The organism is Mesorhizobium sp. ISC11 (genome assembly GCF_037162595.1).
Taxonomy (GTDB): domain Bacteria; phylum Pseudomonadota; class Alphaproteobacteria; order Rhizobiales; family Rhizobiaceae; genus Mesorhizobium; species Mesorhizobium ciceri.
The window spans coordinates 388804-444122 of the sequence record NZ_JAVSPW010000001.1; the positions used below are offsets into that span (position 1 = coordinate 388804).

The 55319-nt window shown below is 63.7% G+C and carries 55 protein-coding genes and 3 pseudogenes (2 of these 58 only partly in view); 34 read left to right on the forward strand and 24 right to left on the reverse strand.

The window, feature by feature from the left end:
- Together RPF88_RS02045 and RPF88_RS02050 are read right to left on the reverse strand one after the other, a co-directional pair.
- Positions 1-479, reverse strand: the beginning of a protein-coding gene (locus RPF88_RS02045; RefSeq protein ID WP_337121613.1) for an FAD-dependent oxidoreductase. The gene continues 712 nt to the left of window position 1, outside the view; only the first 479 of its 1191 coding nucleotides appear in the window; the start codon lies at positions 477-479; its stop codon lies beyond the left edge, outside the window.
- A gap of 118 nt (positions 480-597) precedes the next feature.
- Positions 598-2094, reverse strand: coding sequence for a glucosamine inositolphosphorylceramide transferase family protein (locus RPF88_RS02050; RefSeq protein ID WP_337121614.1), 1497 nt, complete (start codon positions 2092-2094; stop codon positions 598-600).
- 249 nt (positions 2095-2343) lie between these two features.
- Here RPF88_RS02050 and RPF88_RS02055 point away from each other — a divergent pair, with 249 nt between their 5' ends.
- Together RPF88_RS02055 and RPF88_RS02060 are read left to right on the forward strand one after the other, a co-directional pair.
- Entirely contained in the window at positions 2344-4446 is a 2103-nt protein-coding gene (locus RPF88_RS02055; RefSeq protein ID WP_337121615.1) for a GumC family protein, read from the forward strand.
- A 1-nt stretch (position 4447) separates the two neighbouring features.
- Positions 4448-5794, forward strand: a complete 1347-nt coding sequence (locus RPF88_RS02060) for a VpsF family polysaccharide biosynthesis protein (RefSeq protein WP_337121616.1) — start codon at positions 4448-4450, stop codon at positions 5792-5794.
- On the opposite strand, the gene RPF88_RS02065 is transcribed toward RPF88_RS02060, so the two are convergent.
- Positions 5757-7019: a glycoside hydrolase family 5 protein gene (locus RPF88_RS02065; RefSeq protein WP_337121617.1), complete on the reverse strand. Its 1263-nt coding sequence runs from the start codon at positions 7017-7019 to the stop codon at positions 5757-5759. The two genes, RPF88_RS02060 and RPF88_RS02065, sit on opposite strands and share 38 nt — an antisense overlap.
- Positions 7016-8185 carry a DUF1972 domain-containing protein gene (locus RPF88_RS02070; RefSeq protein WP_337121618.1) on the reverse strand — a complete coding sequence of 390 codons (1170 nt, stop codon included), beginning with the start codon at positions 8183-8185 and terminating at the stop codon, positions 7016-7018. Before RPF88_RS02070 ends, RPF88_RS02065 begins: the two co-directional genes overlap by 4 nt.
- A gap of 336 nt (positions 8186-8521) precedes the next feature.
- Between RPF88_RS02070 and RPF88_RS02075 the strand changes: the two genes are divergently transcribed.
- From RPF88_RS02075 to RPF88_RS02125, 11 genes are all read left to right on the forward strand, one after another.
- Positions 8522-9691: a glycosyltransferase gene (locus RPF88_RS02075; RefSeq protein WP_337121619.1), complete on the forward strand. Its 1170-nt coding sequence runs from the start codon at positions 8522-8524 to the stop codon at positions 9689-9691.
- Entirely contained in the window at positions 9688-10995 is a 1308-nt protein-coding gene (locus tag RPF88_RS02080; protein ID WP_013530609.1) for a hypothetical protein, read from the forward strand. Before RPF88_RS02075 ends, RPF88_RS02080 begins: the two co-directional genes overlap by 4 nt.
- An 8-nt stretch (positions 10996-11003) precedes the next feature.
- On the forward strand, positions 11004-12233 hold the full coding sequence (locus tag RPF88_RS02085) for a GNAT family N-acetyltransferase (protein ID WP_013530610.1): 1230 nt from the start codon (positions 11004-11006) through the stop codon (positions 12231-12233).
- Between the two features lie 12 nt (positions 12234-12245).
- Entirely contained in the window at positions 12246-13469 is a 1224-nt protein-coding gene (locus RPF88_RS02090) for a GNAT family N-acetyltransferase (protein ID WP_027160831.1), read from the forward strand.
- Between the two features lie 101 nt (positions 13470-13570).
- Positions 13571-14752 carry a glycosyltransferase family 9 protein gene (locus RPF88_RS02095; protein WP_337121620.1) on the forward strand — a complete coding sequence of 394 codons (1182 nt, stop codon included), beginning with the start codon at positions 13571-13573 and terminating at the stop codon, positions 14750-14752.
- Positions 14753-14976: 224 nt separating this feature from the next.
- The gene (locus RPF88_RS02100) at positions 14977-15201 is read left to right on the forward strand and encodes a hypothetical protein (protein WP_027160830.1); all 225 of its coding nucleotides are present in this window, start codon (positions 14977-14979) and stop codon (positions 15199-15201) included.
- 45 nt (positions 15202-15246) lie between these two features.
- The gene (ligD, locus tag RPF88_RS02105) at positions 15247-17736 is read left to right on the forward strand and encodes a DNA ligase D (protein WP_337121621.1); all 2490 of its coding nucleotides are present in this window, start codon (positions 15247-15249) and stop codon (positions 17734-17736) included.
- A gap of 288 nt (positions 17737-18024) precedes the next feature.
- The gene (gene ku / locus RPF88_RS02110) at positions 18025-18930 is read left to right on the forward strand and encodes a non-homologous end joining protein Ku (RefSeq protein WP_024501732.1); all 906 of its coding nucleotides are present in this window, start codon (positions 18025-18027) and stop codon (positions 18928-18930) included.
- Positions 18927-20042, forward strand: a complete 1116-nt coding sequence (locus RPF88_RS02115) for a tetratricopeptide repeat protein (RefSeq protein WP_337121622.1) — start codon at positions 18927-18929, stop codon at positions 20040-20042. The genes ku and RPF88_RS02115 overlap by 4 nt, the downstream gene beginning before the upstream one ends.
- A 209-nt stretch (positions 20043-20251) precedes the next feature.
- Positions 20252-20896 carry an alpha/beta hydrolase family protein gene (locus tag RPF88_RS02120; protein ID WP_337121623.1) on the forward strand — a complete coding sequence of 215 codons (645 nt, stop codon included), beginning with the start codon at positions 20252-20254 and terminating at the stop codon, positions 20894-20896.
- Positions 20897-20900: 4 nt separating this feature from the next.
- The gene (locus RPF88_RS02125; RefSeq protein WP_127365689.1) at positions 20901-21671 is read left to right on the forward strand and encodes an exodeoxyribonuclease III; all 771 of its coding nucleotides are present in this window, start codon (positions 20901-20903) and stop codon (positions 21669-21671) included.
- A gap of 11 nt (positions 21672-21682) precedes the next feature.
- Here the strand turns inward: RPF88_RS02125 and RPF88_RS02130 are convergent, their stop codons facing one another.
- Positions 21683-21826: a hypothetical protein gene (locus RPF88_RS02130; RefSeq protein WP_127224232.1), complete on the reverse strand. Its 144-nt coding sequence runs from the start codon at positions 21824-21826 to the stop codon at positions 21683-21685.
- 38 nt (positions 21827-21864) lie between these two features.
- Here RPF88_RS02130 and RPF88_RS02135 point away from each other — a divergent pair, with 38 nt between their 5' ends.
- Positions 21865-23061 carry a hypothetical protein gene (locus RPF88_RS02135; RefSeq protein WP_337121624.1) on the forward strand — a complete coding sequence of 399 codons (1197 nt, stop codon included), beginning with the start codon at positions 21865-21867 and terminating at the stop codon, positions 23059-23061.
- A 59-nt stretch (positions 23062-23120) separates the two neighbouring features.
- On the opposite strand, the gene RPF88_RS02140 is transcribed toward RPF88_RS02135, so the two are convergent.
- Positions 23121-23231, reverse strand: coding sequence for a putative RiPP precursor (locus RPF88_RS02140; RefSeq protein WP_127365687.1), 111 nt, complete (start codon positions 23229-23231; stop codon positions 23121-23123).
- A gap of 202 nt (positions 23232-23433) precedes the next feature.
- Positions 23434-23523 (reverse strand): hypothetical protein, encoded by a 90-nt coding sequence (locus RPF88_RS02145; protein ID WP_081714185.1) that lies wholly within the window; start codon positions 23521-23523, stop codon positions 23434-23436.
- A gap of 35 nt (positions 23524-23558) precedes the next feature.
- Here RPF88_RS02145 and RPF88_RS02150 point away from each other — a divergent pair, with 35 nt between their 5' ends.
- Complete coding sequence (locus RPF88_RS02150) at positions 23559-23831, forward strand: hypothetical protein (RefSeq protein ID WP_224674559.1); 273 nt, start codon at positions 23559-23561, stop codon at positions 23829-23831.
- Positions 23832-23872: 41 nt separating this feature from the next.
- Positions 23873-24424 carry an isochorismatase family protein gene (locus tag RPF88_RS02155; protein ID WP_275952585.1) on the forward strand — a complete coding sequence of 184 codons (552 nt, stop codon included), beginning with the start codon at positions 23873-23875 and terminating at the stop codon, positions 24422-24424.
- Between the two features lie 304 nt (positions 24425-24728).
- On the opposite strand, the gene RPF88_RS02160 is transcribed toward RPF88_RS02155, so the two are convergent.
- From RPF88_RS02160 to RPF88_RS02170, 3 genes are all read right to left on the reverse strand, one after another.
- Entirely contained in the window at positions 24729-24941 is a 213-nt protein-coding gene (locus RPF88_RS02160) for a hypothetical protein (protein ID WP_013530624.1), read from the reverse strand.
- Positions 24942-25018: 77 nt separating this feature from the next.
- Entirely contained in the window at positions 25019-25318 is a 300-nt protein-coding gene (locus RPF88_RS02165) for a DUF1236 domain-containing protein (RefSeq protein ID WP_013530625.1), read from the reverse strand.
- A gap of 964 nt (positions 25319-26282) precedes the next feature.
- Complete coding sequence (locus RPF88_RS02170) at positions 26283-26570, reverse strand: hypothetical protein (RefSeq protein WP_063168625.1); 288 nt, start codon at positions 26568-26570, stop codon at positions 26283-26285.
- 249 nt (positions 26571-26819) lie between these two features.
- Between RPF88_RS02170 and RPF88_RS02175 the strand changes: the two genes are divergently transcribed.
- Together RPF88_RS02175 and RPF88_RS02180 are read left to right on the forward strand one after the other, a co-directional pair.
- The gene (locus RPF88_RS02175) at positions 26820-27116 is read left to right on the forward strand and encodes an exopolysaccharide production repressor protein (protein ID WP_245460934.1); all 297 of its coding nucleotides are present in this window, start codon (positions 26820-26822) and stop codon (positions 27114-27116) included.
- 618 nt (positions 27117-27734) lie between these two features.
- The gene (locus RPF88_RS02180; RefSeq protein ID WP_013530629.1) at positions 27735-28037 is read left to right on the forward strand and encodes a DUF1236 domain-containing protein; all 303 of its coding nucleotides are present in this window, start codon (positions 27735-27737) and stop codon (positions 28035-28037) included.
- A gap of 84 nt (positions 28038-28121) precedes the next feature.
- Here RPF88_RS02180 and yghU read toward each other — a convergent pair whose 3' ends face one another.
- Positions 28122-28988: a glutathione-dependent disulfide-bond oxidoreductase gene (yghU, locus tag RPF88_RS02185; RefSeq protein ID WP_013530630.1), complete on the reverse strand. Its 867-nt coding sequence runs from the start codon at positions 28986-28988 to the stop codon at positions 28122-28124.
- Between the two features lie 195 nt (positions 28989-29183).
- Here yghU and RPF88_RS02190 point away from each other — a divergent pair, with 195 nt between their 5' ends.
- Both RPF88_RS02190 and RPF88_RS02195 read left to right on the forward strand, forming a co-directional pair.
- Positions 29184-30089: a S1C family serine protease gene (locus RPF88_RS02190; RefSeq protein ID WP_337121625.1), complete on the forward strand. Its 906-nt coding sequence runs from the start codon at positions 29184-29186 to the stop codon at positions 30087-30089.
- 15 nt (positions 30090-30104) lie between these two features.
- On the forward strand, positions 30105-31079 hold the full coding sequence (locus tag RPF88_RS02195) for a LysR family transcriptional regulator (protein ID WP_337121626.1): 975 nt from the start codon (positions 30105-30107) through the stop codon (positions 31077-31079).
- 16 nt (positions 31080-31095) lie between these two features.
- Here RPF88_RS02195 and RPF88_RS02200 read toward each other — a convergent pair whose 3' ends face one another.
- Entirely contained in the window at positions 31096-31824 is a 729-nt protein-coding gene (locus tag RPF88_RS02200; RefSeq protein WP_224621837.1) for an SDR family oxidoreductase, read from the reverse strand.
- A gap of 129 nt (positions 31825-31953) precedes the next feature.
- On the reverse strand, positions 31954-32415 hold the full coding sequence (locus RPF88_RS02205) for a MarR family winged helix-turn-helix transcriptional regulator (protein WP_337121627.1): 462 nt from the start codon (positions 32413-32415) through the stop codon (positions 31954-31956).
- Between the two features lie 65 nt (positions 32416-32480).
- Here RPF88_RS02205 and RPF88_RS02210 point away from each other — a divergent pair, with 65 nt between their 5' ends.
- Positions 32481-32954, forward strand: coding sequence for a cupin domain-containing protein (locus tag RPF88_RS02210; protein ID WP_027160820.1), 474 nt, complete (start codon positions 32481-32483; stop codon positions 32952-32954).
- A gap of 21 nt (positions 32955-32975) precedes the next feature.
- On the opposite strand, the gene RPF88_RS02215 is transcribed toward RPF88_RS02210, so the two are convergent.
- Positions 32976-33587, reverse strand: a complete 612-nt coding sequence (locus RPF88_RS02215) for a hypothetical protein (protein WP_063173738.1) — start codon at positions 33585-33587, stop codon at positions 32976-32978.
- A gap of 263 nt (positions 33588-33850) precedes the next feature.
- On the opposite strand from RPF88_RS02215, the gene RPF88_RS02220 reads away from it, so the two are divergent.
- Positions 33851-34450, forward strand: coding sequence for a YdeI/OmpD-associated family protein (locus tag RPF88_RS02220; RefSeq protein ID WP_063172634.1), 600 nt, complete (start codon positions 33851-33853; stop codon positions 34448-34450).
- A gap of 241 nt (positions 34451-34691) precedes the next feature.
- Positions 34692-35825 carry a transporter substrate-binding domain-containing protein gene (locus tag RPF88_RS02225; RefSeq protein ID WP_224621835.1) on the forward strand — a complete coding sequence of 378 codons (1134 nt, stop codon included), beginning with the start codon at positions 34692-34694 and terminating at the stop codon, positions 35823-35825.
- 73 nt (positions 35826-35898) lie between these two features.
- Here the strand turns inward: RPF88_RS02225 and RPF88_RS02230 are convergent, their stop codons facing one another.
- Entirely contained in the window at positions 35899-36180 is a 282-nt protein-coding gene (locus RPF88_RS02230) for a hypothetical protein (RefSeq protein WP_013530639.1), read from the reverse strand.
- A 282-nt stretch (positions 36181-36462) separates the two neighbouring features.
- On the opposite strand from RPF88_RS02230, the gene RPF88_RS02235 reads away from it, so the two are divergent.
- Positions 36463-38085 carry an ABC-F family ATP-binding cassette domain-containing protein gene (locus RPF88_RS02235; RefSeq protein WP_013530640.1) on the forward strand — a complete coding sequence of 541 codons (1623 nt, stop codon included), beginning with the start codon at positions 36463-36465 and terminating at the stop codon, positions 38083-38085.
- 3 nt (positions 38086-38088) lie between these two features.
- Here the strand turns inward: RPF88_RS02235 and RPF88_RS02240 are convergent, their stop codons facing one another.
- A complete protein-coding gene (locus RPF88_RS02240; protein WP_024501715.1) occupies positions 38089-38529 on the reverse strand; it encodes a hypothetical protein in 441 nt (146 codons plus the stop codon).
- Between the two features lie 245 nt (positions 38530-38774).
- Here RPF88_RS02240 and RPF88_RS02245 point away from each other — a divergent pair, with 245 nt between their 5' ends.
- From RPF88_RS02245 to RPF88_RS02260, 4 genes and pseudogenes are all read left to right on the forward strand, one after another.
- Positions 38775-39131 carry a hypothetical protein gene (locus RPF88_RS02245; RefSeq protein WP_013530642.1) on the forward strand — a complete coding sequence of 119 codons (357 nt, stop codon included), beginning with the start codon at positions 38775-38777 and terminating at the stop codon, positions 39129-39131.
- Between the two features lie 34 nt (positions 39132-39165).
- A pseudogene (locus RPF88_RS02250) lies at positions 39166-39350 on the forward strand (ABC transporter permease); the annotation flags it as partial.
- Between the two features lie 253 nt (positions 39351-39603).
- On the forward strand, positions 39604-40593 hold the full coding sequence (locus RPF88_RS02255) for a TAXI family TRAP transporter solute-binding subunit (protein WP_024501713.1): 990 nt from the start codon (positions 39604-39606) through the stop codon (positions 40591-40593).
- An 86-nt stretch (positions 40594-40679) separates the two neighbouring features.
- Entirely contained in the window at positions 40680-42737 is a 2058-nt protein-coding gene (locus tag RPF88_RS02260) for a TRAP transporter permease (RefSeq protein WP_013530644.1), read from the forward strand.
- 310 nt (positions 42738-43047) lie between these two features.
- On the opposite strand, the gene RPF88_RS02265 is transcribed toward RPF88_RS02260, so the two are convergent.
- From RPF88_RS02265 to RPF88_RS02285, 5 genes are all read right to left on the reverse strand, one after another.
- Positions 43048-43293, reverse strand: coding sequence for a MoaD/ThiS family protein (locus RPF88_RS02265; protein ID WP_013530645.1), 246 nt, complete (start codon positions 43291-43293; stop codon positions 43048-43050).
- Positions 43281-45551 (reverse strand): xanthine dehydrogenase family protein molybdopterin-binding subunit, encoded by a 2271-nt coding sequence (locus tag RPF88_RS02270; protein WP_013530646.1) that lies wholly within the window; start codon positions 45549-45551, stop codon positions 43281-43283. The genes RPF88_RS02265 and RPF88_RS02270 overlap by 13 nt, the downstream gene beginning before the upstream one ends.
- 1 nt (position 45552) lies before the next feature.
- Complete coding sequence (locus RPF88_RS02275) at positions 45553-46029, reverse strand: (2Fe-2S)-binding protein (RefSeq protein ID WP_013530647.1); 477 nt, start codon at positions 46027-46029, stop codon at positions 45553-45555.
- Positions 46029-46889 (reverse strand): FAD binding domain-containing protein, encoded by an 861-nt coding sequence (locus RPF88_RS02280; protein ID WP_013530648.1) that lies wholly within the window; start codon positions 46887-46889, stop codon positions 46029-46031. Before RPF88_RS02280 ends, RPF88_RS02275 begins: the two co-directional genes overlap by 1 nt.
- Positions 46890-47072: 183 nt before the next feature.
- Positions 47073-48098: a GlxA family transcriptional regulator gene (locus RPF88_RS02285; RefSeq protein WP_013530649.1), complete on the reverse strand. Its 1026-nt coding sequence runs from the start codon at positions 48096-48098 to the stop codon at positions 47073-47075.
- 252 nt (positions 48099-48350) lie between these two features.
- Here RPF88_RS02285 and RPF88_RS02295 point away from each other — a divergent pair, with 252 nt between their 5' ends.
- Complete coding sequence (locus RPF88_RS02295) at positions 48351-49577, forward strand: flavin-dependent oxidoreductase (protein ID WP_013530650.1); 1227 nt, start codon at positions 48351-48353, stop codon at positions 49575-49577.
- A 24-nt stretch (positions 49578-49601) separates the two neighbouring features.
- Here the strand turns inward: RPF88_RS02295 and RPF88_RS02300 are convergent.
- Both RPF88_RS02300 and RPF88_RS33275 read right to left on the reverse strand, forming a co-directional pair.
- Positions 49602-50329, reverse strand: a pseudogene (locus tag RPF88_RS02300) (LysR substrate-binding domain-containing protein).
- 36 nt (positions 50330-50365) lie between these two features.
- Positions 50366-50494, reverse strand: a pseudogene (locus tag RPF88_RS33275) (helix-turn-helix domain-containing protein); the annotation flags it as partial.
- Positions 50495-50594: 100 nt separating this feature from the next.
- Here RPF88_RS33275 and RPF88_RS02305 point away from each other — a divergent pair.
- Both RPF88_RS02305 and RPF88_RS02310 read left to right on the forward strand, forming a co-directional pair.
- A complete protein-coding gene (locus RPF88_RS02305) occupies positions 50595-51332 on the forward strand; it encodes an SDR family oxidoreductase (RefSeq protein ID WP_013530652.1) in 738 nt (245 codons plus the stop codon).
- Positions 51333-51401: 69 nt separating this feature from the next.
- Positions 51402-51614 (forward strand): tautomerase family protein, encoded by a 213-nt coding sequence (locus RPF88_RS02310; RefSeq protein WP_013530653.1) that lies wholly within the window; start codon positions 51402-51404, stop codon positions 51612-51614.
- 52 nt (positions 51615-51666) lie between these two features.
- Here RPF88_RS02310 and RPF88_RS02315 read toward each other — a convergent pair whose 3' ends face one another.
- Positions 51667-52482 (reverse strand): LysR substrate-binding domain-containing protein, encoded by an 816-nt coding sequence (locus RPF88_RS02315; protein ID WP_337121628.1) that lies wholly within the window; start codon positions 52480-52482, stop codon positions 51667-51669.
- A 193-nt stretch (positions 52483-52675) separates the two neighbouring features.
- On the opposite strand from RPF88_RS02315, the gene RPF88_RS02320 reads away from it, so the two are divergent.
- The 3 genes from RPF88_RS02320 to RPF88_RS02330 all read left to right on the forward strand — a co-directional run.
- Positions 52676-52858 (forward strand): DUF1127 domain-containing protein, encoded by a 183-nt coding sequence (locus RPF88_RS02320; protein WP_013530655.1) that lies wholly within the window; start codon positions 52676-52678, stop codon positions 52856-52858.
- A complete protein-coding gene (locus RPF88_RS02325; RefSeq protein WP_013530656.1) occupies positions 52855-53745 on the forward strand; it encodes an NmrA family NAD(P)-binding protein in 891 nt (296 codons plus the stop codon). The genes RPF88_RS02320 and RPF88_RS02325 overlap by 4 nt, the downstream gene beginning before the upstream one ends.
- A 141-nt stretch (positions 53746-53886) precedes the next feature.
- Positions 53887-55319 carry the 5' portion of a serine hydrolase gene (locus RPF88_RS02330; protein ID WP_013530657.1) on the forward strand. Its footprint extends 124 nt past the window's final position, so 1433 of the gene's 1557 nt are visible here — the first part of the coding sequence; it begins with the start codon at positions 53887-53889; its stop codon lies beyond the right edge, outside the window.

A 55319-nucleotide genomic window follows, 5' to 3' on the forward strand; every position in this document is an offset into this window, starting at 1 on the left:
CGCACCGCCTCGCCGTGACCGGTTGCCACCACCAGCAGGCGGGCATCGATGACGGTGCCGTCGGCCAGCACAAGCCGCTGCCGGTCCGGTCCAGTCGAGACTTCGGTTACCTTGCCGACCGTCAGCGGCACTTGCGCAGGCAAGGCGTCGCGCAGGCCATTGATCAGCGCGCCATAGGAGAATGTGAATTCAGCCTTCTTCTCATGCGCGAAGAACTGGCCGAGGCGAAAGACATGCGTGTCGGTCGTGGAGGTGACGAGACGCTTGAGTGTCGCATCGAGGCCGAGCTTTTCGAACAGCAGCATCTGGTCCATGCCGATCTTCTCGGCCCGGAATTCCTCATGGTGGACGCGGTGCGGATCGATCAGCGCCACCTTGCGGCCGGCTCGTCCCAACAGAATTGCCAAGGTCGTGCCGGCCATTCCGGCACCGACGATCGCCACATCGACTTGGGCCGGGCCAGCCTCTGAGATACTCATTTTGCTGCTCTTTCTGATGGCAACGGCGCGTTTCACAATCTCCGGTAGAAAATATCTTCCGGACCTAAATCAACCGCAAGCAACCGGCGCGCGTGCTTGGTAGTAACCAATGTTTAGGTTAATCGCGGGCCCGCTGCTTCCAGCGCGGTGCGATCGCCGAGCCATCGATGAACTCAAAGCCGCCAGCCTCGTTGAGCGTGTGAAGTTTACGCCCACTCCATAGCGCACCTGGATTTAAGATGGTTTCAACGACCTGCTCCATGCCGATCAAATCAAGGTGAGAAATGCGTGCGACGCCAAGCGCCGCGCCATAGCTCCTGCGGCAGTCTTGGACCGGGCGCAGCAGGTCGTTGCCGCGCCTGACCATGCGGCCGGCCGGCCGCGCCGAGGCGATATCGATCAGCACGGGATTTTTGGGGTGCGGCGTCCAGGGGCCGCGAAAATCCGGCGCCGACCACAGATGCAGCGCGTCGGAGAAGGCGCCGCCGCCGTCGCGGACGGTGGCGAACAGCCACCAGGCGCCGCCATGCTCGACAAGCGTGGCGTCGCTGGCGACGACACCGGACAGAAGCGTCGCCTCCTTGACCCATCCGCCGGGAAAAGCTGTGGCCCGGTAGAGATCGACCGTGCCGTTGGCGCAGCTTTCCGGCACCATCCAGACCTCGCCGTCGCGCTCGAAGACGAAGGGGTAGGAGAGATGGTAGGGCAGCTCCAACACCGGTTCAGGCCTTCCGAGCGGGCCTGCCGGGCCGAAGGGAACGGCGGAGATGATGGCTTTGCCGAGCCGATGGATATAGTCCTCGACGAACAGGGTCAGCTGGCCTTGGTAGAGGATGGGGAACGGATCGGCGTAGAAGCGGCTGCCGTCGTCCGGCAACTCTTGCCAACCCGACGCCGGATGCGCGCGCAGCTCGAACAGATCGCGGCTCCCGGTTTGCCGCCAGCCGACCTTCCAGTGCGGCGCGTTGTAGCAAAGGTGATAGATCTTCTGGATGATCCGCCGCGCCAGCGCCTTGCCGGCCCTGACCCCAAGCTTGCCCGCCGAGGGCATTGGCGGCGGGCCACCCACCTGCGCCGGTTCGGGCAGATCAGGCACGGACTTTGCCGCGCCTGACATGGCAGCTATGATCAGGCTTGCTGTGCGCGCCAGCATATCCTGGAAGGACGCCAGCGCGATGCCGCCATATTCGGTGCCCAGACGCCCGGCGGCGATCGCAACGCCGTTCTCCTCGATGCGGGCAAGCGGCGTGCGACCTGCGAGGATCAGGGCCAGCAAGGCCGCTTCGCCGCTGGCGCCGTCATAGGTGACGCGCCAGATCCGTGTGTTTTCCAGCCTGACATCGCCGCAGAGGTCGATGACCAGGTCAGGCGAAGCGGGGGACTGCCGGTAGGGCGCGAGCGCCGAAAGCGGCACACGCTTGGCCAGTCCATCATGGGACAGTCCGTGGATCGCCGTTTCGAGTTGAAACAGGGCCGCGGCGCTGCGCGGAATGCCGCCGCCCGCCGGCCTGACATCGACGGACAGTTCGACGTCTTCGAGCGCGGCAAGGCGCTCCAGCAGCGTGACGTGAAAGGCGCGGACGCAGTCGCCGTCCAGGCGGAGGCTTATCTGCATGTTGGAGGTCCGAAAAGGCGGTGCCCGGCCTTGCCGGCCAGGCCGGTCCGGTCAAATTGTAACCCCATCTGCATTCGCCTCCGCTCGCTGCGTAGCCAACACCTCGATATGTATATTTTTAAGCAAACCGCGTGCCAAAATTCACGTCACCTCTCAACATAATTAACAATGTTTTAACAGTTGGAGGAATAGCTAGGTTAGCGCCGCAAACTGGTCTTGCCGGCATATGGAGTATTGTCGGAGGCAGCCATGCAATCATCCCTGCCCATGGTTCCTCAGCAACACTCCCCGGATCCGGCACGCGCGGGATCATATGCAGCCTCCACTGTCGAACTGGGCGATCTGAAGCGCATCCTGGTGCGCCGCCGGTTCTGGATCTTCGGCACCGTCGCACTGCTGACGCTGGTCGCCCTGCTCTACGGCCTTTTCACACCGGCGCTCTACAGCTCGGCGGCGGAAATCCTGATCGATCCGCAGGACCTGCAGGTGGTCACCAACGACGTCAATCCCAGCCGTATCTCACCCGATGGCGGCATCACGCAGGTCGAGAGCCAGGTCAGCGTGGTCCAGTCGACAGGCGTGCTGATGCGGGCGATCGCGGCGACAAACCTGACGCAGGATCCGGAATTCAATGGGCAGGGCTTGCTGTCGCGCCTGCTCGGTTCGGCATCAGCCGAAGGCGACAGGTCGGTGCAGACACTCGACGCGCTGCGCCGGCGCCTGGCGGTGAAGCGGGCCGACAAGGTCCTGGTCCTCGACGTCATCGTCACCGCCAAGAGCGCCGACAAGGCCGCCCTCCTGGCCAACGCCATCGCGCAGGCCTACCTGGTCGACCAGGCGAGCGCGCGCGCGAAAATGGCCAAGGACGCTTCCGAGTCGATCACCGCGCGGCTGGACGAGCAGCGCAAGCGCGTCCAGCAAGCCGAAAACGCCGTCGAAGCCTACAAGTCCGCCAACAACATGGTGATGGCGGCAGGCAATCTGGTCAGCGACCAGGAACTGACCGAGATCAACACGCAGCTTGCGGCGGCGCAGAGCCGCACCGCGGCGCTGAAGGCGCAGGTCGACCAGATGCGCCGGCAGAGCGGCACGCCGGACGCAACTTCGGAAGCAATGCGCTCGGCGGTGATCTCGAGCCTGCGGGCGCAAGAGGCGACGTTGGTCGACCAGGTCTCGCAGCTCGGCACGGAGTTGGGGCCGCGTCATCCCTCGCTGATCGCAGCCCAGCAGCAACTGCGCGACACGCGCCAGCTGATCGCGCGCGAACTTGGCCGCATCGCCACCGCCACCGAGACCGACTACGAACGGGCGCTGGCCAACCAGCAGGCGCTGGAAGCCAAGGTCGCCGGCATGAAGAGCAAGTCGCTCGACACCGATCAGGCCTCGGTGCGGCTGCGCGAATTGCAGCGCGACCTCGAGGCGCTGCGTTCCGTCTACTCGAACTATCTCCAGCGCGCCCAGGAGACGCGCGAGCAGATCAATGTCGACAGCACCAATGCGCGCATCATCTCCAACGCCATGCCCGCCTTGAAGAAGAGCTGGCCGCCTCTGCCGCTGCTGTTGCTGGGCGCGATATTCGGCGGCCTTGGGCTCGGCACCGGTCTGGCGCTGATCGCCGAATATTCCTCGCCGACGGTGCTTTCCAGCGCCCAGATGCAGTCGGCCATCGACGCGCCGGTGCTGGGCGTGGTGCCGGCAAAGTCAGACACAGGCCGGCGCTGGTGGCCTTTCGGCGGGGCGCGCGCCGCCGCCTCCAGCCAGAAGACCGATGCCGTCGTCGGCCTTGCGCTCAGGCGCATGTTCAGTTCGGGCCAGCGTCCGGCGGACTGGCCGCTGGTGCCTTCCATCTTGGTGACATCGTCGCCGGGCGAGGGCGCGCAGCGCAGCCGGGTGGCGCGGCTGCTGGCCAATGCCGCGGCATCCAGGGGCAGCCGTGTGCTGTTCATCGATGCCAATGCTGGCGGCGTCGGCCAGAAGGATCCGCAGCCGGGGATCCTCGATGTTCTGCGCGGCGAGTACGCGTTCGAGGCCGTCAGCCATTACGCCGCCGGCAGCAACGTTGCCGTGCTGGGCAGGGGCCGCTCAAAGGCGGTCTTCCAGGAAGCGCATGGCATCTATTTTGCGCAGCAGATGCTGGCGCGGGCCAGCCGGAGCTTCGACCTCGTCGTCATCGACGGTGGCGCGCTGGCCGACAATCTCAATGCCTCGCCGCTGGTCGCCATGGCCGACGAGATCGTGCTCGTCGCCACGCTGAACGCCACCCCGATGCGCGACGTCACGACGACTTCGCAGGCGGTCTCCGTCATGGGGCGCCTGCCGACAGCCGCCTTGCTGGTCGACGAGGCCGCCTGATATGGCGGCCAGTTGGAGCGCAAGCGCTTCGAACCATAGTGCTGCCGCACCCCGCGCCGGCACGCCCATCTCCGGCACATCGGTTGATGCGCTGACGCGCTTCGGACTGATCGCGGCGGTGGCGGTGCTGTTCAGCATCTCGGGGGGCATGCTGTGGCTGGTCGGCTACAATTATGATGGCCTGTTCGGCAACCCGGCGACCAAGATCCACCCGTCCACCTATCTCATCGTCCTGCTGCTTGCCTGGCGCTCCTGCGCATCAGGCAATCCGGTCGGCCATATCGTCCATCTCGCCGACAGGCGGCCGGCCAGCGCGCTGATGGCCGCCATATCGATCGTGCTTCTGGTCGTCGTCATCGCCAGGCAGCGGCCCGGTATGGCCGGCATGATCGATACGTTCGTGGCTGCGGCACTTCTCGTGCTGATGCTCAGCGAGGACGACGAACGGACCTTCGCCGGGCTGCAGACCGTCGTCCACGTGGTCATGACAGCGAATGCCTTGCTTGCCCTTTTCGAGTTCGCCACCAAGACGCTTATCTTCCCCTATCGCCTCGACGGCGTGGCGTTTACCACCGATCTGCGCTCGAGCGCGCTGCAGGGGCATCCGCTTGCCAATGCCATGGTGACGTCGATCTATGTGCTTGCGCTGCTCTCCGGTGCCAGATCCCTGTCGATGCCTGTGCGGATAGGGTTGATCGGCTTGCAATGCGCGGCACTCGTCGCCTTCGGCGGCCGCACGGCGATGGTGACGACGATGGTGCTCGGCGGCTGCTACCTGCTTTTTCAGGGCATCACCAAATTGCGCCAGGGCCGCGTCAATCTCCTGGGTGCGGCACTCGGCTTCATGCTCGCCGCCCTGCTGCCGGTCGTCATCATCGTGGCGGCATATCTGGGCTTTTTCGACGCGCTGCTGGAGCGCTTCGTGTCGGACAGCGGCAGCGCCAATGCCCGCGTCGAGATGTTCGAGCTCTTCAAGCACCTGGAATTGCGCGATCTGATCGTGGGGCCGGATGTCGACCTGATCGACAGCCTGCGCCGCATCAACGGTCTCGAACAGGGCATCGAGAACCCGATCATCCGCACGGTCCTTTATCAGGGCGCCTTCTTCACACTTTTGCTGACGTTCGGCTTCGTGCTGTTCCTGTTCGAGGTGGCGCGCCGCTGCCATCCCGGCATCTGGCTGCCGATGCTGGGCTGGGTTATCCTGATCAACACTTCGGAAAGCGTCGCGTCGAAGACGACGCTGCTGACCAAGTTCGTGGTGCTGGCATTGGTGCTCTATCGGCCGGCGCGGGCAGCGTTCAGGCCGGTCAGTCCGCCGGCATGGTCAGGCCAAGCGCCGCGATGATATCGGGGTCCAGCGCCCGGGTGGTGTCGTCCATCATGCCCATGCCATCGAAGAGATCCCACAGTGCCCAGGCGAAGCCGAGTTCCTCGGCGCTCCGCCTCACATCGGCGATGTAGCGCCCGCGATCCGGATTGGGCGCGGCGACATAGCGGGCGTCGGTGCGCAGCGCGCCGAACTCGCCCATGATGATGCGTTCCGGCGCAAGGCTATGGCCATCGGCCCAATCGCGGACCTGGCGAAGATATTTGTCGACAAACCAGCGGTCGGGCTGGGCGTCGAAATAGACTTTCAGCACACGCTCGGTCTCGGCATAGGCTGCTTGCTTGGCGTCTTCAGGGGTTTCGGTGTCCTGCGCCATGCGCGCCCTGACCGATGCCAGCGTCTGTTGCAGCGAGCCGGCGGATGCCGGCCACGGCACATTGTTGAGCGACCGATAGACCGGCTCGCGCATCCAGGGCGCGCCCTGATGGCTGAACAGATAGGGCTCATAGAAGTGGAAGGTGAACAGGATCGGCTCGAAGGGCGACAGCGGGCCCGGATCGAGCGCGGTCAGTCCGCTCACCATCGAGCCGCAGCCTCCGGTGACGACCAACGGCAGGGTCGCTGCCGATGCCCTTGCCGCGGTCAGAAGCGCGAGCTGGATTTGCAACCAGACGTTCGACGCGCAGGCCTGCGCCGGTTCGTTGACCGGCTCGAGCCCCACCCTGCCGGGCTGGAACCGCGCCAGCCTGCCGGCAAGCTCGCCGACCAGCCCGCGATAGAGATCGAAAGCGGGTGCGGCGGTGCTGGAGACCATGCGGTCGGGGTTCCAGTAATGGGTGGCAGCGTTGGCCTGGATGTTGACGATGATGCCAAGATCGGCGTCGAGGGTGGCGGTGACGGCGGCGTCCAGCATGTCCAGCAACTGACTGCGCGTCTTGGCGTCGGCGGCTAGGAAAGGGCCGGGATCGATGGGCAAGCGGATGAAATCGAGCCCGGTCTCGCGCAACCGACGCAGGTCGTCTGGGGTCGGCACCGGCCGTTGCGACTGGAAGGGCGGCCAGCCGTAATCGGTGCGGGGTGCGGGAAATTCACGCGTCAGCGAGAACCAGGGCCAGGCGTTGACGCCGCGCCGAAACCGCGTCTCGGCGGCGGCGCGAGCGATTGGTGCGACCGGGAGCGAGCCGAGAGCCGCTGCAGTGGACAGCGCGGTCCGCAGCACCCGCCGGCGCGACCAGCCTATCATACGGTTCCTGGCGATGCGTGATCCATCGCAGTGGTCTTGGCGGCGGTCATGCCGAGCAGATGATAGGCCTCGTTTTCATAGGCGAGCAGGACATCGTCCCAGCGAAAGGCTTCGCGGGCCCGCGCCCTCGCGGCAACGCCGCAGGCCTTGACCAGGGCATCATCGTCCAGCGCCTGCTGCATCCGCTCGGCGCAACTGTTCTTGTCGGTGAAGTAGATCGCCGCAGCCCCTGCGGTCCATCTGTTGTAGGGATTGTCATGCGCGATCACCATGTTGCCGGCCGCCAGCGCCTCGACCAGCGACGGGTTGGTCCCGCCCACCGTGTGGCCGTGCAGATAGGCGCGGGCGTGGAAGCGCAGGGCCTTCACCGTTGCCTGGTCGTAAATGGCGCCCGGCAGCACCACCGAGCCGTTCGCCGCCTTGCGGATGGCGGCATGGTAGGGGATGTCGTCGGACAGCGTTCCCAGCACCACCAGCTTCATGTCGCGCTTGGTGGAGCAAAAGGCTTCGACAATCGGCAGGATGTTGTTGTCGGGTTCGATGCGCGCGATCGAGACGAGATAACGCCCGGGCTCGAGGCCGAGCGCCCGGACCGGCGCCTCGGGCGCTGATGCCACCGGATCGGCGCCATAGGCGATGGTGGCGATGGCGCTGCGCGGCCGGCGCGTCGCCAGGTGATCGGCGATGGCGGGATGATCGGCGACCAGCCGATGCGAGGCCCAAGCGCCGATCCATTCGTTGAGCCAGAACCAGGTTCGCGCCGCCATCCCCCATTTGGGGCGACGCCACTCGATGCCGTCCATGTTGGTGAAGATCTTGCGCCGCTTCAGCCTGAGCCAGGTCAGGAAGACCGCGCCATTATAGCCGAGCACCAGGCAAACGCCCTGTCGCCTGGCAGCATCGCGGGCGCATTGCCAGTCGAATTCCAGGGTCGCGCGCGGTCCCTTGGAGGCGACCTGGATGTGAATGAGCTCGATGCCGCGCCAGGTTTCGCTGCGCACCCGCTGGTCGATCCGCTCGACCTCATCCTGGCAATAGACGCCGACCTTCCAGCCGCGCCCGACAAGAAACAGCGCCAGTTTTTCGGCAAAGGTTTCAAAGCCGCCATGGGCCGCGGGTATGCCGCGGGTCCCCAGGATTAGAATGGCGGGCTTTTCTGGTTTCATGGCCGGCGGCACTTTCACACATCTCATATATTAGATATTGCTTAATTTATAATGAGCAGACCGCAACTTTCGTGCCATCTTCCGATTTCGGTATCCTGGGAGGGGATCATGGCGCGGGGTTGTAAAAAAACGGTGTTGAACCCGGTGGTTGTTTCATTCTCGGTCAACCCTTCTGTGCGTAGCTGTATCGAAACGAAGCAACGCCAGGGGCGTACGGCCGGCAGTCGGACATATCGAACCGATAGTCGGACATATCGAACCAGGCATGATTCTTGCGAACGGGGTTCTGCCACAATCGCCCAGCGCGATGGTTGTAGCACCCGGCGGGAAACAAAGATGCGGATTGCCTGCGTTCATCAGGGTTATGAACTCTATGGTTCTGACCGCAGCTTCGCGGAGAGCGTGGCTGCGCTGCGCGCCGCGTTTCCGTCGGCCGACATCGAGGTGGTCTTGCCGCGCAGCGGGCCGATCGTCCAGATCCTGGAAGCGCATGCCAGCCGGATCGTCTTCGAACCGCTCTGGGTGCTGAGGCGCCAGGCCATTGCGCGTCTTGCAACGGTCGAGATGGCGCGATTGCCGGTTGCCGTGTTCAGGGCGTGGCGGCGCCTCAAGGCCTGCGACCTCGTCTATGTCAACACCTCGATCGTGGCCGACTATGCGCTGGCCGCGCGATTACTGCCCCACAAAGCCGTCTTGCACATCCACGAGATCCCCGAAGGCGCCATGCGCAGGATACTCGTCGGCCTGATGCACTGGAGCCATGCGGATCTGATCTTCAACTCGCGCGCGACGCGAGCCGCTTTCGGCGATCCCAAGGCGGCGCGCGCATATGTCGTCTACAACGGCGTTGCCGGGCCGGCGGCGGTCGAACCAATGACGTATGACGGCAAGCGACCATTGCGGGTGCTGCTGCTCGGCCGCATCAACCGGATCAAGGGGCAGGAGGTCCTGCTGGAGGCGATCGCCTCGATGCCGGCAGAACTCCAGGCGAGGGTCGAGGTGCGGCTGGTCGGCGGCGCCTTCGAAAGCACCGAGCGCGAGCGTGCGCTTGCCGAACTGGTCGAAACGATGGGGCTTGCCGGGCGCGTCGGAGTCCTGCCTTTCATTCCCGATCCCTCGGAGCATTATCGCTGGGCCGACATCGTCACCGTGCCGTCGCGGCGTCCGGAATCGCTGGGCCGCGTCGCCATCGAGGCGATGGCTTATGGCCGGCCGCCGCTTGTGTCGGCGATCGGCGGGCTGGTGGAAGTGGTCAGCGACGGGCAGACCGGCTGGCATGTTCCGCCCGGCGACGCAGTAGCTCTTGGCGCGAAATTGCAGGAGATCATCCTCGCCCCTGAGGCCTGGCGCGGGTTTGTCGCTGCCGGGCGCGCGCGCTACGAGGCGATCTTCAGCGAGCCGGTCGCGGCCGCGGCGATCACCGCGATCGCCGCCGAAAAGCTGAAGACGACCATCGCGCGGCCGGGCAGGGCGCCCGCTGCCCGCGCAGCGGAGACACGGCCGTGAAGTTAGCGTTTCCGAGCCATCTGGTTCGACGCCTCGTGCTGATGATCGGCGGCGAGGCGATGCAGAGCGGCTTTCATTTCGCCCTCAACATCATGCTGTTGCACATGCTGTCCGCGCAGGGCTACGGCCTCTTCGCCATCGGCATGGTGATGGGCGGGGTCGGCCTGTCCTATATCAGGTCGCTCACCGCTGTTCCCGCCAGCATCTGGATGAGCAAGAGCACCAACAGCGCCGGCGTCGATACCTATGACGTGGCGTTCGGAACGGCGGCGCTGATCGTGGCGTTGCTGATGGCCGTCGGCACGGCTGTTCTGATGCATGTCCTGGGAGATCCAAGCGGAATTGCCGCCGGCTGCTTCGTCGGTGCCTGGTCGTTGCGCAGCCATATGCGCACGGCTTTCTTCGCACGGCGCCAGCAGCTTGTCGTCTCCATCAGCGATGGCGCTTTTACAGTCGCCGGCTGTGTCCTGACCGGGCTGTCGATCTGGTTGGTCCAAGACCCGCTGCAGACCGTATTCTATGCACTTGCAGCCGCAAATGTGTTCGGCATTTTCGTCCTGGTCCGCCTGGCTCGGCGCTCGCTTCGCATCAGCTTCCGCATGCCGACGCGCCGACGCTATGTCAGGCTCTGGCCCCAACTGCGCTGGTCGGCATTCAGCGCGACCACCACCAACATCCAGGGTCAATGTCTGGCGCTGCTGGTCGCCGGCATTGCCGGGCCAGCCGCCTACGCACCGCTGGCGGCGGTTCTGGTGCTGTTTGCTCCGCTGCGCATCATCAGCCTTGCGTTCGTCAACATGACGCAGCCGGATCTCGCCAGGCTGATGCGGAACAATGAAACAGGCCGTGTCTGGACGCAGGCCAAGATCTGGGCGCTCGTCATGGGGCTCGGCGGCCTTGCTTATGGATGTGCGATCATGTTCGTCCTGCCGATGATAAAATCCCAGGCTCTCCAGGACGCTTCGACCTGGTTCATCGGGCTTTTCGTGATCGCGAATTTTGTCCCGATCATGCTCTATATCATGCCCCGCATCGTGCTTGAGATACTCGGCGATTTTCGGATCGTCGCGTTCATCACCACGGGCGGCGCGGTCGTCGGGCTGGCGCTGATCGCGGCCCTGCTGGCAATCGCGTCTCCGCCGTGGGCGTTGTTGGGTTCCGCCGTCTCGGAGATGTTCGTGCTCGTGGCATCGTGGTATTTCGCGCATCACCGCATGTGGAATATCGAGCATCCCGATGAGGCGCGCGACAGCCGGTTGGGCGCGTGGCGGCGGACGCTGCCGTTCGCTACGGCAAAGCGATAGGAAAAAACATGGCAGTCCAGGCGGTGCAAATTGCTGCGGTGACCGGCTCGCCCGATGGCCAGTCCTCCCATCCGGCCACCGTCGTCGCCATCGATGCCTACACGGCGCGGCTCCACACCAGCTTGGAAGCGGTGAGGCCGCTCTGGCTGCGCCTCCAGGCGGACGGTGTGTGCACCGCCCACCAGAATTATGCCTGGGCCGAGGGGATCGTCGCGCGGCTAATGCCGGAAGGTGCGGAACTGCTCATCGTGGAGGTAAACGATGCCGTGACGGGCGCGCCGCGAATGCTGGTGCCGCTGATACGGCGGCCGGCCTTCCGCCATCGGGTGATCGAATGGCTGAGCTGTGGCGTTTGCGACTATTCGGCACCGCTGCTGGCAGATGCCAGCCCGTGGACGATGCAATCGGCGCAGGCCGCGTGGGCTGCGGTGCGTTCCGTGCTGCCGCCGGCGGACCGCATCCAGATCACGGGAATTCCGCAATCGATCAGCGGCGTCGCCAACCCTCTGGCCTTGCTCGCAGCCACGCGCGATTCCCTGCATACCAGCTTCGGCCTCGCCATCGACGGCGACCCGGAAACCGTGCTCAAGCGCCTATGCCGGCCATCCTTCGTCAAGGCCTTCAACAAGGACTGGCGCCGCCTCGAACGGCTTGGCGACGTGGAACTGGTCGAAGCCAACACGCCGGCCCTGGTGGAGGTCATCTTCGGCGGCCTGGTCCGGATGCGGCTCAGCCGCTTTCGCGAACTGGGCCGCTTCGACCTGCTGACGCAGGCGACGGCTGTCGACTTCTATCGAAACGCCGCTCTCGAGGGCCTGTCGGATGGATCGGTGCGGCTCTTCGGGTTGCGTGTTGGTGAAGCTCTGATCGCGGTACAATACCTGCTGATCCATCAAGTCACCGTTCATGCTCTGCTGATCTCAATCGATCAGGGCGCGGTGCCCAATGTCTCGCCGGGACTTCTGATCATGGGCAAGTTGATGAGCTGGGCGCGCGGCCGCGGTTTCGATTATTTCGACCTGTCGGTCGGCAACCAGAGTTATAAGGAACATATGGGTGCCGTGGGTTCGGGCCTGCGCGAGCTTTGCCACGGGATTACGGTGCGAGGCAGCGCCGTGAGCGCAGCCATCGAGGTCCGCAACCGGACCGAGGTGTTCGTGCGCTCCAAACCTCGGCTGCTGAAGAGGCTCCAGGGACTGATGCGGGACTTGCGGCGCCTGCGTGGGGGATCGGAATGACGGGAGAAGCATGTGGCAAGCTACGCGGCGCGAACGACTCCGATAAGGGATTTGCCCGGTGGGCGGTTTTCCCCGACTGTCGCCAACGCTGATGCAACCGCGCACTTCACGGCTCGGCTGCACACCAGTTTCGACACCGTAAGGCTGCTATGGCTGCTGCTTGAGGCGCACGGCGTCTGCACTGCCCATCAGCACTATGCCTGGGTCGAAGGAATCGCCGCACGGCTGATGCCCAAGGACGCGGACCTGGTCGTCATCGAGGTGAGTGACGCCGTGACCGGCGCGCCGGCCATGCTGTTGCCGCTGATGCGGCGCCGGGCCCTCGGCCACCACGTCATCGAATGGCTGAGCTGCCGCGTGTGCGACTACTCGGTGCCGCTGCTGGCGGATGGGAGAGCGTGGACCAGGCAGAGTGCCGACGCCATGTGGGCGGCGGTCCGTGCCGTTCTGCCACCGGCGGATCGCATCCATATCGCGGGGATCCCGCAGCAGATCCACGGCCTGGTCAATCCGCTGGCACTGCTTTCGGTGGCGCGCGACTCCATCCAGGTCACCTCCGGCCTCGTCCTGCACGGCGACCCGGAGACGCTCATCAAGCGGATCTGCAAGCCGTCCTTTGCCAAGGCCTTCCGCAAGCATTGCCGCGGCTTCGAACAGCTTGGTGGCCTCGCTCTGGTCGAGGCCGACACGCCTGATCTGACCGAGGAGCTCCTGGATGTGCTGCTGGAACTGCGGCTGAAGCGTTTTCGTGAGCTTGGGCGTTTCGATCTCCTGACGCAGGTCCCGGTCGTCGATTTCTACCGCGCCGCGGCGCTGCAAGGCCTGTCCAATGGATCGGTGCGGCTCTTCGGTCTACGCGTCGGTGAAGCCTGGCTCGCCTCCATCTATGTGCTGGTCAGAAAAGGCACACTTCACGCCCTCCTGCTGGGCATCGACCAGAACGCGGTCGCCAATGTCTCACCCGGCCTGACGACGATGGGCAAGCTGATGATGTGGGGATGCGAGCGGGGCTTCGACTATTTCGACCTGTCGGTCGGCGGCCAGGGCTACAAGCAACATATTGGTGCCTCGAGTTCGGTTCTGGCCGAGATCTGCGAACCGGTGACGGTGCGGGGCAGGGCTGCGAACGCAGCCATTCTGTTGCGCAGCCGGGTCGAAGGCATGACGCGGTCGCGCCCCCGGCTGCTCAAAGCCGTTCAGGGCCTGACGCGCCGCTTGCGGCGATTGAAGGACTGAGGACGAGCGTTTGCCGGTCCTGCCGACGACCGATGCAAAGAGGCACCAAGGCCGGCAAGGTTGTTGACAGGGTTGGTTGGCTCTATATTTGAAAGCGCCGCTTGACGTTCAGAAATGAGTGTCCTCGGCAGATTTTCTCAAATTGGCGTTTTCGGCAGATCATCTCGATGAATGCAAGTTTAGGAGATGGGATTCGTTCCATCCTCATTATTCAAACGAAGTACATTGGAGATGTCGTTCTGACATCTGCTTTGGTTCGCAATCTGCGTCTTTCTTATCCACAAGCATCGGTAACCATGCTTTGTGCGCCGGGACTCAAGCAGTTCATCGTCGCGCAAGGGATCGCCGATGTTGCCGTTGGCTTTGAATCCCGCGGCAGAGGAAGGACTCTGCTCAAGCGTTTGAGCGACTATCGTGGCGTCATCTCTGATCTGCGGCGTCGAAAATTCGATCTTAGCATCGACCTTACCGATTCAAAAACCTCGCGGATAATGCATCGTTTGATCGGCGCTCCACTTCGCGTCGGCTTCGATCCTTCCGAGCATCCGATGAAGTTCTGGGAAATCCAGCTTGCAAACGTTCTCGCCGCGACTTTCGGACAGGGCGGCCCCCATTATCTCTACAGGAACCTGTCTCCACTCCACGCGCTTGAGTTGGATTGTCCGGACCCAACGCCTCGGCTGCAGCCGAACGGGACCGCCCAGGAAGAGTGTGCCAGGATTCTTGCGGAAAACGCTTTGGCAAAGAAGTCATATGTGGCCGTGCATGCCGGCGCCAGGTTCGAAGGACGTTGTTGGCCGCCGCAACATTTTGCTGCGGTCATCGACGAGGTATACGCCAAAACCGGGTTGCGATCTCTGCTCGTTGGTGGGCCGGATGAGGGGCTTGCCGCGCAAAGGATCCTTGAAGTGGCAGCGTCGCCGGTCGCCAGTGTCGTCGGAAAGGCCTCGCTTGAAGTCCTGACGGCATTGTTGGCCGAAGCATCAATCTTTCTAGGCAATGAGAGCGGCCCGATGCACATCGCGGCATCTGTCGGAACTCCAGCGGTGGGGTTGTACGGCCTGACGTCGCCTGAGCAATGGGGCCCGTTCGGTGTCCCGAACCGGACGCTCCAGCCGGTCATGCCCTGTCCATGCATCGCTCCAGGTGTTTGTAAAGAAAACAACCCCGGTGGGGTCTATTGTGTGCAGCGGCTTCAGGTTGCCGAGGTCGCGGCAGCGACACTCGATCTCATCGGGGAAGTCCGAAAATCCACTCATTCGGGTATGCCGGCCGCTTCGTAGGCTGGCGGCAACAGGCACGATCACGCGCGGCTTCGTCTTCGCGCGCTTCACATCGTGATTCAGGACGAGACCCGAGCATCTTCAAAAGACTGCAAAATTTAACCGGACTGCAACCTGCACTGCCACGAAATTGACAGGACACCTCGTCTCCGGCATCCTTGGAGCCAGTCGCAAGGCCGCCGACAGCGGCCGTGTTGCGTGTCAGGGCGACCGAGGGCAGTGTCATGTTCAGTCCCGTCACAGGTCAGAATTCCAAACGCGCCGCGGTGCGCAAAGCGCTCGATCGTCACAAGGTCTACATCACCGAGCAGCGTTTTTCGGAGGGCACCTACCAAGCCCGGGTTCTGGTCGATGGCGAGGCCTATTGGGTCGACGAATTCCGGCTGAGCCAGTTGCAGCAAGGGCTGTCGCCGGCGGAGCTCGAGTTGACGCCGGCCGCTGACGATTGAGAGCGTGACTGGCTTGTTCCTGGCCGCCGTGCTTCGATCTTTGCGATGACAACTCCACCAAAGCTCAAAGCCTATCGCGCCAAACGCGAATTCGCCAAGACGCCGGAACCGGTTGGCGGGCTCGTCAGCAGCGACGGTAACCGCTTCGTCGTGCACAAGCACCACGCCACCGCAGACCATTATGATCTGCGACTGCAGGTCGGCGATGTCTTGAAGAGCTGGGCGGTGCCGCGCGGGCCTTCGCTCAATCCGGCCGACAAAAGGCTGGCGGTCGAGACCGAGGATCATCCGCTCGAATATATCGACTTCGAGGGTGTCATTCCCGAAGGCGAGTATGGCGGCGGGCCGATGATCGTCTGGGACACCGGCAGCTGGGCGCCGATGGACGATGTCGAAAAGAGCTTGCGCACCGGCGCCTTCAAGTTCCGGCTGGCCGGCGCCAAGCTCAATGGCGGCTGGATGCTGACACGGCTGAAACCGAAACCCGGCGAGGACGAAAACAAGAAGAACTGGCTGCTGTTCAAGGAGCGCGACCTCGCCGCCGACACCGCGCTTGACATCCTCACGGCCCGGCCGGAGAGCGTCAAATCCGGATTGCGCATCGAGGAGCTGGCGGCGCCGGCAAAGCCCGCCGCCAAACCCGCGCCCAGACAGGGATCGCTGAAGCCCGGCACGCTGCCGGGCGCCTTCAAGGCCCCCATGCTTGCCCGTATCGAGCCGCAGCTGGCGACGCAGGTGCCAAAACCGCCCGATGGCGAAGACACCAAACAAGTCTGGCTGCACGAGATCAAATTCGACGGCTACCGCACCATGGCGCATCTCACTGAGGGCGCGGTCAAGCTGATCACCCGTGGCGGCATCAACTGGACGAAGCGTTATGGCGACCTGCCGCATGCGTTCGCCAAACTGCCATGCCGCGACGCCATCATCGATGGCGAGATCGTGGTGCTCGACGCCCAGGGCATCAGCCGTTTCGCGCTGCTGCAGGATGCGCTGGCGGAGGGCGCCGGCAGCAAGCTCCATTTCTACGCCTTCGATCTTCTCCATCTCGACGGCTGGGACCTGACCAAGGCGCCGCTGGTCCGGCGCAAGGCGCTGCTGGCGCAGATGCTATCGGGCCTCGGCGCCAATTCCGCCATCCAGTTCTCCGACCATGTCGAGGGCTCGGGGCAGGGGCTCTACGACCAGGCGTCGGAACTAGGGCTGGAGGGTGTCGTCTCCAAGCGCGCCACGGCCATCTATCAGAGCGGCCGAAGCAAAAGCTGGACCAAGACCAAGGCGCTGCAGTCGGGCGACTTCGTCATCGCCGGCTTCACCATCTCCGATGCGGCCGAAGGGCTGGCGGCGCTCGGAATGGCAGAGTTCGAGGGCGGTGAATTGCATTATCGCGGCAAGGTCGGCACCGGGTTCGATGCCGCCACCGCCGGTGAATTGCTCGCCAGGCTGGAGCCGCTGCGGGAAGGCGCCACCGCGCCCGAGGGCGTCCCGCGCGAAATCATGCGCGAGATGAACTGGGTGCGGCCGCTGCTGTCGGCGCGCATCCACTACGCCAACCGCACATCGGACAACGCACTGCGCCACGGCGTCTTCCGCGGTTTGAGGGATGTCGGCCTGTCGACGCCGGTATCCTCGACACGCAAGCGGCTGATCTCGGAGGCTGATCTGGCCACCATCTGGGTGACCAACCCGACGCGCCGGCTGTTCGGCAAGACCGGCCCGACCAAGCTCGACATCGCCGTCTATTACGCGCTGGTCGGCGACTTCATGCTGCCGCACATCCTTGGCCGGCCGGTGTCGCTGGTGCGCTGCCCGACCGGCCTGCCGAAGGACTGCTTCTTCCAGCGCCACGCCTTCACCGGCATGCCGCCCTCGGTGGTGACATTCGACGCGACAAATTCCGAGGGCGAAACCAAATCCTATCTCTCGGTCGAAGGCGCGAAAGGGTATCTGGCGCTGGCGCAGTTCGGCGTCGTCGAGTTCCACACCTGGGGCACCCACCGCGCCAGCCTCGACAGACCCGACCAGATCGTCCTCGACCTCGATCCGGGCGAGGGGATCACCTGGCGCGAGGTGGTCGAGGCCGCCGTGTACATCAAGGACGAATTGGAGCGCCTGGGGCTGGTGCCGTTCGCCAAGACCTCCGGCGGCAGCGGCATCCACATCACGGTGCCTGTGACAGGCAAGCAGAACTGGAAGAAACTGCACCAGGCAACCAGCGCGATCGCCACGCATCTGGCGACAACGGCGCCTGATACTTTCACCACCACCATGGGCAAGGACAACCGCAAGAAGCGTATCTTCATCGACTACCACCGCAATGCGCGCGGCCACACCTCCGCAGCACCTTACTCCTTGCGCGCCCGCACCAATCTGCCGGCCTCGACGCCGGTCAGCTGGAGCGACCTCGAATCCATCGATGCGCCGCAGGATCTGAATTATTCGTCGCTGCCAGGCCTGCTGGCGACGTCGGGCGATCCGTGGGCGGAGATCGACGAGTTCGCGCGGGATTTGCCGACCCTGCGCTCGTCATCCTAGGGTCTGCGCCGCGTCGCTTCGCTCCTTGCTTAGCCCGAAGACGACGAAGAGTATGATCGACGCTTCGTACAATTTGAATTATCCTTCGCCTGCGACCCTCAGGCGTCCTAAAAGATTTCGTCAGGGATTTGCCTGTATCGTTTGGGGTCGGTGTAGGATTTGCGCGGCGCCAATCGTCCTTCGGACGAAAGCGCTGCAGAGAGTATGATCCCGAAAAGTGGGAACCGGTTTTCGGAGAAGATCATGCTCAAGCTAAAATTTCAGTGCATGACCGCGTAGGAGTGTTTCATGGCGCCCAGGGCAAGTTGGAAAGGTTACCTCAAACTCAGCCTCGTGAGCTGTCCGGTGCGGTTGTATCCCGCCACCAGCGCCAGCGAGCGCATCTCGTTCAACCAGTTGCACAAGAAGACCCATAACCGCATCAACATGAAGCCGGTCGACCCCGAACTAGGGCTCGTCGAGCGTGCTGATCTGGTCAAGGGTTACGAATACGAGGACAAGCAGTACATCATCATCGATGATGCAGACCTCGACGCGGTGCGCATCGAATCCAACCATACGATGAACATCGAGGCCTTCGTCGACGAGGACGAGGTCGACGTCATCTACCAGGACGCGCCCTACTACATGGCGCCCGACGGCGCGATGGCGGAGGAAACCTTCGCCGTGCTGCGCGAAGCGATGCGCAAATCCGGCAAGCTCGCCATCGCCCGCCTTGTGCTGTCGAGCCGCGAGCGCGTGGTGACGATCGGCGCGCGCGAGAACGGCATGTTCGTGTGCACCTTGAGGAACCCGAACGAAGTGCGCGGAACGGCTGAATATTTTGGCAATATTCCAGCTGGCAAGCCCGACCCCGAAATGCTGCAGCTCGCCGAAGCGCTGATCAAGCAGAAGGAAACCACCTTCGATCCGAAGAATTATGAGGACCGCTACGAGGCGGCGCTCATGACGATGATCCGCGAGAAGCTGAAAGGCCACAAGCCGATCATTGCGGCGGCACCGGAGCGCGGCAATGTCATCAACCTGATGGATGCGCTGAAGGCGAGCCTGTCGCAATCGAAGCCGCCGGCCAAGTCGAAGAGCAAGGCCGACGAGGTTGCCAAGCCAGCCGCAAAGAAAGCGGCAGCGGGTGGTGCTGCTGAAAATCCGCTGAAGGCCAATCTGCTGAAGGCGGTCGGCAAGAGCAAGAAATGACGGCACCGGCCGGCGCTGTTTTCGGCACCATCGGCGCGCTGGCGGCGTTTCCGCTCAGACTGGCCGCGCGTGAAGTCGAACGCCAGCATGGCCAGCTGCGGCGCGGCGTCACCAGGCGCACCACGCATGTCGTGTGCGGCCGCACGCTGCTCGCTAAAGCCGGGCTCTCCAGGAACGGCGATGCCGAGATCGAGCGCCGTGTCGCCGCCGAGCGCGGGGCCGGGCGGACGCTGATCAGCGAGAACGGATTCCTGCGCCTTCTCGGACTGATGAAGACACCGGAAGCGTCTTCGCTGTCGCGGCAATCGCTGATCGATCAGTCGCGGCTATCCGGCGCCGAGCTCGATTTGTTGTCACTGTTCGATGCGTTCGAGCATGACGCAGAACCCTATTCCTTCCGCGACCTGATCCTGGCGCGCAAATATGCCGGGCTCGTCGCCGGCGGCGCGACATGGGGGGCGATCGCGCGCTCCGTCCACCGCTCCGGCCCGGTGGCGTCGCTGACCGCCAAGTCGCTCAATGTCGGCTCGCAGCATGGGCGCGCCGATGCGATCTATCTCGAAGGCGGCCAGAGCGAACTCGACGGACAGCTTCTGTTCGATTTGGGCAGCGCCGGTTCGGCAGGCGACGACACACTGGAAGAGTTGTTTGCCGAGGCCGAAGCGGCGGAGGAGGGTGGCGACCATGATGGGGCAGCCGCACTCTACCAGCGCTGTCTCGCCATCGATCCGAGCGATGCGATTGCCGCCTTCAACCGCGCCAACTGCCTGCGCGCCGGCGGCCACGCGGCGGACGCCGCGCACGATTATATCAATGCGATAAAACTCGATCCGGCCTTCGTCGAGGCCTGGTTCAACCTCGCTGGGCTGATGAGCGAGCAGGGCCGCGAGGCCTCGGCGCGAAGGCACCTGCAGAAAGCGATCGCGCTCGACAAAAACTATGCCGATCCGGTGTTCAACCTCGCCCGGCTCGAATTCGACGCCGGCGATCTGCCGGAGGCGCGGCGGCTGTGGGTGCGTTACCTTGAGCTCGACGCGGAGTCGGAGTGGTCGCGGGTGGCGGCCAAGGGCGTGCAGTTCGTGGATCTGCAGTTGGCGCGTACGGCGGGGTGAGGGATGCTGGCGCTTGAACACCCCCCTCTGGCCTGCCGGCCATCTCCCCCGCAAGGGGGGAGATCGGCAGCTTGGGCGTCCCGTTCCTGCTTGCAAAGTGGGAGATTGGCGAAAGCGGTTGAGCGCGCAATCTCCCCGCTTGCGGGGGAGATGTCCGGCAGGACAGAGGGGAGTGTGACGGAACTCGACCTCTCCAGCGAGACCGCTCCATGACCACCTTTCTCTTCGACGGTCCCGACAGTGCCCCGGTCACCATCCTGCTCGCCCATGGCGCCGGCGCGGCGATGGATTCTCCCTCGATGACCGCCACCGCCAAGGCGCTGGCCGAAGCCGGCTTCCAGGTCGCCCGCTTCGAGTTCCACTATATGGCTGCCCGCCGCTATGGCCACCGCAAGCCGCCGCCGCGGGGCGAGACGGTCAACCCGGAATATATCAAGGCGATAGCCGACCTCAGGGCGAAGGGCGTGACCGGCCCGCTCGTCATCGGCGGCAAGTCGATGGGCGGGCGCGTCGCCTCGATGGTCGCCGACGAGATGTTTGCCAAGGGCGAGATTTCAGGCCTGCTGTGCCTCGGCTATCCCTTCCATCCGCCGGCCAAGCCCGATCAATTGCGGACCAAACACCTCGCCGATCTGAAGACGCCGACGCTGATCTTCCAGGGCACCCGCGACGAGTTCGGCACCAGGGACGAGGTTGCGACTTATGACCTTTCCGATCGCATCGAGGTGATCTGGCTGGAGGACGGCGACCACGATCTCAAGCCTCGCAAGAGTGTTTCGGGGTTTTCGACCGCCGATCATCTGAAGACGCTGGCCGAGACGGTCAAGGCGTGGTCGGGTCGGATCGCTTCCTGAAGCGATGAAGATCGCCTCCTTCAACATCAACAACATCAACAGCCGGCTTGAAAACCTGCTGGCATGGCTGGCTGTGGCAAAGCCCGATGTCGTGTGCCTGCAGGAGTTGAAGGCACGCGACATGCAGTTTCCGCGCTCGGCATTGGCGGCGGCCGGCTATGGCGCGGTGTGGAAGGGCGAGCCGACCTGGAACGGCGTTGCCATCCTGGCGCGGAGTGCCGAGCCCGTGTTGACCCGCGATGCCTTGCCCGGCGACGAAGCCGACAGGCAGAGCCGCTACATCGAGGCGGCGGTGAATGGCATTGTCGTCGCTTGCCTCTATGCGCCGAACGGCAATCCCCAGCCCGGCCCGAAATTCGCCTACAAGCTCGCCTGGCACGCGCGGCTGGAGGCGCATGCCGAACAGTTGCTCGACACCGGCCTGCCGGTGGTGCTGGCCGGCGACTACAACATCGTGCCCGAGCCGCGCGATATCTACGCCACCCGCTCCTATGACGACAACGCGCTGGTGCAGCCGGAAAGCCGGGCGTCGTTCCGGCGCCTGCTCGACCAGGGTTGGCTTGATGCCCTGCGCAAGAAGCATCCGAAGGAAACGCTTTACACATTCTGGGACTATCGCCGCAACCGCTGGCCGCGCGATGCGGGCCTCCGGCTCGATCACATCCTGCTGTCGAAGAAACTGGCACGCCGCCTGACCGCCGCCGGCATCGACCGCGACGTGCGCGGCGAGGACGGTGCCAGCGACCATGCGCCGGTGTGGGTGGAATTGAAGTAAGGCGACTGCTTTCATGCGTCGCGCTTGAACGGATCCATGCAACGCGCTTTAAGTCTTTTGTCTTGATGCATGTCGCTGTCCCAAACCCGGGTTCGCTTTTGGCCGACATGCAATAACCTGTCGGCAAAGTATTCCAACGCAGCCGGATCGCCCATGAACGCAATCCTCCACGAGATCTGTGAAAGGAGGCTCCATGCCTGACTTGGGCGCTGTCGAGATACTGTTCGCCGCCATTGTGGTGCTTGCGGCAGCTGTCGTGTCCTGGCGGCTGTGGCGGAAGCGCAGCCGCCGCAAGGGACGGCGGCTGACCAATCCGGCTGCCGACTATGCCGCCCGCACCGACTGGAGCGGCCGCGGGGGCATGCTCAATTACTCGTCCTTCGTCTATTTCGATGTCGATCGCGACGGCAAATACGGCGCCGGAGACCGGCCGATGGCCGGGATCATGGTGCGGCTGTATGATAAAGCCGGCAAGCTCGCCGCGTCCGCGCGCACCAACAATGCCGGCTTTGCCAATTTCCCCATGTCGGTGAAAAGCAGAAAGGCCGTGATCCGCAAGCCGGGCAACTGGCGCTTTGTGGTTTCGGTGCCGCCCGGCTGGCAGGCGAAAAGCGAAAACGACATTCAGTCCCGACACTTCCTGCCGCTGCCGGGTTCGCCGGCCGGGATGGTATCACAGGAGATGCTGCTGCCGGTCGGTCTGGCGCCGCCGCGCCGCGTCAGCGGGCGCGTTGCCGGCGATGGACCCGCGACCCTCTCCGTGTCGGGGGACGGGCACGTCCTGGAGACGCGGACACTGGCGCCGGGTGCCGTCTTCAGCTTCGACTTGGCTGAAGAAGCCGACACGGTCAGCATCAGTGGCGAAGGCTTGGAGCGGCGGCTGACGCTGTCGCCCTACTCGGCTGATCTCGGCCTGCTGTCCGCGCAACGCGCCGGCATTGCCACTGATGCCGCTCTCGAAACGATCGGTTTCGACGATGTGACGTCGCGCACCTTCAGGAAAATTCCGGCCGGTCATGCCGGATTGGCGTGGCGCAACCTGAATGCGATGGCGCGCGACTACACCAAGGACAGCCAGGGCTATGTCAATGGCAACGTCTCCGGTGACCATGTGCTCTACACCAGCAGCGGGCTGCCTGCCGAATTCAGCTGCGAACGGCCGTTCGGCTTTCACTCGGTCATGCTGAGCGCCGCCTGGCTGGCGTCGGAAGGGGAGGTGGCGCTGATCGAAAGCTGGCTTGGCGAGCAGCTGATTGCAAGCGATCAGATCACGCTGTCGGCGCTGACGCCGTTGCACTACGCTCCAATGCTCAAAGCTGTAACGCGTGTTCGCCTGTCGACGAAGCACTATTGGCAAATGGTCGTGGACGATTTGGTCCTGACACGCTGAGATTTGGGCATGCCAAAGCGGAGCGAATTTCGCCCCGCTCAATCGGGGTGCGTTTACGGTCAGAGCGGCGCGGCGCCGTTTGAAATAATAATAGAGGCGCCGCTTAACGCTGTGATCGCCGACAGACGGTCCTTTTTCAAGAACGACGGCTTCACATAAATCTTTTTCATATCAGACTCTCCTAAAATTCCAGCCTGATGATGCCATGCTGCGGCCATCTGTCAACCATGCAAGCTGAAAGCAACAAACAATAAACCCAACAATGCGCGACAAGGGCCAGGGTCCCTATTTTTTGTTTCGGGCCATCCCAAAACCAATTGCACCTGGAGTTTGCTCTCCAGCGCCGGCGCGATCCGCCAGAGATGCGCCGGATTAAAGCGTGACGCTGCTCGGGGCGTTTGCCGTGACGGCGGAAAGCTTGCCCTTCTTGACGAAGGTCGGCTTCGCGTAAGTCTTCTTCATCGTGATCTCTCCAGAATCCTCGGCGAGCATGGCAGATGCGCGATATGTGTCAACCAAGCCGGACGCCGACGGCGGCCCTCCTGGCGCTATCGGCTGGCGGCCAGCGCCTGGCCTCCGGCTCGCTCGACGGCACGGCCCGGCTATGGGGCATGGACACCGGCCACCAGATCGCGCTGTTCGACAGCAAGACCGGCCCCATCTATGCGGGCGTCCGCCGCGGTGCTGACTGCGGCAATGATCGCACCACCCGCGACTGGCCGCCCGACGGCGGTGACGGCGTCGTGCTGTTTGCCGGCGCGTCGGAATGAGCAAATCTTGATCACCTTGTCCGCCGTGCTATGTAAAGCCCATGCCAGCATCCAGCCTCCCAGACAACGCGCCGCTCATCGTCATCGATCTCCAGACCGGTATGTTCGACGGCGTGCACGAACCGCCGATCCATGATGCGCCAGGCATAGTCGAGCGCACCAAAGCGGTGATCGACTGGGCGCGGGGCGGCGGGCGCAAGGTCGCATTTGTCAGGCATGATGGACCCGAAGGCGATCCGTTGGCACCGGATCAGCCGGGCTGGCCGGTTTGGCCCGCACTTGGCCAAGCTGCGGACGAGCCGACCTTTGCCAAATCCGTGCGCGATGCTTTCAGCAATCCCGCCTTCGGCGACTGGGTTGCCGGGCAGGGTGCGGGTGCTGTCGTGCTCCTGGGCGCGCAGACCGATTTTTGCGTGGCCGCGACGGTCAAGGGCGCGATCGCCAGAGGGCTCGGCGTGACCGTGGTGTCCGATGCGCACAGCACGCTGGACAATGCCAGCGAGAGTGCCGAGCAGGTCATCATCAGGCACAATGGCGAATTCGCCGAGGCCGGCGTCAATCTGGTGACCACAAAGGCGCTTGTCGGCGGCTGAAGCCCGAACGTCGCCGCAGGCCGCACTATCAGGCAGGCCGGCTTGAGGAGTTCGCGAGGGAAGACAGCGCCGGGCGCCTGCCGTGGTCGACGCGGACGGGGGGGCGCATTGTTGGGATGGCTCGGGCGCCCGCGTCAACCAGGGCGGCTCGTACCGCCGCATTAGCAACATTGCACATTGCGTGCCGCTCGAAACTTCCGCGAAAGCGGAATAGGCCGGAGCAAAAGGGCGGATTCGGCTGAGACTTTCGGCGCGCTTTCCCGGTCCGGGAGTCAAAAAGTCTGCTGGTTACTGGGAATGTCGTTCAAGGCGTTTGCCGGTGCTGCACCGGATCGGCGAGGAACGACACCGCAATCAGGTCGTCGCCATCGATCCGGCCGTGACGATCTTCCATGATGGCCGCGACCTTTTGAAAGGTTTTCATTTCGGCATCCGTCACCCGCGCATCGCGCATCCGGGCCTGGAGATCGGCCAGGCGAACGCCCAAAGCAGGGGATGTCACAGCTTTGCTTATCATCTTCACTCGTCCTGATTGGAAACTGACATGGGCAACCCGCCGCCATGGCTGGCGGCGGGTTTGGGACAATTCCAAGTTCAGTCGTAGACCTTGACGATCTTGCGGGTGCCCGGATCCACCAGGACGGTGCGGTTGTCGACCACCACGTAGCGGTATTTGACGTCGGGGATCTCATGAAGCTCGACCGTGTCCGGCAACGCGCTACCAACATTCAGTTCCACGCCGGGAATCTTGACCGAAGCGAGGGGCTGCTTCTTCACATACTCGCGGATGACCGTGTCCTGTTCAGGCTGGATGACAACGTCCTGAGCGGCAACGGCGCCCACTCCGGCCAACAGCAACAGCGCCGCTGCGGCGCCCGTTAGGTGCATTTTCATACTGTTTCTCCTTGCGAGTCAGCATGACAAGATCGTCCAACGCTGACGGCAACTGAACTTGAGCCAACTGAAAATGTTCCTCAGATTGGGCTTCGGTCGGATGTTGTCTGCGACTTAAGTCTGGCCCGAGAGCGCATTGGTCTTACCGACGGGAACGGCTCTCTGTTCACGGCTGTTTGTCTCCCGGAATTCGGAGAAACAGATGGACAAAAGTGTTGGCCAAGCGCGCTGGTTGCTCGCACCGATTTTCGCGACAGCCGTTACCTTTCTGGTGATGGGAATAGTCCTTGGCTGACATGTCGTCGATCGGCGCAGCAACGTCCCTTCCTGCGCTGAGAGGGTTCGCAAGCCGCTTCGGCGCCTGGCGAACCCTCTATCTTCACCATACGCCGGCCTGCTCGTCGCTATCGTCCAGCAGTTGCTCGTTCAGTTTGCCGCTCTGCTATCGGGCCGTGTGTATCGATCGAGCCGGCGGCGAAGACAAGACACGTTGATCCGTAGGCTGCTCGCTGAAGTAAAGCGAACTGCCGAGAATGAGGAACACGATGCCCACCGCCGTCAATCCAACCATGAGCACGGCAATCGCCGTTCCTGGGCCATAGCCTGTCTTGATGATGGTGGATCGGTGGGACATCGCGGCGTTCTCCAGACACCCGGCGGTGCCGAGTTCTGCGACAAACGACAAGGGAGGCCCGATGTTCCCTCGTTGGAAGCCTCAATCGGTCACTTTGGGCTTTTGCTTTTTCCTGTAGGACCAAGGTCTTATCTGCCGAGCGCAAAGGTCCAAGGGGCCTTGTTCAGTTCCGATAATGTCCCTTGGATGTTCCGTTACTTTAGGTAAACCTGATATATTGCCTGGGCGGAAAACTTAGCTGGCCAATCAAAATCGCCCGCGAACCGGGCATGGAAAATGTGGCTTTGGCAAGTTCAACAACAGGCAGTCATGTCTCGGGCGACGAATAGCTCACGTCTCGTCGAATCCGCCCTCTCGGGTCTGATCGTGCGTGATTGCGGCTTCTTCCTCATCATCGGGGAGGGCGTCGTCGCTGTCCTGGTACGCGTTATCGTCGTCCTCGTCCGGCAGATCGCCGTCTTTTTCGACGCCGTAACGCATGTCGCCGTTTTCCGGCGCGGACTCTGGCAGGATCTCGCCGCCCTTGATTGCATCCCAATCCTGCTGCTCGATGGTCGGCCCATCCGCCCGCGGTGCGTCATCTTCGATGTCGGCGCTTGGTTTGTTGCGAGGTGCCATGCTGGCCTCCAATCGTTGAAGAACTGGAGGCGAAACTCGGCGTGCCGGCGTTTGTTCCGGACCCGAAGTGCAAAGACCGGGTGTGCTGCTGGATTGTCGACGGCTGGCGTGTCAGCCCAGCCCCGCCAGCACCGCGGCCGCGGCCCGCACAGTTGCCAAGTTGCCGCGCAAATGGAGAACGCATTGCGGCGACTGACCCCTTACTTGCGAAGTTGCTAAAATAATGAAATGTTGTCCGCGGGAAATGAAATGAGGCAGGGACTGGTTGGAACCGGCGCGGTTTCGACGGTTTTGGAAACCATGTATTTTGGACAGTTTCTCGTAGGAATGTCAGCCACGGCCGTCATCGTCGCGGTCTGGACCTATATGACCACCGGCTCCTTCTGGGAGGCATTTGCCTGGACGATAGCGACGCTGCTTGTCCTGCAGGTCGGCTACTTCGTGCTCGTCGTGAGGCTGATCTTCAGGCGCGCACATGACATCGTGCCGAGCCAGGATCCGGTAGACGCCTTTCCGCCATTGCATCGCGACGGTGTCCAGCTTTGAGACCGGGTGACCGGGACCGATCAGGAATGGCGTTTCCATACCAGGCCGTCCACTCGAGCGCGTGCGCCCGGGCAAACTCGGGGAACGTCGCCACCAGCGCGATCACGACCGACGGCAAGGTGTTTGGTCGCTGAGACGGCGCCTTCTGAGCATATCCCTGCTGGAGATTTCGGCCCAGCGTTATCATGGGAACAGGACGCATGCGCGACCGCTCCGCATTGTGCTCAGGCCGACAGGTTGGGAACAAGTGCTGATGCTTCGCGTTCTCTGGCAGTGTCGATGAGGTTGCCGCCTCCATCGGTACTGTTATGGCTCGCTCTGCTCCCGGCGGGGCGAGCCCTTTTCGTGCCGGAGCCTTTCAAATCGTCCAGATGAAGAGGCGGATGCGCGGCCGATTTGCGCACTGGTGCTCAGATTGAATTTTTTCCCTCTAAATATCCGTATATATCTGTGCAAGTTTTCAAACTCTTGAACGCTGTCTGCCGAACGTTTGATCAGCAACCAATCAATATCCAGTCTGCAATCGTAATATCTCCAATTCTGAAGTTACGATGGAACCGCATGGCAGCGGTGGAGTTTTTATGGAGGGCGGAATTCAGTTATCACTAGGAGATGGCCATGAGACTTTATCTTACGAGCGCGGCGACCGCCGTCGTCCTGATGGGCGGGATTGGTGCGGCGCTGGCGGAAAACGTCGTCGTCGTCCAGCCGGAGCAGGAGACAGTCGTTCGCGAATACATCAAGAGAGAACCGCTTGCCTCGGTGAACCTTCTGGGCGTCGAGCTCAAGCTCGGCTCGTCGGTGCCGGATACGGTCGAACTGCGTGAGGTGCCCGACGTCAAATACCGCGTCGCGGTGATCAACGACCAGACGGTCCTCGTCGATCCGGAGACCCGCCAGATTGTTGAAGTGCTACACTAGGGATCCCGCAGTACTGGACCTTGGGAAAAACCCGCCCCGAACGTCGCGTCGGGGCGGGTTTCCTTTGCCGCGACCCGCGATGGCCTATTCGGCGGCCAGTCTATCCTGCGTCTTGGTTTCGAAATCGCTGGCGTCGTGGCGTTCATGCAGTTGCATGGCAGGCTCACCGAAGGCGCGGTTGACCATGCGGCCGCGCTTGACTGCCGGGCGGGCGTCGATGGCCTTCGCCCAACGCTGCACATGCTTGTACTCGTGCACCGACAGGAACTCGCCGGAATCATTGTACATGCGGCCGAGTGCCAGCCCGCCATACCAGGGCCACACCGCCATGTCGGCGATGGAATAGTCCTTGCCGCCGAGATATTCAGTCTCGGCCAACCGGCGGTCGAGCACGTCCATCTGACGCTTCACCTCCATCGAGAAGCGATCGATGGCATATTCGAACTTTTCCGGCGCATAGGCATAAAAGTGGCCGAAGCCGCCGCCCAGATACGGGGCCGAGCCCATCTGCCAGAACAGCCAGGACAGCACCTCGGCGCGGGCCGGCTGTTCGGTCGGAAGGAATTCGCCGAACTTTTCGGCGAGATAGACCAGGATCGAGCCGGATTCGAAGATGCGCACCGGTGTGGTGCCACTGTGGTCCATCAGGGCCGGAATCTTGGAGTTTGGATTGACCTCGACGAAGCCGCTGCCGAACTGGTCGCCATCGTTGATCCGGATCAGCCAGGCATCGTATTCGGCACCCTTGTGGCCGCGCGCCAGAAGCTCTTCCAGCATGACGGTGACCTTGACGCCGTTCGGCGTCGCCAGCGAATAGAGCTGCAACGGATGCTTGCCGACAGGCAGTTCCTTGTCATGCGTCGGCCCGGCGATCGGCCGGTTGATGCTGGCAAAGGCTCCGCCGCTCGGCTTGTTCCAGGTCCATACTTTCGGCGGTGTGTAGTCGGTCATTTCGTGGCCTCGTGTCGGGGAAGGATGGCAGGTCGCCATTAACTAGGGCTGCGGATGTGTAAGTTCAACTTGCGTTGAACTATTATCGATGCCCGCAGTGCCAACATCGGCAATTGGGCTCTTCCTTACCCTTGCGCCTTCTCCTGCGTGGCATACCTATAGAAGATGTCGCCAAAGCCCACCCAGGACAAAAGCATGACCATCAATCCCAATCCGCGCTCGGTCGTTGCCGTGCGGGCCACTGTTCCCGAAGATGCCTTTACGGCCGGGGCGCTCGGCACGCTCAGGGAAGGCAGCGGCGTTGTCATTCGCAATGACGGGCTGGTGCTGACCATCGGCTATCTCATCACCGAAGCGGAAGAGGTCTGGCTGACCAGCCATGACGGCCGCGTCATCCCCGCGCACGCGCTGGCCTATGACCAGGAATCGGGCTTCGGCCTGGTGCAGGCACTGGCGCCGCTCGGCCTGCCGGCGGCGGCGCTGGGCGATGCCGGCAAGGCCAGGATCGGCGACGCCGTGGTGCTGGCCGACGGCATCGGCCAGTCGGTGCAGGCCAGGATCGTCACCAAGCAGGAATTCGCCGGCTATTGGGAGTATCTGCTCGACGAGGCGATCTTCATTGCGCCGGCGCACCCGTCCTGGGGCGGTGCCGGGCTGTTCGGCGCCGATGGCTCGCTGCTCGGCATCGGTTCGCTGCGCCTGCAGATGAGCCGCAATGGCGAGGTCGCCGATATCAACATGGTGGTGCCGATCGATCTGTTGCCGCCCATACTCGACGATCTCCTGACGCGCGGCCAGGTGGCCAAGCCGCCGCGTCCATGGCTCGGCGCCCTGTCGGCCGAAAGCGATGGCAGAGTGGTGGTGATGAGCGTGACCGAAGGCGGTCCGGCGGCCAAGGCTGGCCTGCGCCAGGGCGACATCATCTCGGACATCCGCGACGGCGCGGTCGATGGACTCGCCGATTTCTATCGCAAGCTGTGGGAGAGCGGCTCGGCCGGTGCCGAGATTCCGATGCGGGTGCTGCGCGACGGCCGCGAAACCTGGCTGCGCGTCAAGTCCGCCGACCGCGGCAGTTTTCTGAAGAAGCCGCAGCTGCAATAGCGCGTCAGCCACACGATGCATCCAAGACTGCTCAAAACCTTCCTTGCGGTGGCGCGGAGCCGCAACATCACGCGGGCCGCAGAAGTGGTCCACCTCGCGCAATCGAGCGTCAGCGACCAGATCCTGGCGCTCGAGGCCGAGCTTGGCGCTGCCCTGTTCACGCGCGCGAAGTCCGGTCTCGAGCTGACGCCGGCAGGCCTAGCGCTGCAGCCGATTGCCGAGGATTTGTTGCGGCTCGACGGCGAGGCGCGCGCGGCCGTGCAGGCAGCGGCAGGTTCGACAAGCGGGCACCTGACCATCGGCGCGCTGGAGACGATCGCGTCGGCCAGGCTGGCGCCTTGGCTGCCCGGGTTCCAGGCCGGCCATCCCGACATCACCGTGCGGATGAAGGTGGCGGGCAGCGGCGCGCTGCTGCGCCAATTGGAGGATGGCGACATCGATGTCGCGTTCTGCTTCGACCGCCGTGATTTCGCGAAGGGCGCGTCGGATAAACACTTCGCCAGGCGCACGATAGCAGCCGAACCGCTGGTGCTGGTCGCGGCTCCGGGGCAGGGCAGCGTGCCAGGCGACCTTGCCGCGCTTGGCGAACTGCAGTTCGTGGCAACGGAGCCCGGATGTATCTACCGACACATGTTCGACACGGCCTTTGCCGAGGCGGGCGCTGCCGCACCCAGACTTGCCAACGAGGTCGGCAGCATCGGCGCCATTGCGCGGCTGGTGGCGGCCGGCGCGGGGCTCGCCCTCGTTCCACGCCTGGCCGTCACGGATGCGCTCGCACGCGGCGACATCGTCGAAATGCGATGGCCCGGCCAGATGCGGACGGCGCCGCTGGTGATGATCTGGCGCCGCCGGCGCGTCCAGCTGCCGGCGCTTAAGCAATTGCTCACTGCCGCGCGCGACACGCTGGTGCCGGCCCTGCAGCCCGCCAAGGCTGGTTCAGGACTTGAATCGTCGAACCGCTCCAAGGCCTTGTTTGCAAACAACTCCTGACGGAAGCAGCGGCGGTTCAGATCAGGCGGTGGCCGCCCTCGACATGCAGCGTCGTTCCCGTGGTAAAGCCATTGCCGATCAGGAAGGCGATGGCGTCGGCGATATCATCGGGTTGGCCAATCCGCCCGACCGGCAGCCGCTTGGCCATCGCGGCTAACGTCTCGTCCTTCCTGTCGCCGGCCACTTGCGCCCAGATCGTGGTGTCGACCCAGCCGGGTGACACGGCATTGACGCGGATCGGCGCCAACTCGACCGCCAGCGCCCGCACGAGGCCTTCGAGCGCTGCGTTGACAGCAGCAACGACGGAGCCGCGTGCGGCTGGGCGATAGGCGGCGATACCGGAGACGAAGGTCATGGAGCCGGATGCTGCCAGCCGCGGCGCACCGTGCTTGGCGAGCAGCAGCGGGCCATACAGCTTGCTCTCCACCACCTTTTGCGCCGCCATCAGGTCAAGCTCCGGCAGCAGCCGGTAGGCGCCTTCGATGTCGGCTGCGGTGCAGACGATGTGGTCGAGTCCGCCAATCGCTGCGAACAGCGCCGAGACCTGGTCTTCGCGCGCGATGTCGACGACGGCCGTCTCCAGCCCGGCGGGATTGCCGAGCGCCTCGCGCGCCTGCCGCAGCCGGTCTTGGCCGCGCCCGGCGATGATCACCTTGGCTCCGGCCTCGATGCAGCGCCTGGCCAGCGCCAGGCCCATGCCGGAGCCGCCGCCGACGATCAGGATTTTCTGGTTCGAGATGTTCATATCGCTCTGCCTTTGCTTGGATGGACAAGGGCAGGAATTGGCAGTTCGGCGCGACAGAAGGAAACGGAAGAAACCGATAGTGCCATCGGAAAGGCCGATGGAGCAGGGCGGACGAGCGCCGTCTCTGGCTCAGCGCACCAGCGGACTTTCCCAGACGACAAACAGCAGAGCTTTCAGCTGGGCAAAGCGCTCCTGCCCAAGTTCGGTGCGCCATTCCTCCTCGATGTCGTGCAGGATATCGACCATTTTACAGAACGCGGCATGACCGCGTTCCGTGGACCGTACGACGCGCGCACCGCCATCGCCGGGAATGTCGGAGCGGACGAGGTAGCCGTACCCTTCGAGACTGCTGAGCAGCTGGTTGATGGCCTGTTTGCTCATGCCGGCACGCTCGGCGATGGTGCCGGGCCGCGCGCCGTCCGGTCCGGGAAACTGCAACACCGCCATGTGCGGCAGGCGCAATTCGTCGAAACCGGCGGCGTTGAGCTCCTTGATCAGCCGCCGCTGGATCGCTTGTGCCGGCACGCGCAGCAGGGCGCCGATCAGCAGGTTCTCGGTCTTGGTCTGTAGAACTTCCGTTGAGGTGGGCATTGACGATCCGGTAAATTGAGTTTACTGATAGCGAGTAAATGTAATTTACCGGAGGGGTTTGCGCAATGTCGGTCATGAATCTTCAGGTCAATCCAGCCAATGAGACCATCGGCGACAAGGGGCTGTCGATTCGCTTCCTGGTGACGGGCGACAGTTCGAACGGCAGCATCGCCGCCTTTGAGTTGAGGGTTGCCAGCGGACTGCGCCTGCTGGCGCCGGCGCACAGCCATGATCACTACGAAGAGACGATCTACGGCATTGAAGGGGTGCTGACCTGGACCGTCGACGGCAAGCCGATCGAGGTCGGACCGGGAGAAGCGTTGTGCATCCCGCGTGGCGCGGTCCATCGCTTCGACAACAATGGCAGCGCGGATGCGAAAGCGCTGTGCGTCGTCACACCGGCGGCGATCGGTCCGGACTATTTCCGCGAGATATTCGCCATGTTCCACGCCGCCGCCGGCGGTCCGCCGGACAAGGCTGGGATGATGGATATCATGCGCCGCCACGGGCTGACGCCGGCAGCGCCGCCGCCAAGCTGAAGTCGGTCGAAGAGGCGTCGATCACGCGCCGCAAGCGCTGAAGGTGGTGCCGGGGTTCCAGTCCTTGAAGGCGATGCTCTGGCCTTCGACCGAGACGGTCCTGTGCTTGGTGCTGCCGTCCGGCTGCTTTTCGCTGCTGGTGCCTTTGCCGGTCAGCACATTGTACTCGCAGGCGCTTTCGGCATTCTCCTTCAAATAGTCATAGTGGTCATAGGCGAAGCCGGCGACGATGAAGGCATCATTGCGCCAGGCGATGGTCAGCGTCATGTCGGTCCGTTCGCTGCCGATCTCCATCGCTGGCAGGTAGAATTTGATCGAGCCGTTGGGCAGCATCGTCAGTTCCGGCTCGGTGTCGGAGTTCTCGTAGCCCGCCCGCTCGTAGCCGTTCCATTCCCCTTGGATCTGCTCGTGCACGATCTCGACGGGTTTGAGGTAATTGTGCTCCTTGTCCCTGAGGAAGAAGTGGACGTCCATCGGATGGCCGGGTTCGGTCTCCACCACCATGGCAAGATCGACGGCGCCGTCGCCATTGAAATCGCCAGTCACAGCCGTGATGATCTTCCGGGTTTCGATCGGCTCGGCGAGGGTGGCCGTGGGGAGAAACAACACAAAGGCGAGCAACAGAGATTTCATGGCGTATTCCCCCGGGAGCGAGACGGCGTGCCCGAGCACGAGCATGGCAGGTATTCCGGGACTTTCTACAGGGGGCGGGAAGAAAAATGTTCGGGCCGAGGGGCGCGAAGGAACGCCGTCCGCGCCTGCCAAGTCTGCTGCCGGAAACTGACAGCAATTCATGCCACGATGCTGGCCAATGACGATGGGCATGATGCCGGAGGCAGGACGACAGTGAGAGCGATGACGCGAGCGGCAACAGCATCGAACGGACAGGCCGACTGATGGCGCCGATCAAGGTCGATCCCGACAAGGTTCATGAATTCGCGGATCCTGCCGGCTTCTACGCCTGGCTGAGCAAGCACCACGCCACGGAAACCGAAGTCTGGATCAAGGTGCACAAGGTGGGGTCGGGATTGAAATCGATCACCCCCAAGCAAGCCATCGACGTGGTGCTGTGCTTCGGCTGGATCGATGCGGTGCGCAAAGGGTTGGACGACAAGAGCTTCCTGCAGCGCTACACGCCGCGCGGCAGGAAGAGCATCTGGAGCCTGATCAACATCGACAATGTGGCGCGGCTGGTCGAGGAGGGCCGCATGACCGAGCATGGGCTCAAGCAGGTCGAGACGGCCAAGGCCGACGGGCGCTGGGCGCGCGCCTATGGCAGCGGCAAGGAGATGAAAATTCCCGATGATTTGCAAGCGGCCATAGACGCCGAACCCGCTGCGAAGGCGATGTTGGCAAAGCTCAGCGCGCAAAACCGCTTCGCGCTCGCCTTCCGCATTCACAACATGAAGACGGAGGCCGGGCGCAAGAGGAAGATCGAAGCGTTTGTGGCAATGCTGAAGCGCGGTGAGACGATCCATCCGCAAGGCAGGAAGTGAGGTTTGGCGCGAGTTCGTCTTCGGCGCCGCAAGCCTGTCCTCAAGGGATCCCTCGTTGCGCGAAGCGCTTCAGGATTTGAATCGCGAAATTGTTCCAACTGCTTGTTTTCGCGCAATTCGGGGTCGGCGTGGCGCGGCCGCTTCAGCAACGACATCGCTGGTGGACGGAGGAGGGCACGGCGGCTACCCTTCGAAAGCCGCGACGATCGAGCGGCGGACCGGTCGCTGGGAGTCGTTGCCGTTGAGAAGAGTTGCTTCGTGGACGATGGCGCTGGGTCTCATTGTCATCGTCGCGTGTGTGGGAGCCGGGGTCACGCTTGCCCAGACTTCGCCCGATCAGACTTCTCCCGACCTGGCTTCCCCCTCGGCCTCGCCGGCAAAAGAGATCTCGGTCGGGATAAAACAGGCGCCGCCTTTTGCGTTCAAGCTGCAGGACGGCAGCTGGTCGGGATTGAGCATCGACCTCTGGCAGAAAATGGCCGGGCGGCTCAACCTGCGCTTCCACTATGTCGAAGTGCCTGCCGTGCAGGACCAGATCGATGGCGTCGTCAGCGGCAGATTCGATGCGGCGATGGCCGCGATCACGGTCACGGCTGACCGCGAAAAGGCCGTCGACTTCACGCAGCCCTTCTTCACGACCGGGCTCGGCATCGCGACGCCGCTCAACAACCAGCCATCATGGCGGCCGGTGCTGCATGCCCTGACGTCGTTCGGCTTCCTGCAGGCGGTTCTGGCGCTGGTCATCATATCGGTGGTGGTCGGCGTCCTCATCTGGATGTTCGAACGCCGGCACAATGACGATTTCGGCGGCGGCGTCGCCAAGGGACTGTTTTCCAGCATGTGGTGGTCGACCATCGCCGCGACGCAGGCCAGCACCGGTGATTTCGGCCCGCGAACCGTGCCGGGGCGCGTGCTGGCCGCGCTCTGGATGATGGGATCGATCATCGCGATCGCGGTGTTCACCGCGGGTGTCACATCGGTGCTGACGGTGACGCAGATGGAAGGCATGGTGCAGGGCGAAAGCGATCTCGCCGCGGTCAGGGTCGGCGCGGTGCAGAGCTCGTCGACGGCGTCCTATCTGGATTCGACCCAGATCCGTCATCAGGACTTTGCCTCGATCCAGCAAGGCCTCAACGCGCTTCGCGCCGGCAAGATCGACGCGCTGGTGCACGACAAGCCGCTGCTTGGCTGGCTGGTCGGGCAGAATTACGCGACAAGCCTGCAGGTTCTCGATGCGACGTTCGACCAGCAGCAATATGCCATTGCGCTGCCGCTCGGCAGCCCGTTGCGCAAGTCTCTCGATGTCGCCCTCCTGCAGACCATCGAAAGCGATTGGTGGAAGCAGGCCGTCTTCCAGTATCTGGGCGAGAAGTAGCCGGCAGCAATTTCAGCGGTGCTATGCGCTGGAAGAACCGCCGTCGCTATCCGAGAGTGGCGGATGGTTGGTGTCACTGGTCCAGGTCGACCGGTGTCACGCCAAGAAGTTTCAGGGCATTGGCATAGGTCCGGATGCCTTGCGCCTGCTTGCGCTCGGCACAGAACCGGTTCGCCTTGTCCTGGAGTGCCGTTGCCTCGGCGATCTGGCTCGCACTGGCACCGGGTTTGGCTTTGGTCTGGATGGCTCCGTCGAGTTGAAGGCCGAGCCGGCTGCAATATTCGCTCCGGGTGACCGCCGCATCCGACTGTGCGACCGCAAGCACGGCGAGCGAAATGCCTGTCAGGGCACCCATCCATCCGGTCGAACGTCGTTGCATGTTTCGGGACCATTTCTTCGCGTTGTGCCGCAGGCCGCGTGACCGCCGCGAGGGTGGTTATGACAGGCGATGTTTTCGCGAGTTTTTCCCGGATGTTGAATCTTGTTTCTGGAGTGTGTCTGGCGGTGAAGCTGCCAATCTCCCCCACGAGGGGGGAGATCGGCGGTGTGCGGCGCTTGCGCCTCTTCCTTTGCGGCTATCCTTCGCGTAAGGCGCCGGGCAAATCGTTTCACGCAAGCAAAATTCCCCGGACACCGCATGATCAGACTTGAAAGCATCAGCAAGCAGAACGGCCGTCAGCTTGTCTTCATCGAAGCGTCGGCGTCCCTGCAGAAGGGCGAGAAGGTCGGCCTCGTCGGGCCGAACGGCGCCGGCAAGACGACGCTGTTTCGCATGATCACCGGCCAGGAGCAGCCAGACGAAGGCCAGGTGCAGGTCGATCGCGGCGTCACCATTGGCTATTTCAGCCAGGATGTCGGCGACATGGAAGGCCACAGCGCTGTCGCCGAAGTGATGAACGGCGCCGGGCCGGTCAGCGAAGTCGCGGCCGAAATGGCGGCCCTCGAGGCGGCCATGGCCGATCCCGAGCAGGCCGACCAGATGGACGAGATCATCGAAAAATATGGCGAGGCGCAGCACCGCTTCGAGGAACTCGACGGTTATGCGCTGGATGGCCGCGCCCGCGAAGTGCTGGACGGTCTCGGCTTTTCGCAGGAGATGATGGACGGCGATGTCGGAAAGCTGTCCGGCGGCTGGAAGATGCGCGTGGCGCTGGCCCGCATCCTGTTGATGCGGCCCGACGCCATGCTGCTCGACGAGCCGTCGAACCATCTCGACCTGGAGAGCCTGATCTGGCTGGAATCCTTCCTGAAGAACTATGATGGCGCGCTGTTGATGACCTCGCACGACCGCGAGTTCATGAACCGCATCGTCAACAAGGTGGTCGAGATCGACGCCGGTTCGCTGACCGCCTATTCCGGAAACTACGAATTCTACCAGCAGCAGCGGGCGATCGCCGATAAGCAGCAGCAGGCTCAGTTCGAGCGCCAGCAGGCGATGCTGGCCAAGGAGATCGCCTTCATCGAGCGCTTCAAGGCGCGCGCCTCGCATGCCGCGCAGGTGCAGAGCCGGGTGAAGAAGCTGGACAAGATCGACCGCGTCGAGCCGCCGAAGCGCCGCCAGACCGTGTCCTTCGATTTCCTGCCGGCGCCGCGCTGCGGTGAGGATGTCGTGACGCTGAAGAACGTCCACAAGGGCTATGGCAGCCGCAGCATCTATGAGGGGCTCGATTTCCAGGTCCGCCGCCGCGAGCGCTGGTGCATCATGGGCGTCAACGGCGCCGGCAAATCGACGCTTCTGAAGCTGGTCGCCGGCGCTTCCGAGCCCGATACCGGCACGGTCGCGCGGGGCCCAAGTGTCAAGATGGGATATTTCGCCCAGCATGCCATGGAGGTGCTGGAAGGCGAGCGCACTGTGTTCCAGACACTGGAAGACGCGTTCCCCCAGGCCGGCCAGGCGCCGCTCAGGGCACTCGCAGGCTGCTTCGGCTTTTCCGGCGACGAGATCGAGAAGAAATGCCGTGTGCTGTCAGGCGGCGAGAAGGCGCGGCTGGTGATGGCGCTGATGCTGTTCGACCCGCCCAACCTTTTGGTGCTGGACGAGCCGACCAACCATCTCGACATCGCCACCAAGGAGATGCTGATCACGGCACTTTCGCAGTATGAGGGCACCATGCTGTTCGTCTCGCACGACCGGCATTTTCTGGCGGCGCTTTCCAACCGCGTGCTGGAACTGACGCCCGAAGGCATCCACACCTATGGCGGCGGCTATACGGAATATGTCGAGCGCACCGGGCAGGAAGCGCCGGGCCTGAGGAGCTAGCCCTTACCGCAGCGAGATGCTCATGCCACTGAGGTCGGCGTTGACCTGCAGGCCGACCTGCCTGCCCGTCAATTCGAGCTGGGCGCCCTTGTCATTGGTCATGACGATCACCTGAGCCCCTTTGCCAAGCGCGCCGCCACCGCCCGCCGCACCATAGACCCCGGTCACATCCCGCGCACGTTTGATGTGGCGCACGGTACCTCGGAAATAGGTCTTGGAAACGCCGAAGGCGAGACCGCCCGAGACGCCGCCGACCGAGATGGGATAGCGGCGGCCATGGAAGGTCAGCGTTCCTTCGCCTCCGGAGCCACCGACGAAGAAGGCCGCCTTGTAGACGGCGAAGCGGATGGTGCCGCTGTCGGCATGCGCGGCGCTGGCAAAGCCGATGCTTGCGGTGGCGATGGCGGCAACCGCGATGGAACGAAATCCGGATGAAATCTTCATGGTGAGAACTCCTCAATGTCGCCGCTTTGCCGGCCGGATGTCAGCGTGGGATCAAAGTTACAACTGAACAGTCTCGCCCGTGGTTTGGTTCCAGGCCCCGTGATTTGGTTCCAGGCATCGTTCGAATCCGGCTGCGGGAAGGCCGGGGAGAGGGCGGAGGGTGGGGAGGGCACCTGACCGCAGCTATCGCCTTGTGGGATGAACAGGTCTATGCAGGCCTTCACAAGGCTTAGGAGAGGCTTCGGATGAGAATCGCAATCTGCCTCGCATTGGCTGCGGCAGTGGCTGGGTGCGCGACCTCCCCGGTCGACTATGAGGCGTCGCTTTCGCAGCAGGACCAGAAATGGGCCTCCCCGGCATGCCAGCAGGCCCGCAGGGCGGCTTCGGATTACGAGGCTCGCGAGAAAGAGCATCCGGGGTGGGGTTTCGGCGTCTTGCTTGGTCCATACTCGATGGGGCTCGTCGCAGCCATCAAGGAGCATGAGCAGAAGCAACGAAAGCTGTTCGCCCGCGAAGTGCACCTGCAATGCTCAAGCCTGCCGCTGCCGAAGGAACTGCAGGGCGATTTGAACCCTGCCGTACCGCCGACCAAGTATCCATAGCCTGCCGCGCCTTCCGGCAGAAGGCGCCGGGGTGGCCGCCGTCATTGGCGGCACCTCGATCTTCGGCGGCCGCGGTGTCTACACCGGCACCATCCTCGGCGCCCTGATCCTGACCGTGCTGACGATCCTGCAGATGCCGGAAGGGGCAAGGCGGATCTTGTCGGGCTGATCGTGCTGTTCGTGACGGCGGTTTATTTGAGGATTGTGGAGGAGAGATAGGGGCGGGTTGAGGTGAATGGCTGCGTTTGGGCCGAATTCAGACAGGCAGCTTTTTGGCGCAAGGATGCGAACTACTGCCGTTCAACCAATGATAAAGGCTCAGATCGAATTTTGGTGCTTCTTCAAAATTTGCACCTATTGAGGATGCGCCACGGCCAGCCCGCGAGGACCGATCCGCTCTCAAAAAGCGCGTACAGGTTGACAACACCTTGGCCGCTGCAACATCCTGCCGGTTTTTAGACTGGGAGGTAGCATGACTATTTCGATCAACCGCCGCACCTTTTCCATAGGCGCGGGCGCTCTGGCTTTGGCTGCGGCCGGATTTTCGCCGGCACGCGCGCAGCAGGCGTTTTTCCGCATCGGCACGGGCGGAACGTCCGGCACCTACTATCCGGTGGGCGGCCTGATCGCCAACGCCATCTCGGCAACCGGGGCGGCCGGCGTCGAAGGCTTGGTCGCCACCGCCACGTCCTCCAACGGTTCGGTGGCCAACATCAGCGCCATCCAGTCGGGCGCGTCCGAATCGGGCTTCACGCAATCCGACGTCGCCTACTGGGCGCATTCGGGCACCGGCCTCTATGAGGGCAAGCCCAAGGTTGACGACCTGCGCCTCATCGCGACGCTTTATCCCGAGACGATCCATTTGGTCGCGCGTGCCGACGCCGGCATTAAGTCGGTGGCGGATCTCAAGGGCAAACGCGTCTCTCTTGACGAGCCGGGCTCCGGCACCATCGTCGATGCGCGACTTGTGCTTGGCGCTTACGGTCTGGCTGAAAAGGACGTGCAGCCCGAATATCTCAAGCCTGGCCCGGCCGGAGAGCGGCTGCAGGATGGCGCCATGGACGCTTATTTCTTCGTCGGTGGTTATCCGACGGGCGCAATCGTTGAGCTTGCCACCACCAACAACATCACGCTGGTGCCGATCACCGGCCCGGAGGCCGACAAGCTGCTGTCCGAGCAGAAGTTCTTCTCCACCGATACCGTGCCGGAAGGCACCTACAAAAATGTCGGCGAAACCAAGACCATTTCCGTCGCCGCTCAATGGGTGACCAGCGCCAAGCAGACCGACGACCTCGTCTACAAGATCGTCAAGTCGCTTTACAGCGACGAAACCCAAAAGGCCCTGCAGGCCGGCCACGCCAAGGGCAAGCTGATCACGCTCCAGAACGCGGTTACCAGCGCTGGCATTCCGTTTCATCCCGGCGCAGAGAAATTCTACAAGGAAGTCGGCACCCTGAAATAAGAGCCATTTGGACCGGCTGACAACAACGAGGCGGAAGGGATGCTTTCCGCCTCTTTTGTCTGGAAATTCAGGACACGGAACCGGCCATGAGCGATGACGACAAGATCAAGCTTTCCGCAATGGAGTTCGATGAGGAGAACGCTCGCGAACTGGAGGAGAAATTCGACTCCGAAATCCGCTTCCGGCCACTGACCCGTGTCGCGGGCTGGCTGGTCGGCTTCCTCCTGGTGGCGCTGTCACTGTTTCACTACTACACCGCCGGTTTCGGCCTGCTGCAGGAAATGCTGCACCGGGGCATCCACCTGTCGATGGTGCTGGCGCTGATCTTCCTCGTCTTCCCGCTGGTGAAGAAAAGCTACGACCAGCCCGCGCGGTCCAGCCTCCTGCGGCCGCTCGGCATACCCCTTTTCGACTGGCTGCTGGCGATCGCTGCGGTCGTCGTCGTCATGCACGTGCCTATGATCCCGCTCGACGACCTTGCCTTCCGCGTCGGCAATCCCACGGCGCTCGACGTGGTGTTCGGCCTTATCCTCATCCTGCTTCTGCTGGAGGCGACGCGCCGCTCCGTCGGCATCCCGCTGCCCATCATCGCCGTCGTCTTCATGGCCTACGCGCTGTTGGGGCGGTACATGCCGAGCATTCTGGTGCACCCCGGCGCGTCCGTCTCCCAGCTTGTCGATCACCTTTATCTGACGACGCAGGGCATCTACGGCATCGCGCTCGGCGTCGTCGCCACCTACGTCTTCCACTTCGTGCTGTTCGGCGTCTTCGCTACCCGCATTGGCCTCGGCCAGCTCTTCCTCGACTGCGCGGCGTGGGTCGCCGGCCGCTACGCCGGCGGTCCCGCCAAGGTGTCGATCTTCGGCTCGGCGCTGTTCGGCATGATTTCCGGCTCGTCGGTCGCCAACACCGTTACCGTCGGCTCGCTGACCATCCCGGCGATGATCAAGCTCGGCTACAAGAAACATTTCGCCGCAGCGGTGGAAGCGGCGTCCTCGACCGGCGGTCAGGTGACGCCGCCGATCATGGGCGCAGCGGCCTTCCTGATGATCGAATTTCTCGAACTGCCCTACACGACCATCATTCTTGCCGCCATCGTGCCCGCCTTCATGCACTTCTTTGGCGTGTTCATGCAGGTGCATTTCGAGGCCAAGCGAACCGGCCTCAGGGGGCTCAGGCCGGACGAGATGCCCGATGTCGTCGAGGCGCTGAAGCGGGACTGGCCGACGATCATCCCGCTCGTCGTTCTCATCGGCGTGCTGCTCTCGGGCTACACGCCCTACATGGCCGCCTTCTGGGGCATCACCTTGTGTATTCTCGTCGGCTTGCTCAATCCGCGCCGGCGCATGTCGGTCGCCGACATCGTGACGTGTCTGCGCGACGGCGCCAAATATGCGCTCGCAGTCGGAGCCGCTGCCGCAACCGTCGGCATCGTCGTGGGCGTCGTCACCCTGACCGGAGTGGGCTTCAAGCTGTCCTACATCGTCACATCGACGGCCGGACACCTTTCCCTTCTCTTCGGCACCTTCATCCCCGAGGCGATCTTCTCGGCCCAGGGCCTGACCCTATTGTTCACCTTGATCATGACTGGCGTCGTCTGCATCCTGATGGGCTGCGGCATCCCGACGACCGCGAACTACATCATTATGGTGACGATCGCGGCGCCGGCGCTTGTCATGCTCGGCACCGAGCCGATCGTCGCTCACTTCTTCGTGTTCTATTACGGACTGCTGGCGGACATCACGCCACCGGTGGCGCTGGCGGCGTACGCCGCCGCTGGCATGGCGGGGGCGGACCCGTTCAAGACCGGCAACACCGCCTTCCGGCTGGGGATGGGTAAGGCACTGGTTCCTTTCGTGTTCGTCTTCTCACCGTCCCTGCTGCTGGTGACGAAGGATTTCACCTGGCCGAACTTCTTCCTCGCCTTTTTCGGCTGCGTGCTGGGCATCACCTGCCTGGGCGCCGCGCTATCGCGCTATCTTCTGGTGCGCACACGCCCATGGGAAAACGTGCTGCTCGTGTTCGCCGCCCTGCTTCTGGTGGCACCCGAACTCTATTCCTCGCTACTCGGCGTGGCGCTTTTGGTCCCGGTCCTGCTGCGCCAATGGAACGCACGCCACACTGAAGAGGCGCAACCAGTCTGATCAGCGCCGCTCCAACGCAATCCTTCCCGGAGTTTCGACGTCGCGCATATGAGGGGGCGGACGGAAAGAGAGGGCGGACCATCGAGTCCATGACATTCCGCTGCGGGTTCTCGGCGCCGAGCGAGCTTCAGCCTAGTCGCGAAGATGTCCGCTCGTGAGAAGAGGCGATGAGCCGTGGCGATGACCGGCATGGGGCGCAAATCAGACCCTCCTCCCGGTCGAATCCAACAGCGGTTTTTGGCCTTCTTAGAATTACGAGAATTACGGGAATTACGGTGACAGTGCACCTTTTACCCTGCCATGTGTCCGCCTATCCCCCCGCCAGCCGCGGCAGCAAAAAAATCTCCGCCCCCTGCGGCAGCTTCTTCGACCACGTATCGCGATAGATCGTCCCGTCGATGGCAACCGCGATGCCCTTGTCGATCAAGGGCTCGAGGCCGGGATACTGTTCAGCCAGCTTCCTGAACAGCTCCCTTATGTCCTTGGCCTCGATCTCGACCTTGCTGTTGCCTCCGGCGGTCGCGGCGAGCGAGCCCCAGAGCGTTACTTCGACCATTCCCGTTCCGCCTCGATCGCCGCCAGGATGCGCGGCGGCGACATCGGGATGTGCGTCATGCGCACGCCCGCGGCGTTCGACACCGCATTGGCGATCGCCGCCAGCGGCGGCACGATCGACGTCTCGCCGACGCCGCGCACCCCGTAAGGGTGGTTAGGGTTGGGGATCTCGAGGATCTGGGTGTCGATCATCGGCAGGTCCGAGCAGACCGGGATGCGGTAATCGAGGAAGCCGGCGTTCTGCAGCCGCCCGTCCTTGCCGTAGATATACTCCTCGTTGAGCGCCCAGCCGATGCCTTGCGCGGCGCCCCCCTGGTACTGTCCCTCGACATAGGTCGGGTGCACCGCCTTGCCGGCGTCCTGCACGACCGTGTAGCGGATGACCCTGGCGGCCCCGGTATCGGGATCGACCTCGATATCGCAGATATGGGTGGCGAAGGAGACGCCGGCGCCATCGGCGACGAGCTCGCTGTGGCCGGCGATCGGCCCGCCGGTCTTGCCCGACTCGACCGCGATCTCCTTCAGCGACAGCTTGCCGAGATTGCCGTGCTTCTCGCCCTTGGCGATCGCGTGGCCCTTTTCCCAGACCACGTCGTCGACGGCAATGTCCCACATCTGCGCGGCGCGCTCGCGCAGGATCAGAATCGCATTGCGGGCGGCCGAGATCGTCGCCATGGAAGAGGAGAAGGTGCCGCGGCTGCCGTCCGTCATGTCGTTGTAGCCGAGGCTGGACGTGTCGGCGACGATCGCCTTGACCTGAGAATAGTCGATGCCCAGTTCCTCCGCCGCCACCAGCGACAGCGACGCGCGCGAACCACCGACGTCGACTGTGCCGACGGCAAGCGAGACCGAGCCGTCCATGCCGATGTTGAGGTCGGTGCAGGTCTGGCCGCCGAAGTTGAACCAGAAGCCGCAAGCCATGCCGCGGCCCTGGTTCTTGCCCAGCGGCGCCTTCATGTGCGGATGGCTCTTCACCGCCTCGAGCGTCGGGCCGATGCCGATCGGGCCGTAGACCGGACCGTAGGAGGACCGTGTGCCTTCCTGCGCGGCGTTTTTGATCCGGAAGTCGACCGGGTCCATGCCGATCTTCTTGGCCAACTCGTCGACGGCGCTTTCCACCGCGAAGGCTGCCATGGGTGCGGAAGGCGCGCGATAGGCCGCGGTCTTCGGCCGGTTGACCAGCACTTCGTAGCCGACCGTCTTGACGTTATCGAGCTTGTAGCAGGCGAACGCGGTCATGGCGCCGATCTCGGCCCAGGAGCCGGCATACGGGCCGCAGCTGTAGCGCAGCGTCGCTTCGGCGGCGGTGATCGTGCCGTCCTTGCGGGCGCCGATCTTGACGTCGATCGAGGTGGCGCTGGTCGGGCCCGAGGCGCGGAACACCTCGTCGCGGGTCATCACCAGCTTCACCGGCCGTCCTGCCTTGCGCGACAGCGCCAGCGCCACCGGCTCGGCCCAGACATGGGTCTTGCCGCCAAAACCGCCGCCGATCTCCGAGGAGGTGACGCGCAGTTTCGAGGCTTCCATGCCAAGCAACTGGGCGCAGTGCTGGCGGTAGACGAAATGGCCCTGCGTGCACACCCAAAGGTCGGCGGTGCCGTCGGAACTGAAATTCGCCACGCAGGCATGCGGCTCGATATAGCCCTGGTGCGTCTGCTCGGTCTTGAAGGAGCGCTCGACGATGAAGTCGGCCTGCCCGAAACCCTGATGGACATCGCCATGGCCAAACTGGCTGCGCTTGGTGACGTTGGAGGGTTTTACCGGTTTTTCCTCAAGGCCCTCGGTGAAGATGGCATCATTGATCAAGGGCGCCGTGTGCTTCGCCGCCTCGTCGACATCGGTGACGTGCGGCAAAAGCTCGTACTCGACCTCGATGAGCTTCAGCGCCTGCCTGGCGGTGCGGGCGTCGATCGCGGCGACCGCGGCCACCGCGTGGCCGTCATAGAGCGCTTTCGTGCGCGCCATGCAATTGTCGAGGACGTCGTACATGGCGGCATCGCCATCGGTGAGGTCGGGCAGGTCGGCCGCGGTGATCACCGCCTTGACGCCGGCGAGCTTTTCCGCTTTCGACGTGTCGATCTTGACGATCCTGGCGTGGGCGTGCGGGCTTCTCAGAACGCGCCCGACCAGCTGGCCGGCCATGTTGAAGTCGGCGCCGTAGCGCGCGCGGCCCGTCACCTTGTCGATGCCGTCGGGACGGATCGGACGTGTGCCGACGGAGGCGAATTTACGTCCGGAAAAACGTGGATCGAAATTCATCTCAGGCTCCCTTCATCACGATGGCCGCATCCTGGACGGCGCGCACGATCTTGTCGTAGCCGGTGCAGCGGCAGAGGTTCCCGGCAAGGCCGAAGCGGATTTCCTCCTCGGTCGGGTCGGGGTTCTTGGCCAGGAGGTCCTTGGCCGCGATCAGGAAGCCCGGCGTGCAGATGCCGCATTGCAATGCGGCGTGCTCGAGGAATTTCTGCTGCAGCGGGTGCAGCGTATCGCCATGCGCCATGCCCTCGATGGTCTCGACGCGACGGCCTTCAGCCTCGGCGCCGAGCACCAGGCATGAGCACACCAACCGGTCGTCGAGGATAATGCTGCAGGCGCCGCAGTCGCCGGTGCCGCAGCCTTCCTTGGCGCCCGTCAGCCCCAGCCGATCGCGCAGGACGTCTAGCAGCGTCTCGTCGGGCTGGCACAGATACTCGACAGCATCGCCGTTGATTGTCGTTGAAACTGCAATTCCAGCCATCATTTGCCTCCTGCACGTGCATAGGCTGATGTGGCGGCCCGCTGGGCCAGCACACCCGCAACTTTTCGTCTGAATTCGATAGTGCCGCGCTTGTCGTCGATCGGACGGCAGGCGCCCGCACAGACCTTGGCGAGCCGTTCCAGCGTCGCCTCGTCCAGCCTGGAGCCGACGAGCACCTCCGCGGCCTCTTCAACCAGAAGCACCGTCGCCGCCACGGCGCCCAGCGCCACGCGGGCCGATTTGACGACACCGTGCTCGTCGAGCGTCAGGTTCACCCCGGCGCTGACCACCGCGATGTCCATCTCGGTGCGTGGAATGAAACGCAGATAGGCATCGCCAGACCGCGGCTCGCGCTTGTCGAGCAGGATCGCCTCGATGATCTCGCCTTTGGCCAGCGACGTCTTGCCCGGCGCGGTCGGTACGCTCTGCACGGGGATCGTGCGCCGGCCCGCCGGCCCGACGACCGATGCCCTGGCGCCGGCGGCAACCAGCGCCGGCACGCTGTCGGCGGCCGGCGAGGCGTTGCAGAGATTGCCCACGATGGTGCAGCGGCCCTGCACCTGCTTGGAGCCGATCAGCTTGGCCGCCTCGACGACACCAGGCCATGCCTTCTTGAGGGCGATGTTCTCCCCCAGGACGGCGCAAGGGACCGCGGCGCCGATGCTGAAGCCTTCAGCCGTTTCCCGGATCTCGCTCAAGCCATCGATCGCCTTGATGTCGACGATCAACTCTGGTTCGGCAAAGCCGCCCTTCATCCTGACCAGGAGGTCGCTGCCTCCGGCGAGGATGGCGGCCGCACCAGCCGACCCGGCCAACTGGCCAACGGCATCTTCTATTGAAAGCGGACGTATGTAGCGCATCGTCTCCCCTTGGTCATCGCGATTTCAGCGACCGTTATAAACAGTCTCCTCATAATGGCTATCCGGTTCGTCATCTGCGGCGATTAGGCCAGGCGCCGCAATATCCAGTCCAACAGGCCGAAAGTGGCGCACTGAATGGCAGCAACCGGCTTAGGAATGATTTTCGTGAAACTTCGGTCTGGATCAAGTGCGCTCATTCGGTTTTGTCCGCTTTTGGACCGGAACGGCCCTTAAGCCGGCAGAGCCGCTGCTTGGCCGCCCCGGCTGAAGCTCCCTGTGTTCGGCGGCCGCCCGAAACGCCTGCGGCGGCTGGCCAAGGGTACGCAGGAAGGCGCGCCGCATGCGTCCGGGATCGCCAAAACCGGCGGCTTCGGCGATGCGCTCAAGCGGGAGATGGCTGGTCTCGATCGCCGTGCGGGCCGTCTCGAGGCGCATGCGCTCTACCGCCTTTGCCGGCGTGACGCCGGTCTCGGACGTGAAAGCGCGGGCGAAGTTGCGGGGGCTCATGGCCGCGTGATCGGCCAGGCATTCGACGGTCAGCGGTTCGGCCAGGTTTGCCCGCACCCACTCGATCAGCGCGGCGAAGCGGCCGGTTCGCCCGCCCAGTTCGACGAAGGCCGAGAATTGCGACTGGCCGCCCGGCCGGCGCTGGTGCATGACGATCTGCTGTGCGGTGCGGCGCGCCACTTCAGCGCCAAGGTCATCTTCGACGAGGGCAAGCGCCAGGTCTATTCCGGCCGAGATGCCGGCCGACGTCCAGATGTCGCCATCCCTGATGAAAATACGCTCGGCATCCAGCCTGACCTTCGGGTAGCGGCGGTGGAAGTCGTGACTGCTGGCCCAGTGCGTGGTGGCGCGGCGGCCGTCGAGCAATCCCGCCCGTGCCAGCAGGTACGCGCCGGTGCAGACGCTGGTGGTGCGCCGCGCCGGCACCCGCCTCAACCAGGCGACGATCTCTTCCATCGCCTCGATGGAACGGATGATTTCGCCGCCCGATACGATGACGGTGTCGAAAGGGCCGTCGCGCAGAGGTCTGGTGAGAAGCTTCAGGCCAGAGGAGCTTTCAACGTCGCCGCCGCCGGGCGACAGCAAAACCAACTCATAGCTGTCCGGGCGGCAGCGCTCCGCAATCTCGAAGACGGTTGTCGGCCCGGCCGCATCCAGAAGCTGGAAACCGGGGTGAACGACGACGGCAACGTGCCTGCGCATGGCAGTATTCGCCCGATTTATGTCATTTCGGACGAAACCTAACGCCGGTAGCCTCGTCGTCAAGCCATCTGGAGACCGGCAAAAGTCCTGGACGAAACGCTGCGTGCCATCGCTGCCCGCCATGGTGCCCGCACGGCAGACTTCGTCGCCATGCAACTCGAATATCCCCGGCCACGCGCATCGCCGTGACGTCGCGAAGTCGACGGGCATCTGACCGGCTCGGGGGGACTTTTCACGGCAAGGGAGTGACTGATGAAAGCATTGATCGCCGGGGCCGGTATCGGCGGCCTCACCACTGCTCTGTTCCTGCATGAGACAGGCATCGAGGTCGAACTTTTCGAGCGGGCCGACGACATCCGCGAACTTGGCGTCGGCATCAACATGCTGCCTCACGCTGTCAAGGCGCTGGCCGGGCTTGGGCTGATGCCGGCGCTCGACGCGGAGGGCGTGAGGACACGCGAGCTTGTCTACACCAACCGCTTCGGCCAGATCGTATGGCAGGAATTGCGGGGCATCGATGCCGGCTATGAGGTTCCGCAAATCAGCATTCATCGCGGCAGGCTGCTGGGGCTGATTCACCGGGCCGTGGTGAACAGGCTTGGCGGCGACGTCATCAGCACGGCAAGCCGTGTCGATGCCTTCGAGCAGAACGAGGGCGAGGTCGTGGCGCATTTCCGCCGGCATGACGGCTCGCGCGGCGAGGCCCATGGCGACCTGCTCATAGGCGCCGACGGGATTCATTCCGCCGTCAGGGCCGTGCTCTATCCCGAAGAAGGGCCGCCGATCTGGAACGGCACGATGCTGTGGCGCGGCGCCACGCCGTGGCCGGTGTGGCGCGACGGGCGCACCATGGCGGTTGCCGGCGGCAATTTCGCCAAGTTCGTCTACTATCCGATCGAGCCGGATCGCGAAGAGACCAGGCTGACGAACTGGGCGGTGATGGCCAATACCGGCGATAGCGGCACATCACCGCTGCGTCCCGGCGACTGGAGCCGCCCGGGCGTGATCGACGATGTGCTGCCCTTCGTGCGTGACCGGTTTCAGCTTGATTTTGTCGACCCTGCCTCGATCATCCAGGCAACGGATGGCTTCTACGAATATCCGAACTGCGACCGCAACCCGCTGCCACGATGGTCGTTCGGGCGGGTGACGCTGCTCGGCGATGCGGCGCATCCCATGTACCCGGTGGGGTCGAACGGAGCCAGCCAGGCAATACTCGACGCTGGTTGCCTTGCGATGCATCTGGCCGCAGGACCGACCGTCGAAGCCGCGCTAACACGGTATGACGGGGAGCGGCGGCCGGCCACATCGGCCATCGTGCTCGCCAATCGGCAAGGCGGACCGGAAGCGGTCATAGACATGGTCGAGGCCCGGGCGCCGCATGGTTTTGATGACATCGACGCCGTCGCTTCGCGCGAAGAACGCAAAAGCGTGGTACGCGGCTATGCGTCCGTGGCCGGGTTTGCAAAACCGAGTTGATCGCGAGTGGCGCGTTTTTGCAGCCTACAGGTTTGCCTCGGCGAAGATGCGCGAGGCCCAGTCGAGGAAGACGCGAAGGCGCGGCGAGAGCTGACGGTTCTGCGGGTAGAGCGCCGACAGCGGCGTCGGCGATGGCGGATAGTCGGCCAGCACTTCGACCAGCGTCCCTTCGGCCAGATCTTTCTCGAAGCGATAGCGCGGCGCCTGGATGAGGCCGAGGCCAAGCCGCGCCAGGTCGGCGGCGGTATCGGAATTGTTGGCGGCGACGCGGCCGGGCAGCCGCACCTCACGGATATTGCCGGCGACAGTGAATTCGAACGGAAGGGTCTCTCCGGTGCGCGACGAGACAAAGCCCACCGCCTGGTGACCGTCGAGCGCATCGGGGGAGGCGGCGTGCCGTGGCGCTCGAGATAGGCAGGGCTGGCGCAGGTGATCTCGTGGATCATCGCGAGCCGCCGCATGATCATGCCGCTGTCGGGCGGCTCGCCGACGCGGATCACGCAGTCCACGCCTTCACGCACGAGATCGACCAGCCGGTCGCTCTGGCCGATCTGCAGGTCGATGCGGGGATAGCGGTCGAGAAACTCCGGCAGGCGCGGCAACAGGAATGTGCGGGTGAGCAGCGTGCTGGCGTCGATGCGCAGCAGGCCGAAAGGCTCGGCGTTGCGGAAGGCGGCCTCGGCATCCTCGATCTCGGCCAGGATCGACAGGCAGCGCCGATAGTAGGCTTCACCATCCTGGGTGGCGTTCACCTGCCGCGTCGTTCGTTCCAGCAGCCGTGCGCCGAGATGCTCCTCCAGCCGCCGGATGGCTTCCGTCGCGGTTGAGCGCGGCAGGCCGAGATCGGCCGCGGCAGCGGTGAAGCTGCGCCGCTCCAGAACGCGAACAAAGAGCCGCATCGTGTCCAGCCGATCCATGCTCTTTGTTCGCAGTTTCCGAATAGTGATGTCAATGGGTGGATGATTATCCGGAATTCGGCTTGGCCTATATCCGTGTCACCAACACGGAGAGACTTCGATGACAAATCAAACCAGAACCGCCATCGTGACCGGCGCCTCCAAAGGCATCGGCGCCGCCATCGCACAGCGGCTCGCCCGTGACGGCGTCGCCGTCGTCGTCAACTATGCACGGGGCCGCGCGGAGGCCGAAGAACTGGTCCGCGCGATCGAGACCGGCGGCGGCAGGGCGATCGCCGTGCAGGCCGATATCGCCAATCCGAACGGCATCGCCGTGCTGTTCGACGCCGGCGAGAAGGCGTTCGGCGGCATCGACATCCTCGTCAACAATGCCGGCATCATGAAGATTTCGCCGATCGCGCAGACCGACGATGCTTCGTTCGACACCCAGATCGCGATCAATCTCGGCGGCGTGTTTCGCGGCATGCGGGAAGGTGCGCGCCGGCTTCGCGACGGCGGCCGCATGGTCAATTTTTCCAGCAGCGTCGTCGGTCTCTACCAGTCGGGCTACGGCGTTTACGCCGCCACAAAGGCGGGTGTCGAGGCGATGACCCACATCCTGGCCAAGGAGCTTGGCGCGCGCCGTGTCACCGTCAACGCGGTGGCGCCCGGACCGATCGAGACCGCGCTGTTCACGGACGGCAAGAGCGAGGCGCAGATCGAGGCCATCGGCAAGATGATCCCGCTCGGCCGGCTCGGCCAGCCCGACGACATTGCCGGGCTGGTCTCGTTCCTGGCCGGTCCGGACAGCTTCTGGGTCAACGGGCAAATCATCCGCGCCAATGGCGGCGTGGTCTGAGGCGGCAACCAGGCCGGCTTGGCTCTCCTGACTGCCTGACTTCCACACTCGAAAAGCTAAGGAAACATCATGCCATTCGCCAACATCAAGCTACCGCAAGCGGCCCTCTCCAAAGCGCAGAAGGAAGACCTCATCCATCGGACGACCGCGATGTTCGTGGACTTTTTCGGTGAGGGCGTGCGCCCCTACACGATGGTGCTGGTCGAGGAGGTCGCCGACGGAGGCTATGGCCGGGCCGACGAAGTGTTCGTCGTGCCGGAAGTTTTTCGCGCGAAGGAGTAGTGCAGGGCTAGACCTCGAAGAGGCGCCTTTCACAAATTGAACCCTTGCCGCATCAGCCATCCTTCGTCGCACCGACCCAGTCGGCGGCCACTTCGGCAAACAGCCAGTCGCGGAACGCCTTGATCTTTTTCTGGCGCAGCGCGCCGTCACGGTAGACGACGTAGTAGCGCGAGGCGGATTTCAGCGCGAGATCGAAGGGACGAACCAGCCGCCCCGCAGCGAGGTCGGCCGAGACCAGCGCGCTTCGGCCGAGCAACACGCCTTCGCCATGCACCGCGGCTTCGACGGCGAAGGTGGCGGAATCGAAGCGCACGCCGCGCTTGGGATCGATGCCGTCCACGCCGGCCTGTTGCAGCCATGTTGCCCAGTCGATGCGAAAGGCGTCGTGGATCAGCTTGTGATGCCGGAGATCCCCGGGCTGGCGCAGCGGATGTTCGCCTTGCAGCAGTTCCGGGCTGCAGACCGGGAAGACCTCTTCATCAGCGAGAAACTCCGCCGTCACGCCGGTATAGCCGCCCTTGCCGTAGCGGATGGCGATGTCGATGCCGTCGCTGACGAAATCGGAAAGCACGCCCGAGGTCGACAGCCGCACGTCGATGTCGGCGTTGGCGCGGTGGAAGCGATGCAGCCTCGGCACCAGCCAGCGGCCGGCAAAACCGTCCGATGTGCTGACATTCAGGATGCCTGCCGTGCGGTCGGGCGTGGCGGCGATGGTGGCGGCGGCGATCTGGTCCAGCGCCGTCCGGACTTCCGATGCGTAGGCGGCGCCGACCGACGTCAGGCGCACGGACCTCGTTCCCCGATCGAAAAGCTGGATGCCCAGCCTGTCCTCGATATTGCGGATGGCGCGGCTGTGAGTGTTGCTCACAAATCATGCACAAAGAGTCGTTTGTCGTCCAGCCCGAAAATGTCCAATCTATAGGGGTAGCAGCGGATCTTGATCGGCTTTCCCATCTCGCCGCTGCGCTGAACGACCAGAAACAGTGTGAGCAATCGTCATGCTTGTCCCCTTGCGGACGGCGTCGGCACGCTTGCGCCTACTGAACCACAGGAGACGAACCATGAAACCGATTCTCGAATCCATCAGCGCCGCGACGAGCGGTCTTGCACTCAGAGCCTCTGCAGTCGTCGAGCGCCGCCGCATGCTGCGCCAAGTTTCACGCTTCTCGAACCATCGCTTGCACGACATCGGATTCGAGCGCGACTGGGACGGCTCCATCCTGCGCAATGGGAGGTCGATATGACCAGCACCCTGATCATCGGCGCGACGGGGCTGCTGGGCAGCGAGATGGCGAAGGCCAGCGCCCGCAATGGCGATCGCCTGCACGTTCTGGTTCGTCCGGCAACAGCCGGCGATGAAGAGCGGCTGCATTCGCTGAAGGAGCTCGGCGCCAAAATCCACGTCGGCGATCTCGACGACTATGACAGCCTTGTCCGCGCCGCCAGTGCGGTGGACCGCGTCATCAGCTCGGTGCATGTGCATTCGGCCAGCGAGATGACGCTGGTGCGGGCGCTGAGCGATGCCGGCGTTTCCCGCTATGTGCCTTCCGCCGGCTTCGGCCTCGACTTCGCCGCCGCCGCACCGGGCTCGATCCCGCCACTCGATCTCAAGCGAGGCGTGTTCGACGCGATCAGGCAAGCCGATCTGCCCTATACGGTGATCTACACCAATGGCTTCTTTTCGACATGGGTGGCGACGCTGGGCGATCTGATGCGCTTCGGCTCGTCGCCCTTGCCGCCCGAAGAGGTGACACTTTATGGCGACGGCAATGTGCCGGCGACGTTCGTCAGCGAGAAGGACATCGCCGCCGTGACCTTGCGCGCGCTGAACGACCCCAATGCCATCCGCAGCGAGATCCGCATCGCCCGAAACAAGATCACCCAGAACGAAATGATCGATCTGTGGCGCGGGGTGAGCGGCCGCTCGCCGCGCATCGTGCCCCAGAGTGCGGCGGAGCTTGAGGCGATGATCGCGTCAGCCCCCTGGCTCGGACTGCTGCGGGCATTCTGGATACGCGGCGAGACCGCGCTCGAGACGGCCACGCCGGAAGCCGGAGTGCTGTATCCGGAGCTGGCTTTCGAGACCATCGAGAGCGCCTTTGTTGCGATGGCGGACGCCGCTGGGCGATAGGAGCAGGAGCGCGGCGCTGAAGCTGACGTCGTCGGCGCGGCCGATGAATCCGGCTCGCGGCGTGAGCCGCCCGAGAAGGGCTGGCCTCACCCGTGCGGGCCTGTATCATGGTCATGTGAATTCCTGGGAGGAGGCTTGTGCATGCGGCTGAATCGGAATCTCTGTCAGTGGAGGGTTTGGGTCTTCATCGCCGCAATGGCGCTTTGGCCGCACGCGGCGCCGGCCGATAGCCTCACGCCCGAGCGCATCACTGCTGCCCTGTCGAAGCTCGAAGCGCTTGCCGAAGCCGCCGTCGCGGACGGTGCCGTACCCGGGCTCGCCATCGGCGTCGTGCGCGATGACGAGGTGATCTTCCTCAAGGGTTTTGGGCATCGCGAGGTCGGCAAGCCTGAGACCGTCGACGCCGACACGGTGTTCCAGATCGCCTCCCTTTCCAAGCCGGTTTCCGCCACCGTCGTAGCGGCGTTGGTTAGCGACAGGATCGTGTCCTGGGATTCGAAGATCGCCGATCTCGATCCGGCCTTCAGGTTGGCCGATCCTTATCCGGCAAGCCAGCTCACCGTCCGTGACCTGTTTTCGCATCGCAGCGGGCTTCCAGGCACCGCCGGAGACGACCTCGAGGACATTGGCTACGACCGCGTCGAGATCCTGCATCGCCTGCGGTTCGTGCCGCCATCGTCGAGCTTTCGGGCCGGGTATTCTTACAGCAATTTCGGATTGACAGAGGGTGCCGTGGCAGCCGCGACACCGACGGGAAAGCCCTGGGAGCAGGTCGCCGAGGAGAAGCTCTACCGTCCGCTGGGCATGGCCTCCACGAGTTCCCGCCATTCGGACTTCGTCAAGCGAACCAACCGCGCCGCGCTTCACGTCAAGGTCGATGGCGCCTGGGCAGCGAGGATAGAGCGCGATCCGGATGCGCAGGCGCCCGCCGGCGGCGTCAGCTCTACGGCACGTGACCTCTCGCAATGGGTGCGCCTCATCCTCCACAACGGCGTTTATGCCGGCAAGACACTGATTGCCGCCGATGCGCTAAGCCAGACGCATGTTCCGCTGATAGCGCGCGGCAACAACCCCGTCTCCGGCGGCGCATCGTTCTACGGCCTCGGCTGGAATGTCGAATTCGGCCGACACGGCCTGAGCTGGGGCCACGCCGGCGCTTTCAGCGTCGGCGCGCGTACCCTGGTGACAGTCTTCCCAAAGGAAAAGTTGGGCATAGTCATCGTCACCAACGCCTTTCCGACTGGCCTGCCGGAGGGATTGTCCGACAGCTTCGCCGATCTCGTCTTCGACGGTAAGGTCGAGAAGGACTGGGTCAAGGCGTGGAATGATATCTATGCGGGCCTGTTCGGTCCGGCGGTCGCGGCGGCCAAGGCCGCCTATGCCGCGCCGCCGTCTCCGTCACGGCGAGCCGGGCCGGGCAGTGTCTATGCTGGCCGGTACGCCAACGACTTCATCGGCGACGCGATTGTGTCGAAAGCGGGAGACGACCTTGTACTCAAGGTAGGCCCGGCCGCCGGCCGGTCCTATTCATTGAGGCATTTCGACGGTGATCTTTTCCTGACCTTCCCCGACGC

Bases quoted from the DNA above. Each gene is read 5' to 3' on its own strand.
- RPF88_RS02050 (WP_337121614.1), bottom strand. From the start codon at position 2,094: ATGCAGATAAGCCTCCGCCTGGACGGCGACTGCGTCCGCGCCTTTCAC.
- RPF88_RS02055 (WP_337121615.1), top strand. From the start codon at position 2,344: ATGCAATCATCCCTGCCCATGGTTCCTCAGCAACACTCCCCGGATCCG.
- RPF88_RS02060 (WP_337121616.1), top strand. From the start codon at position 4,448: ATGGCGGCCAGTTGGAGCGCAAGCGCTTCGAACCATAGTGCTGCCGCA.
- RPF88_RS02065 (WP_337121617.1), bottom strand. From the start codon at position 7,019: ATGATAGGCTGGTCGCGCCGGCGGGTGCTGCGGACCGCGCTGTCCACT.
- RPF88_RS02070 (WP_337121618.1), bottom strand. From the start codon at position 8,185: ATGAAACCAGAAAAGCCCGCCATTCTAATCCTGGGGACCCGCGGCATA.
- RPF88_RS02075 (WP_337121619.1), top strand. From the start codon at position 8,522: ATGCGGATTGCCTGCGTTCATCAGGGTTATGAACTCTATGGTTCTGAC.
- RPF88_RS02085 (WP_013530610.1), top strand. From the start codon at position 11,004: ATGGCAGTCCAGGCGGTGCAAATTGCTGCGGTGACCGGCTCGCCCGAT.
- RPF88_RS02100 (WP_027160830.1), top strand. From the start codon at position 14,977: ATGTTCAGTCCCGTCACAGGTCAGAATTCCAAACGCGCCGCGGTGCGC.
- ligD (WP_337121621.1), top strand. From the start codon at position 15,247: ATGACAACTCCACCAAAGCTCAAAGCCTATCGCGCCAAACGCGAATTC.
- ku (WP_024501732.1), top strand. From the start codon at position 18,025: ATGGCGCCCAGGGCAAGTTGGAAAGGTTACCTCAAACTCAGCCTCGTG.
- RPF88_RS02115 (WP_337121622.1), top strand. From the start codon at position 18,927: ATGACGGCACCGGCCGGCGCTGTTTTCGGCACCATCGGCGCGCTGGCG.
- RPF88_RS02120 (WP_337121623.1), top strand. From the start codon at position 20,252: ATGACCACCTTTCTCTTCGACGGTCCCGACAGTGCCCCGGTCACCATC.
- RPF88_RS02125 (WP_127365689.1), top strand. From the start codon at position 20,901: ATGAAGATCGCCTCCTTCAACATCAACAACATCAACAGCCGGCTTGAA.
- RPF88_RS02130 (WP_127224232.1), bottom strand. From the start codon at position 21,826: ATGGGCGATCCGGCTGCGTTGGAATACTTTGCCGACAGGTTATTGCAT.
- RPF88_RS02135 (WP_337121624.1), top strand. From the start codon at position 21,865: ATGCCTGACTTGGGCGCTGTCGAGATACTGTTCGCCGCCATTGTGGTG.
- RPF88_RS02140 (WP_127365687.1), bottom strand. From the start codon at position 23,231: ATGAAAAAGATTTATGTGAAGCCGTCGTTCTTGAAAAAGGACCGTCTG.
- RPF88_RS02145 (WP_081714185.1), bottom strand. From the start codon at position 23,523: ATGAAGAAGACTTACGCGAAGCCGACCTTCGTCAAGAAGGGCAAGCTT.
- RPF88_RS02150 (WP_224674559.1), top strand. From the start codon at position 23,559: ATGCGCGATATGTGTCAACCAAGCCGGACGCCGACGGCGGCCCTCCTG.
- RPF88_RS02155 (WP_275952585.1), top strand. From the start codon at position 23,873: ATGCCAGCATCCAGCCTCCCAGACAACGCGCCGCTCATCGTCATCGAT.
- RPF88_RS02160 (WP_013530624.1), bottom strand. From the start codon at position 24,941: ATGATAAGCAAAGCTGTGACATCCCCTGCTTTGGGCGTTCGCCTGGCC.
- RPF88_RS02165 (WP_013530625.1), bottom strand. From the start codon at position 25,318: ATGAAAATGCACCTAACGGGCGCCGCAGCGGCGCTGTTGCTGTTGGCC.
- RPF88_RS02170 (WP_063168625.1), bottom strand. From the start codon at position 26,570: ATGGCACCTCGCAACAAACCAAGCGCCGACATCGAAGATGACGCACCG.
- RPF88_RS02175 (WP_245460934.1), top strand. From the start codon at position 26,820: ATGAGGCAGGGACTGGTTGGAACCGGCGCGGTTTCGACGGTTTTGGAA.
- RPF88_RS02180 (WP_013530629.1), top strand. From the start codon at position 27,735: ATGAGACTTTATCTTACGAGCGCGGCGACCGCCGTCGTCCTGATGGGC.
- yghU (WP_013530630.1), bottom strand. From the start codon at position 28,988: ATGACCGACTACACACCGCCGAAAGTATGGACCTGGAACAAGCCGAGC.
- RPF88_RS02190 (WP_337121625.1), top strand. From the start codon at position 29,184: ATGACCATCAATCCCAATCCGCGCTCGGTCGTTGCCGTGCGGGCCACT.
- RPF88_RS02195 (WP_337121626.1), top strand. From the start codon at position 30,105: ATGCATCCAAGACTGCTCAAAACCTTCCTTGCGGTGGCGCGGAGCCGC.
- RPF88_RS02200 (WP_224621837.1), bottom strand. From the start codon at position 31,824: ATGAACATCTCGAACCAGAAAATCCTGATCGTCGGCGGCGGCTCCGGC.
- RPF88_RS02205 (WP_337121627.1), bottom strand. From the start codon at position 32,415: ATGCCCACCTCAACGGAAGTTCTACAGACCAAGACCGAGAACCTGCTG.
- RPF88_RS02210 (WP_027160820.1), top strand. From the start codon at position 32,481: ATGTCGGTCATGAATCTTCAGGTCAATCCAGCCAATGAGACCATCGGC.
- RPF88_RS02215 (WP_063173738.1), bottom strand. From the start codon at position 33,587: ATGAAATCTCTGTTGCTCGCCTTTGTGTTGTTTCTCCCCACGGCCACC.
- RPF88_RS02220 (WP_063172634.1), top strand. From the start codon at position 33,851: ATGGCGCCGATCAAGGTCGATCCCGACAAGGTTCATGAATTCGCGGAT.
- RPF88_RS02230 (WP_013530639.1), bottom strand. From the start codon at position 36,180: ATGGGTGCCCTGACAGGCATTTCGCTCGCCGTGCTTGCGGTCGCACAG.
- RPF88_RS02235 (WP_013530640.1), top strand. From the start codon at position 36,463: ATGATCAGACTTGAAAGCATCAGCAAGCAGAACGGCCGTCAGCTTGTC.
- RPF88_RS02240 (WP_024501715.1), bottom strand. From the start codon at position 38,529: ATGAAGATTTCATCCGGATTTCGTTCCATCGCGGTTGCCGCCATCGCC.
- RPF88_RS02245 (WP_013530642.1), top strand. From the start codon at position 38,775: ATGAGAATCGCAATCTGCCTCGCATTGGCTGCGGCAGTGGCTGGGTGC.
- RPF88_RS02255 (WP_024501713.1), top strand. From the start codon at position 39,604: ATGACTATTTCGATCAACCGCCGCACCTTTTCCATAGGCGCGGGCGCT.
- RPF88_RS02260 (WP_013530644.1), top strand. From the start codon at position 40,680: ATGAGCGATGACGACAAGATCAAGCTTTCCGCAATGGAGTTCGATGAG.
- RPF88_RS02265 (WP_013530645.1), bottom strand. From the start codon at position 43,293: ATGGTCGAAGTAACGCTCTGGGGCTCGCTCGCCGCGACCGCCGGAGGC.
- RPF88_RS02270 (WP_013530646.1), bottom strand. From the start codon at position 45,551: ATGAATTTCGATCCACGTTTTTCCGGACGTAAATTCGCCTCCGTCGGC.
- RPF88_RS02275 (WP_013530647.1), bottom strand. From the start codon at position 46,029: ATGGCTGGAATTGCAGTTTCAACGACAATCAACGGCGATGCTGTCGAG.
- RPF88_RS02280 (WP_013530648.1), bottom strand. From the start codon at position 46,889: ATGCGCTACATACGTCCGCTTTCAATAGAAGATGCCGTTGGCCAGTTG.
- RPF88_RS02285 (WP_013530649.1), bottom strand. From the start codon at position 48,098: ATGCGCAGGCACGTTGCCGTCGTCGTTCACCCCGGTTTCCAGCTTCTG.
- RPF88_RS02295 (WP_013530650.1), top strand. From the start codon at position 48,351: ATGAAAGCATTGATCGCCGGGGCCGGTATCGGCGGCCTCACCACTGCT.
- RPF88_RS02305 (WP_013530652.1), top strand. From the start codon at position 50,595: ATGACAAATCAAACCAGAACCGCCATCGTGACCGGCGCCTCCAAAGGC.
- RPF88_RS02310 (WP_013530653.1), top strand. From the start codon at position 51,402: ATGCCATTCGCCAACATCAAGCTACCGCAAGCGGCCCTCTCCAAAGCG.
- RPF88_RS02320 (WP_013530655.1), top strand. From the start codon at position 52,676: ATGAAACCGATTCTCGAATCCATCAGCGCCGCGACGAGCGGTCTTGCA.
- RPF88_RS02325 (WP_013530656.1), top strand. From the start codon at position 52,855: ATGACCAGCACCCTGATCATCGGCGCGACGGGGCTGCTGGGCAGCGAG.